A 57,671-nucleotide genomic window follows, 5' to 3' on the forward strand; every position below is an offset into this window, starting at 1 on the left:
CCATCACAACGACACCTCTAGGCTCAGTTACTTCCCATTTCCACACAACCATCAGCTCCTTGCTACCACATAAGTCCTCGTTGATTTTTACCTTCGTATCGAATTAGGTTAAGATTAAGTATAGCGTTTTTTTAAAGAGACGGAAAGGATGAGCCTACATGATTTATTCATATCAGAACAAAAAACCTCGTATTTCTGAAAGTGCTTTTATAGCTGACTATGTCACCATTTCCGGTGATGTCGAGATAGGAGATGAATCGAGTGTTTGGTTTCAAACAGTCATTCGTGGTGATGTTTCACCCACACGCATTGGAAAGCGAGTGAATATCCAAGACCAATCCATGCTACACCAAAGTCCTGCTTATCCTCTGATTATTGAGGACGATGTCACAGTGGGACATCAAGCCATGCTTCATAGCTGTACGATTCGTGAAAAAGCACTAATTGGGATGGGCTCTATTATTTTGGATGGTGCGGAGATTGGAGAAGGAGCGTTTATTGGAGCTGGAAGTCTAGTTCCTCAAGGTAAACATATTCCTGCAAACACACTTGCGTATGGACGTCCTGCCAAAGTCGTTCGCGAGCTGACCGAAGAAGATCGTGCAGATATGGAGCGAATTCGCTCAGAGTACGTGGAAAAAGGCCAATATTATAAACGTCTTCAATCAGAGAATAACAAATGATTCTAGCTATGTGTATTCATAAAAAAAACAAGCCGCGTCCAATTAGATGCGGCTTGTTTTAGTCATTATCCTACTTTTACACTAGATTGTTCTTTAAGAATAGCAGCTTTGTCCGTTTCTTCCCATGGCAAGCTCACATCTGTACGACCAAAGTGACCGTATGCAGCTGTTTGCTTGTAGATTGGACGACGTAGATCGAGCATACGAATGATGCCAGCTGGACGTAGATCAAAGTTTTTGCGAACAAGAGACACAAGCTCTTCTTCGGATACTTTACCTGTTCCAAATGTATCTACAGAAATAGATACAGGCTGAGCCACACCAATTGCATACGCAAGCTGAACTTCTGACTTATCGGCAAGACCTGCTGCAACAATGTTTTTCGCTACATAACGAGCAGCATATGCACCAGAGCGGTCTACTTTTGTTGCATCTTTACCAGAGAATGCGCCTCCACCATGACGTGCATAGCCGCCATACGTATCAACGATAATCTTACGTCCTGTTAAACCAGCGTCCCCTTGTGGTCCGCCGATAACAAAACGTCCAGTTGGGTTAATGAAGTATTTTGTCTCTTCATCAATTAATTCAGCTGGTACCACATGTTTAATTACATGTGTTTTTAAATCATGCTGGATTTGCTCAAGTGTTGCTTCCGGTGCATGCTGAGTTGAAATAACAATCGTATCAACACGAGCAGGCTTCCCTTGCTCATCATACTCAACAGTTACTTGTGTTTTAGCATCTGGGCGAAGGTAATCAAGGATTTCTTCCTTACGTACTTCTGCCACACGACGTGCAAGCTTGTGGCTTAAAGAGATCGGTAGAGGCATTAATTCTTTGGTTTCATTTGTAGCATAACCAAACATAAGTCCTTGGTCTCCTGCTCCAATCGCTTCGATTTCCGCTTCAGTCATTTGTCCTTCACGGGCCTCTAATGCTTTGTCCACACCTTGTGCGATATCAGCTGACTGCTCATCAATGGAAACAAGGACTGCACATGTTTCTGCGTCAAATCCGTATTTAGCACGTGTATAGCCGATGCCTTTAATTGTGTCACGCACTACACGTGGAATATCCACATATGTACTCGTTGTAATTTCTCCAGCAACTAAAACCATTCCTGTTGTAACAGAAGTTTCGCACGCCACACGAGCATTCGGATCTTTCTTTAAGATTTCATCTAAAATCGCATCAGAAATTTGGTCACAAATTTTATCAGGATGTCCCTCTGTTACCGATTCTGACGTGAATAATCGTCTACTTCTAAGTTCTGTCATGTTAAACATCACCCTTCCAATTAAGTCTAAGCTTCTCTTATCAGCCTAATTACAGGTTGAGATTAAATATACACAATAAAAAACCCTTCTCCTCTATATTGAGGAAAAGGGTTGAAATGTTGTCCTTTAACCTCTTATCGTTCAAGGCAATTGCCTTGCAGGTTAGCACCTTTCTACTTTTTCTAAAGTAGTGGTTGCTGGGCTTCACTGGGCCTGTCCCTCCGCCGGCTCTCCGATAAGATCCGTTCGCCATGAAGTATATATCATTCCTCCTTGAAAGTCAATGTATTCAAGGGTCTCGCGTCTTACAGTTGTGCTTTACAAAGGATAAACACAAAAAGTATAGACTATTAATTTTAATGTGTTATACTAATTAAACATTATCCCGAATATACGCTAACTAATAGAGAGGAGTATCACATAATGAACATACTGAATACAGCTACTACACTTGAGGACCTCTTATCTCAATCTACAGTAAAACATGATCTTTCTGTTTCTCGTTTAGTAAGTAAAGCACTGCAAAATAAAGAGGGTATGCTCACTGAAAACGGTGCTCTTAGCGTCAAGACTGGTACATACACTGGTCGCTCCCCTAAAGACAAATTCATCGTTAGAGAAGATTCTGTTGAAACACATATTAACTGGGGGGCTGTTAATCAACCGATCTCTCAGAAAACGTTTAACGCTCTTTATGATAAAGTTCTAACTCACTTAAGTGAAAAAGAAGAGATCTTCGCAACTCATGGATTTGCTGGAGCAGATACTACGTACCGTCTGCCTATACAAATCGTTAATGAATTTGCATGGCATCAGCTTTTTGCTAAACAATTGTTTATCAGATCGGATGAAACTCCTGATAACTCTTGGCAGGAGCCTTTTACCATTATTTCAGCTCCTACATTCAAAGCAGACCCCGACACAGATGGAACGCGCACAGAAGCGTTTGTTATCATTTCTTTTGAGAAACGAGTTGTGTTAATTGGAGGGACAGAATATGCAGGTGAGATGAAGAAATCGATCTTTTCTGTTATGAATTATTTATTACCACTTGAAGGAGTTCTCCCTATGCACTGCTCTGCTAACACAAGTACAGAGGGAGATGTCGCCCTGTTTTTTGGTTTATCTGGCACAGGTAAAACGACTCTTTCTGCAAGCCCTGATCGATTATTAATTGGCGATGATGAACACGCCTGGGGGGCAAATGGAGTGTTTAATATTGAGGGTGGCTGCTATGCTAAATGCATTAATCTTTCTCTAAAAAATGAGCCTCAGATCTGGAATGCGATCAGGTTTGGAACTGTGTGCGAAAACGTAGTTGTTGCAGAAGATGGACAGCCTGACTATGAGGATGTATCCCTAACGGAAAATACACGTGCTGCGTACCCGATTCACTACATTCCAAATGCTCTTGAACCAAGCATTGCCGGACATCCAGGTACGATTATCTTTTTAACCGCTGATGCGTTCGGAGTTCTACCTCCGATTAGTAAGCTAACAAAAGAACAAGCGATGTATCACTTCCTATCTGGTTACACAAGCAAGCTCGCAGGCACTGAGCGAGGCGTAACGGAACCCGAAGCTACCTTCTCCACATGCTTTGGCGCTCCTTTTCTGCCTTTACCACCTAAGTATTATGCATCAATGCTCGGTGAATTCATTGATACGCACAATGCCCAAGTATTTTTAGTCAATACAGGCTGGTCAGGAGGGCCTTATGGTATTGGTGAGCGAATGAGCTTATCTCATACTCGCGCAATGGTGCAAGCAGCCTTGCAAGGAGAGTTAACGCAAGTAGAGACAACACAGGATGAATACTTTGGATTATATGTCCCCACACAATGTCCCGGAGTGCCTGATAAAGTCCTCAATCCAAAGACTACATGGGAAGACCCGGAGGCCTATCACAAAAAAGCAACCGAACTTGCTAATCAGTTTAAGCGAAACATCTTACATTTTGATGATTTGTCGGAAGAGGTAATACAAGCAGGGCCTAAATAATAAAAAAGAAGAGTTCCCTCTTGGGACGCTCTTCTTTTTTTACATCATTGTCGCTTCATCCATTTTGCGGCTTCTTGTAGAATGACTTGCTGCTGTCGGACCGGAAATTGATGACTATATGTTTCATAGTACCAGCTTTCCACATGCTTATTCTCTTGCTCAAGTAGGGTCTCCAGCTGATACGCATGCTCAATCGATACATGCTCGTCTAGCTCCCCATGTATAATCAGGACAGATGCATGTATGTCTTCCACCTGGTTAAGAGGTGTGCGAAAATCATAACGCTCCGGATACTTGGTAGGGGTCCCTCCAATCACACGCTTCATCATTCGTCTAAGGTCAACTCGTTCCCGATACGTTAAAAACATATCAGTTACGCCACTCCAGCTGATGATGCTTTTCATCTCTTTTCGGTAAATGGCCGCCCAGAGCGCCATGACACCACCTCTTGAGAATCCAATCGCATGAAGGCCTTGTTTTGAGTCAAATCGTTTATTTTCTTTTAACACGTCTACTGCATATACTGCATCTAACCGGTCTTGACCTCCAAAGTCTTCATTGCCTTCGCCTCCTCTGTTTCCTCGATAAAAAGGACCAAAGACAACAAATCCTTCAGATGCCCACTGGATTAACCGTTGTATCCGGACCATCCCTACATTTTTAATCCCGCCCCGAAGATATAAAAGGCCTGGTAAAGTCTTACTCCATATAGGTTCAGCTAAGTAGCCTTTTATCTTATATCCCTCACTCCAGTAAGTCACGATATATAGATGGATGTCCGGATGCGGTGACGGTACTCTTTGTTTGTCAATCATTCTGGTCAAAGGATCACACCCACTTATGCTGACGTTCATGTATGTATTGGAGACAATGTCTTAGCACATCATCTTTCATAATAAAGCTATATTCCTCATGTTCTCCAATTTGATTCGGTAATTCGTCTACTAACACAGGACCGTTTGTTTCAAAATAGTGATCACTTTTGTTTAGTTCCTTAATCTGTGCAAGGTAAATATTTTTGCAGATACTTAAGTCCGGTACTGTATATTGAGCGAGATAATGTAGATGACAAATGACCGCTCCCGTTTCTTCTAGGACCTCTCTTTTCGCAGCATCCTCCGGTTGTTCACCGGGTTCAAGCTTTCCCCCAGGAAATTCAAGACCTCTTTTTTTGTGATTAGTTAATAGCCATGAATCCTTGAACCGACAAATGACCCACACATGCTTAGGCGATTTGGAAAAGGGGTCTTTCGAGAACGAAAGATATACAGTTCTTTGATAGACATCCAGAAAGGTATGCATATTCGTAGTTGACTCCCTCTGCTTTTTTAAGCAGTATACCTTTTCTGTCAGTATGCGTCCAACGTTAGCTCCATGTGCTTTTAACCGACTTCTCTGGCTTAAGTAAAAGGAACGTTAGAATAAGTGCAATACAGCTTAACAACGCATGTAAAGAAAAAATAAGAAAATGATTTACATTTAATAACGCAGCAAAAATCGGAGGACCCATAGCCACTCCAACAAATCTCATGCTGCTATATAATGAAGTGATGGACCCTCTTTGCTTTTGTTCAATTCCTTCCGTCACAAAAGCATCCAAACTTGGAAGCGCAGCTCCTATTCCAAGCCCAGCTAAGAACAAAGCTGTGAGTAGTACATAGATATTCTCCGAAAAAGCGATCCACAAAGTTGATCCCGTTACAATGGCCAATCCTCCAACTGTATACCATTTCATTAGCATTTTATCTTGTCCGATAAGCTTTCCGGTTACATAAGAGGCGAAGCATAAGGCAGCTAGTGGAAAGGCGAGCACAAATCCTTTCTTTAAATCATGAATTCCATAGTCTTTTTCAAGGCTAGTTGATAAATAAAACAACAATCCGAAGATTAAATACATACACAGTCCACCCACAAAAAAGACAACAAACAACCATTTTCCTTCACGCTTAAATGTTTTTTGAATTGACTTTACAAATGGTTTAAAGGCTAATGGCTTATCTTTTTGTTTTGGTACATGTACAAGGAACAACAGCATGACAATTGAAATGAAACAAAATATCGGAAATGAAAAAAATGGGAGAAACCAGACAAATGAAGCTAATAGGGCGCCAAGTATTGGACTTATAACCTTACCAAATGTATTGGATGTTTCCACCAGTCCTAATCCGGAACTAACGTCTTTTTCTGAGGTGAATAAGTCTCCAACTAGAGGAAAGGCAATCGGTGCAGCACCTGCAGCGCCAATCCCTTGTAGCAGCCTGCCGATAAGGATCCAACTATATGCAGAATCAAACTTCCAGGCAGCAAACCCAGCCAATGCACCACCAAGTCCCGCGAGGATAAGGCTCGGAATAATGACTTGTTTTCGACCAATATGGTCAGATAAATACCCTGCAAGAGGGATAAAGATAATAGCAACAATTGAATAAACCGTAATTAACAAACTTGCCTGTACTGAACTAATACCAAGTTCTTTTTCTATCGTTGGTAATACTGGAATGAGCATTGAGTTACCAAGTGTCATGACGAGAGGGATCGATGAGATTGAAATGATTCCCCATATGCTTTTTTTCTCCACAGATTCTCCTCCTTTTCTACATACTCCGACTCTTAGTATGAGGCGATCCCACATATCTATGCACACTCAAAAAAAGAAGCGGGCAGGACATAACATTAAAGTAGCGAGTCTAACACGAGTGAAGCAAATAATCCGCTACAGGAGAATCCCTCGCTTGTTCAAATAAAATCACGAAAGGCGAATGATTCTGCAATCGAATCATTCGCCTTTTCAGATTGATTTTTAGTTTTGTCCCAGCCGCTTCTATCGTGCATGTATCCTTTATAATAAAACGTAATTTCCACTTTCCTTTAAATCCTTATATACTTCGTTTAATGTTTTTTCTGAGTAGGATTCTAAGTTCTCGGTTCGTTGTTTAAAACGCTCAAGCAGACTTTCCGTTGAATGGCCATCAGTTAATAATTCCTCCAACACATCTTCCAGAACGTCATCACGCCCAAGCACAATCCTTCCTTTAAAAATAATGCTATACCCATCACTTAATTTCTTAATGGTTTCGATGCTTGTAATCATGGCCGCTGGATGGTTGTCTTTGCTAGTGATGATCACATTAAGAAACACATGGCGGTTGGCTTTTTGTTCACCCTCAAAAAAGTGCATATCCTCTTCAGACACAACAGCATCAATAAACCAAGTTCGCTCCTTATTTTCCATACTAATAATAAGGCCATCTTTTAATGGTACCGATTCTTGTCTGATCGATTCATTGTCCCCAGCCAAAAGATAAAGTGCATGAAGCTTAAATGTCTTCATAATTACTGGCACCTCCCACTAAACATTACTCTCACCTCTTATTTAACCATAGTGAACATTGTAAGTAAATCGAATCCATAGGAAAAGGCAATAAAGGAACACCGAATGTGTATCCCTTTATTGCCTTAACTCAAAACAATTTTGTCATCTCGTTTATTTATGAAGTTTTTACGTTTTTATAGAGTGCTTCAGTCTGCTGCTGTTCCATCCATTTAACAAAATTATCCTCTTCAGGAGTCAACTCGCGGCCAAGTTTCAATCTGCAGTCTTCAACCAACTCTTCATATAAATTTTTACATGTCATTGTACATGCCCCATTTCTATAGAAACGTAATCGTTTGGCATCGTAACTTTCATACGCCATCCTTTCCATCAACTTATTCATAAATGTGGACGATATGACTTAAATTTTAAAGCATTCCTTTGAAAGCTTATTTAAACTATAATTTGATTTCTCTACGTCTAAATCGTCGGAGTCGCAAAATGTGAATCTACTTTATGCTGTAAATCACGTTGTTCAAGCTCTTTTTGTAAAAGCACGATAAAATCTTCGTTCAAGCGAAGCTCCTTCGCTTTTACATACGCCTCCACTAACATATCGTTATTTAAATTTTTCATCAGCCCTCCGACACACACTCCTATTTTTAGAATTGGTCCTGCTCATACGCTTCTTTTAATTGAGTAAGCCCCTTCTGAAGCGTCGTTCTTGGACATGCCAAATTAAGCCTTTCAAAATGTTGCCCTTCTTCCCCAAACATTGGACCATGGTTTAATGCTATTTTCGCTTTCTCGACCAGCCATTTCTTGCGCTCATCTGCCTCAAGTGGCACATCCCTAAAGTCAAGCCATAGCAGATACGTTCCTTGTGGTTGAATGACTTTAATCTTCGGCATATGGGTTTCAATAAAGTCTTGTGCGAACCGGTAATTAGCTTGGACATATTGCATAAGCTCATGAAGCCACTCTTCTCCTTCATTGTAAGCTACTTCCGTTGCAATACCAGCAAACGAATTTTGACCGTTCATATAGGTAGATTCAAGATACCTTTTAAACTCAAGTCTTCTTTTCTTATGTTGGATAACAAGATAAGATGCAATGATGCCCGCTAAATTAAAGGTTTTAGTTGGAGCGAGACAAGTGAATGTTCGCTCAGCCATATCTTCATTAATGGACGCCAACGGAATATGGTTGTATCCGTCAAATAATAAGTCAGCATGAATCTCATCAGACACCACGAGTAAATCGTACTTTTTACAAAGATCTGCTAATGCCTCAAGCTCTGACCTCATCCAGACTCGACCTCCGGGATTATGAGGATGACAGAAAACCAGCATTTTTGTTTTTTCTGAGATCGACTGCTCTAATTGTTCTAAGTCCATTTCAAACTGTCCGTCCTCTCTTTGTAACAGAGGATTTTTAACAATCGTGCGATTATTACTTGTAATCACATCATAAAAAGGATAATAAACAGGTGTTTGAATAACGACCTCATCACCCGCTTCAGTAAAAACCTTTATAAGATTGCTTAAAGTCGGAACAATTCCGACCGTATGAACAATTGAATTGGAATCAATCTTCCAGTCATATCTCCGGTCTGTCCAACGAACAATCGCTTCGTCAACAGTAGAAGAAGGTGTCATGTATCCAAATATGCCTTGCTCTACTCGGTTATGTAAGGCATCCAGAACTGGCTGCGGCGCTTTAAAATCCATGTCAGCAACCCACATAGGAAGCAAATCACTTGCTCCGTAACGGCTTTGTAACCCGTCCCACTTTAGAGAATTTGTTCCTTTACGTTCAAACACTTGATCAAATTGACTCATCCTGACACTCCTTCATCTGTCTAACAAAGCGACGCATTGTTAAACAATCCGTTTGATAATTTCGATATCCTTTTTAAAATTCCTTTTAAATTTTAAAGCTTTCGTTCGACGAAATTCGGTAATTGGTTAATTATTCTTTATTCTACACACTCTATTTAAGAAAAATCAATTGTTTAAGACTTACAAAATTAAGGAATGGTAAGTTCAGATTATATAAAAAGGAGCCCGCCATGAAACGATCCTCTCTTACTAAACGACATCTACTACTCATTCTTCCCATCGCATTTTTCATTCTATATGTTAGTACGATCATTTATGGTGTTAATCGCCCACTCCCAGACAGCGACCTATCGTATCAAAGTGATTTAAAACCAGTCATTCAGCCAACATTCCTCTCTGATTTATCGTATACACAAGATGACAATCAAGTGTTTGAACAGGAAATTTTTGCTTATGTAAAAGAGATGATTCAGCAAGCAGACGAATTTATTGTATTCGATATGTTTTTATTTAACAGTATATATGGCGAGGATGAGAACTTCCCGGCACTTGCGGAAGATGTCACTCAAGCGCTCGTGCAAAAGAAACAGGAAAACCCGAGTCTTGCCATTACAGTAATCACTGATCCGATTAATACAATGTATGGAGCCAACATGCCTGACCACTTACACCAGCTAGAAGATGCTGATATTCCAGTCATTATCAGTGACCTTGATTCGTTACGGGATTCAAATCCACTATATGCCGGGTTCTACAAACTGTTTCTTCAATGGGATACAGTAGGTAGCATTGGTGGACTCCCGAACGTCCTGGGTTCGAATGGAAAGGATGCGAATCTGCACTCTTATCTTACTTCATTAAATGGAAAGGCCAATCACCGCAAAATCGTGATGACCGATCAGGAGGCTTTAATTAGTTCTGGAAATCCTCATGACGCAAGTGCATTGCATAATAATGTAGCCATAGCCTTTAAGGGTGAGCTCTTGGAAGACTTATTAAAAACAGAAGAGGCTGTTGTAAGATATTCAGCTGATTCAACGATCCAAGCTCCTTCTTTAGACACAACAGCTGATGAAACAGAAACGGATGTATATGGAGAAATTTTAACAGAGCGTCCCATTAAAGACCGAGCTCTCTCTATAATAAGTGAGGCAGAGAGCGGTGACACAATCTGGATTGGTCTCCTCTACTTATCCGAGCAGAGCATAGTTGATGCATTGATTGAAGCCGCAAACAGTCAAGTATCTGTTCATATTGTATTAGATCAAAACGTTGAATCCTTCGGTAACAAAAAAATTGGCTTACCAAATAAACCGGTTGCCGCCAAGTTAATGAAGGAAGCAGGAGACGACCTTGAGATTCGCTGGTATGAAACGAATAAGGAACAGTATCATCCTAAGATTCTCTTTTTAGATTCCTCAAACGAATCACAGCTTTTAAGTGGCTCTGCCAATTTCACGCGGAGAAACCTTGATGATTTGAACCTTGAGACGAACATTTATTTGACCGGTCCAGAGGATGCAGAGATTATGAATGACGCACGTGCTTATTTTAACCAAATTTGGACGAATGACGGTGGCATCTATACCGCTGACTACGAAACCTATGCGGATGAATCTCTATGGCTTAGAGGAATTTTCACGATCCAAAAGTGGACAAAGCTCTCTACTTTTTAACGGAACATCTTTCATCTCTTCTTCCTTCAATTGGTCCTCTGACATCTTGAACTGAGTGTGATAAACTGAAGCGTAGAGATTAGTAAAGAAGGGTGTTAAAAGATGAGCGTGTTATCGGTAAGTAAATTAAGTCACGGATTCGGAGACCGTGCCATTTTTCAAGATGTTTCATTTCGTCTCTTAAAAGGAGAGCACATCGGATTAATTGGTGCAAATGGAGAAGGAAAATCAACCTTCATGAACATCATTACAGGAAAGCTAATGCCGGATGAAGGAAAAGTGGAGTGGTCAAAAAATGTCCGCGTGGGTTACCTTGATCAACACACCACACTTCAAAAAGGGCAAACGATGCGTGATGTGTTAAAAAGCGCGTTTCAATATTTATTTAACATGGAAGCAGAAATGAACGCCCTGTACGAGAAAATGGGTGACGTGGATGCAGATGAACTAGAGAAGCTACTTGAGGATGTAGGTGTGATCCAGGATACCCTGACAACCAACGACTTTTATGTGGTTGACTCAAAAGTAGAAGAAATTGCACGTGGATTGGGTCTAGATGAGATTGGTCTTGATAAAGATGTCACTGACTTAAGTGGTGGACAACGTACAAAAGTTCTTCTAGCCAAACTTCTTCTTGAAAAGCCAGACATTCTGCTTCTGGACGAGCCTACAAACTATCTTGACGAGCAGCACATTAATTGGCTAACAAGATATTTACAAGAGTATGAGAACGCCTTTGTGCTGATTTCGCACGACATTCCATTTTTAAATCGAGTGGTTAACCTCATTTATCATATGGAAAACCAAGAATTAAACCGGTATGTTGGTGACTATGATCATTTCTTAGAAGTACATGAAATGAAGAAACAACAGTTAGAAGCGGCCTTTAAACGTCAACAACAAGAGATTTCGCAGCTGAAAGACTTTGTTGCGCGAAATAAAGCTCGTGTATCGACACGTAACATGGCGATGTCTCGTCAGAAAAAATTAGATAAGATGGATGTCATTGAGCTTGCCAAAGACAAGCCAAAGCCTGACTTCCATTTCCATACAGCCAGAACGCCTTCTAAATATGTATTCGAAGCAAAGGACTTAGTGATCGGCTATGATGAGCCTTTAACTAGACCTTTAAACCTTGAGCTTATTCGTAATTCAAAGATTGCTTTAACAGGGGCAAATGGGATTGGTAAGACCACACTTCTTAAGAGCTTACTAGGATTAATTAATCCACTCGAAGGCCAAGTCATTAAAGGTGATTACCAAGAGATTGGTTACTTTGAACAAGAAGTTAAGGATTCGAACAAAACGTGTATCGAGGAAATTTGGGACACGTTCCCATCATTTACTCAACAAGAAGTTCGCTCTGCTCTTGCAAGGTGCGGATTAACAACCAAGCACATTGAAAGTAAGATTATGGTTCTAAGTGGAGGAGAAAAAGCAAAAGTCAGACTCTGTAAGCTCATGAACAACAAAACGAATATCCTTGTTCTAGATGAGCCAACCAACCACTTAGATGTGGATGCCAAAGCTGAACTAAAGAGAGCCTTACAGGAATATAAGGGAACTGTGTTACTTATTTGTCACGAGCCTGAATTTTATGATGGACTTGTAACAGAAGTCTGGAACTGTGAAGAATGGACAACAAAAGTGATTTAAGGTCAAACTGTAGGGGATGAACATGTCAGAACACACACCGTTTATTGTGGTTGAAGGTCCAATTGGAGTGGGCAAAACCACACTCACTAAACTACTGGCAGCAGAATTTTCATATGCCAGTCTTACTGAAATCGTTGAAGAAAACCCATTCCTCGGTAAGTTCTATGAGAATATCGAGGAATGGAGCTTCCAAACCGAAATGTTTTTCCTGTGTAATCGATACAAACAACTTGAAGATACACAAGAAAAGCTCGATCTCGGCATACCTGTTGTTGCCGATTATCATGTATTTAAGAATCTAATCTTTGCTAGGCGAACGCTGCCTGCGCACCAACTGGACAAATATGTTCGCATTTATGACATTTTAACCGAGGAAGTACCAGAACCTACCGTTATCGTCTATATTCATGCCAGCCTACCTACTTTATTAAAACGTATAAATCAACGTGGTCGAAGCATCGAGCAACAAATCGACCCAGACTATTTAAGTCAGCTCATTACGGATTATGAAGAAGCCATTGCACAAATGGCAGCGATGTATCCCCATGTTCCGATTATTAAAATCGATGGCGATCAATACGACTACGTAGAAAACACAAAAGACCTTGAACACATTTTCAATCTCATTCGCGAGATTACATCTTAAGGAGATTATGAAATTGAACCTACGAGAAAAATATAATATCCCAGATCATGCGTTAATCACAGTGGCAGGAACGGTTGGCGTTGGAAAATCCACCCTAACGAAAGCCTTAGCAAATGAATTAGGCTTTCGTACATCCTATGAACAAGTAGATGATAACCCATACCTTGATAAATTTTACGCTGACTTCGAACGCTGGAGCTTCCACCTTCAAATCTACTTTTTAGCCGAACGTTTTAAAGAGCAAAAAGCGATGTTTGAAGCAGGTGGAAACTTCATTCAAGACCGTTCCATTTACGAAGACACGGGAATATTTGCCAAAATGCATGCAGACAAAGGAACGATGTCTGCCGTTGATTATTCAACATACAAAAGCTTATTTGATGCCATGGTCATGACACCATACTTCCCGCATCCAAATCTGCTCATTTACTTAGATGGAAGCTTCCAAGACATCATTGATCGCATCCAGCTACGCGGGCGTGAAATGGAAAAACAAACACCCCTCTCCTATTGGGAAGAAATGTACGACCGCTACCAAAAATGGATTGCTGAATTCGATGCATGCCCTGTCTTAAAAATTAACATTAACGAATACGATCTATTAAACGATGATCACTCTCTAGAACCAATCATTAAAAAAATTGGTGACAAAATGAGCCGTCCTGGCGCATTAATTCCAGAGTGAATAAATGAAGAAGAGCCCCCTCTGATTTGAAGGGGGCTCTTTGTTGATTCTGTTCTCTCTTTGTTGATTCCAGCTTCTCTTTGTTGATTTCGCTCTCTCTTTGTTGATTTCGCCCTCTCTTTGTTGATTTCGCTCTCTCTTTGTTGATTTCGCCTTCTCTCCGTCGATTCCGCTATCTCTCCGTCGATCCCGCTATCTCTCCGTCGATCCCGCTATCTCTTAAAGAAATATTCCCCCGCAACGATTCGGTTGCGCGAGTATTTGACCGCTTCGAGGTTACCTTGACTTGAAGGAACTTCAGGTCGAACCGGTTCTTCGACGATGCTTCTTGCCTTATCCATCTTCCCTTGCTTACATAATTTCATGATTTCCACTAACTCTTCTCTCATTAGAAAGCTGACGTTTGTAGCTCCTGCTAGGTTCCAGCATGAGTCTGTTACATCTTCTGCTGATGTAATAATAAGCGCAGCATCTGCCTGGTAAAAGGACCTGGCTGCATGAATCTCTTGCACGGAACCGAGTCCAAGTTTTGCTTGATAGCGTTTGGCCTGTACAATGACCTTTTGTTCCTGTTCATCGATGAAAACAAGGTCCGCACCATAGTCCCGACTCTTTTTAGTGATAAATGTTTCGTAGCCTATCGCTGTAAAAAGTACTTGTAAATAATCCTCAAAATCATGCCCTGACATCTGATCAATATCTTTTATTGTAATTTTAGCTACGTCATATCGCTTACGCTTTTTTAGACGCAGGATGAGCCATATCAGTCCAACTATACATAATAGTCCAATTATGAGTGCCCACGGCCGGTCAAACTCAAACATAATCCTAATTCCTTCCTATAAAAAAAGAGTGCATCACCCATAGGCTAGCACTCTTTAGTATAAAGCTTTTCCACCTTATTTCAAATCTTCAATAGAGTCGATATCCATGTACTCAGGTACAACTAGACCAGTTTTTGCACCTTCAAAGTTCACACCGAGATCTACCACTTGATCTTGATAATCTTCATAATAGTCTTGGTGAGTTAGAGGTAACCAACCAGCAACCATTGCATCTTGTTCTCCATTAGCAATACCAGCCCACATAAATGCACTTTCCATTGAATTAATTTCAACAGTGTATCCAATTGATTCTAGTACATTTTTTACAACGTTTGTAGAAGCAATTTCTGAATCCCAAGATACATATGCTAATGAGATGCTTTCTCCATCTACTTCACTTACTCCATCAGTCCACTCATTCACTTGATCTTGATGAGATTCAACCCAGTTGGCAGCAGCTTCTTCAGGATCTGTTCCTTCTTGTATATCAAGCATCACTTCACCCATATCATCCTCAGACCAATAGAAGTTATCTAATACTGTATTTGCCTCAGGTGCATCCTCCGCTAAACCATCACGTGTAAATGTATGAATGCTTTCTTCTTCTCCAAATACATTTTCTGGATCATCAAGATATTTTAAATCATACGTAGTAAACATCCAATGTGGTGTCCAACCCGTTACAACGATTGGCTCTTCATTATCAATGGCATTACCAAGTGCTTCAGTCATTGCAGCACCTGAACTTGCTTGAAGGCTAAGATCTAAGTCGTATGTGTCAATTGCGCTTTGAGCAGCAGTCATTACGCCTGCGCCGCCATCAATACCAGTGATTTCATTTAAACCTGATCCGTCATTACCTGATGCTTCATTACTTGTGTCGGCACTATCGTTGTTATCTCCACAAGCAGCAAGTGCAAGAATTGAAGTTAACCCAATAGCAAGTCCCATTTTCTTCGTATTCATTTTCATAATTGAACCTCTCCTATTATCTTTATATATTTTAACCAATCGTAAAATTGATTAATGCCCTTGTTCAATGTTCTTGTTGAACACTTGAGTCAGTCTATCTAAGATAATCGCAACAATTACGATAGCAATACCTGCTTCAAAACCTACCCCTACATTATTCTGACCAACAGCCGTATAAACGGATTGACCTAGTCCACGTGCACCAATCATTGCAGCAATAACAACCATTGATAAAGCTAACATGATACTTTGGTTCACACCGGCCATTATTGTTCCCTTAGCCATTGGTAACTCAACTTTAAAAAGTTTTTGAGAACCTGTAGATCCAAATGCATCAGCAGCTTCAACAAGCTCAGTTGAAACTTGTCGTATACCTAAGTTTGTTAAACGGACAGTTGGTGGCATAGCAAAAATAACAGAAGCAACTACACCAGGGACCATTCCAATTCCAAAGAAAGCCACTGCCGGAATTAAGTAAACAAACGCCGGCATTGTCTGCATGAAATCAAGAATAGGCTTGAAGATGCTTTCAACAATTGAACTTTTAGCCATCCATATACCAAGTGGAATTCCAATGATAATAGAAATAAGACCAGCAGTTAAAACAAGAGACAGCGTATCAATCATTTGACTCCAATATTGAAGATTATCAATAAGTAGTAGACCAATGAGAACAAATAAGGCCAGACCCCATTTTCGCTTATGAAGCAGGAAGGTACCTACAGTAATTAAAATGATCCATACCCAAGAAGGTGGCAGCGCTAAAATCCACCCAAACCCATCTACGCACCAACCAATAAATGTTCTTATTCCTGTAAAAACGACGCCTATTGCATCAGAACCCTTTATCCAATCAACAATCCACTCAATCCAATCAGATAGTGGAAGACGTGGTAGTAAATCCATCAAAATCAACCTCACTTCCAGACAGAGCACCAAGTACGGCTCCTCTTACAATAATTCCTCTTAATTTATTTTCCTCTACAACGGCGAGCGGAACTGGACTTGTTGAAACCTGTTCAAACAAATCTGCCAAAGTCGTTTCTGGTGTCACTCTAGCTAAATCATTTTTAACAATTGATTCAATCGAAGACTCCCCTGACTTGATAAGGTCTGCCACTTCCTTTGCATGAACAATTCCGACAAGCTCTTTGTTTCGTCTTGTCACAAAGATGCTTGAGATTCCTGCATCCTTCATTCGTTGTAAGGCCACACGCGGTCCATCCTTCTCAAGATTCACCGTTTCAGGTCGAATCATTACGTTTTCTGCTGTAAATACTTTTGAGCGATCTACATCTTCAACAAATTTCTCTACATACTCATTTTTCGGCTTCTGAAGAATCTCTTCAGGTGTGCCTACTTGCACAATCGCTCCATCCTTCATAATCATAATGCGATCACCAATTCGAAGAGCTTCATCAAGATCATGCGTAATAAAGATAATAGTCTTTTGCATGGTTTCTTGTAGATCTAATAACTCATCCTGCATGTCTTTTCTGATAAGTGGATCAAGCGCCGAGAATGCTTCGTCCATTAGTAAAACATCCGGATCATTCGCGAGTGCTCTTGCAAGTCCAACACGCTGCTGCATCCCACCAGAAAGCTGACTAGGATAGCTTGCTTCATATCCTTTAAGCCCTACTAAATTTAAAGACGTGGTCGCTTTCTCGCGTCTCTTTCCTTTTGGAACACCTTGAACCTCAAGTCCGTATTCAACATTTTCAAGAATTGTTCGATTTGGGAACAACCCAAATTTTTGAAAAACCATACTCATTTTTTTACGACGAACTTCACGAAGCTTCTTATCATCCATCTTCGCAAGATCATCTCCATCGATCATAATGCTTCCCGTAGTCGGCTCGATAAGTCGATTAAGTAAACGTACGATTGTCGATTTACCACTACCGGATAACCCCATAATGACAAAGATTTCTCCATCATGTACTTCAAAATTAGCTTGGTTTACCCCTACTGTCATTCCTGTTTCTTTAAGTATGTCTTCTTTACTTTTTTTCTTTGCTAGTAAGTCTAAGGCTCGTTTAGGCTTTTTTCCAAATACCTTCGTCAGGCCTTCTACCATGATTTTTGCCACAGATTGTTCACCTCTTTGTCATCGTCCTGTAATATTCAACTACTTAACTATACAGTTTTAAAAAAAATTGAGCAATTTTCATATAATGGACGAATTGATTATATTTTATGTACAGTTTAAACTGTACGCTTTTAACATTGTTATTACTAACATATCCTCCTTATTCCTCACGAATCGTCGCTCACATAACAGTTCTTCCTCCTTATTTAATTTGCTACACTTTAGTAGGAGACATAAGGAGGTCGCTTAACTTGGACAAAGAATCAGAAAATCCATCTCAACAAATTGAAAAAGCACGTGAAGATTTGATCCAGGAGCTTTCTCAAAATATGCACCTGTATGGCATCTCCGAGTCGGTTGGACGCCTGTACGGCACTGTATTATTTGCAAATGAGCCAGTGACGCTTGACGAAATGAGCCAATCACTTGGAATGAGCAAAACAAGTATGAGCACAGGAATGAGAGTACTAACAGAAGCGAATATGGTTGAGAAAGCTTGGAAAAGAGGCGTACGCAAGGACTTATATCAACCTGTGGATGATTGGTATAAATCATTTTCAACAACTTTTGTTAAAAGATGGAAGTTGTCTGTTGTAAATAATCTGCAAGCCGTTCATCAAATGAGGGATACTCTTATAGATATAGAGCAGCACAAAGAATTGACTTCAACTGAATATAAGGCTGTTAAAGCAGATTTACACACGTTAGAGCATGCAGAGAACTATTATAATTGGCTAGCAGAAGTGACGGAGCTTTTTGAAAGCGGTCAAATTTTTGAATTGATCCCCAAAAAATAACTAAGTCTTTCGTATGATTCGTATACTAAGTCTTTTGACTCCGTTACTTTACCCGGATTCCACGTATTTTAAACGGTTCATTTGCTCTATAACATAAAAAAACCCGGAAATAGATTATTTCCGGGTTTTTTGCTTCTATTAGTTACTCTAAAACTTCATCTATTTCTTGAACCATTGCTGCTGTAGACTGTAAGCCCCCACCTGATAGATACCAATAATCTGGGTTAAGCATCACAATATGATCCTCTTTCGCTGCGTCTGTGCTATTGATTAACTCATTATCTAACACTTGAGTAGCTGATGAATCCCCACCACTTACTGCTGCACCACGATCCACTACAAACAGATAATCAGGGTTTTTCTCTGCTACATATTCAAATGAGACACTTTGACCGTGAACGTTCACTTCAATGTTTTCGTCAACCGGCGTTACACCTAATACATCATGAATTAAACCAAAACGTGAGCTTGGCCCATATGCACTTAGAGATCCATCATTTACAAGCACGATCAGACCTTCTGTACCTGCTTCTTCAACATGGTCTGCTACTTTATCGATTTGTGCATGTACTTCTTCTATTTTCTGTTCAACTTCATCTTCTTTTCCAAAGATCTCACCGAGAATACGTGTGTTTTCCTCAAATGAATTCACATAATCTGCATTGTCTACTCCGACATAAACGGTTGGAGCAATCTCGGATAGTTCATCGTATGCATCACTTTGACGACCAGAGATAACGATCAATCCTGGTGCCATTTCACTAATTTTCTCAAAGTCCGGTTCCTTTAAGCTACCTACATTCTCATACTCGGAATCTTCATATTTACTTAAGTAACTTGGGATATTGGTTTGAGCCACTCCTGCTACATCCACACCCAGTTCGTCTAGTGTGTCTAACGCACCAAAGTCAAAAACAACTACATTCTCAGGGTTTACAGGTACCGTTGTTTCTCCTAGCTCATGTGTCACAACGACTTCTTCTTTTTGCTCTTCACCTTCACTTGCAGAATCATTCTGGTCTCCTCCAGCTGCGTTACTATCTGTTCCGCATGCAGCAAGCATTGCCCCTAATGCGATTGTCGCTCCCATTAATGTCCAGTTCTTTTTCATGTTCTACACTCTCCTCTTATTTTTATGAATAATACACACAAATTTTGTCGCCATTAATGTCTTTAATCTCCATATCAATCTCATAAATGTCTTCAAGCACATTGGACTGTATAATCTCTTCTGTCGGCCCTTGGTTTATCACTTCACCATCTTTGAGTGCAACGATGTAATCTGAATAGACAGAAGCAAAATTGATATCGTGAATCACAATGACAATCGTTTTATTTAATTCACTTGCTAATTTCTTTAACACCTTCATGATTTGAACAGAATGCTTCATGTCTAAGTTGTTCAGAGGCTCATCAAGTAGCACATAATCTGTGTTTTGGGCAACAACCATAGCAATAAATGCGCGCTGACGCTGTCCTCCACTTAGTTTGTCTAAAAATTGATCCTGCATCGATTCAAGTTCTAAGTACCGAATCGCTTCATCGACATAGCGCTTATCCTCTTTTGTCAGTCTTCCTTTCGAGTAAGGAAAACGACCAAATGCAACTAGGTCTCGGATAGTTAACCGGATACTGATATGATTTGTTTGCTTTAGAATGGATATCTTTTTAGCGAGCTCGCTATTGTTTTGCTCAGTCAGCTCTTCATTATCAATAATGACTGTCCCACTATCCTTTGAGATCAATCTACTCATGATGGAAAGCAGCGTACTCTTTCCCGCTCCATTCGGGCCAATAAAAGACGTAATTTTCCCCTTTTGAACAGTAAGTGATACATTCTTCACAACTTTTTTATCACCGTAGGATTTGGATACATTCTTCACTTCTACCATGCTTTACTCTCCTTTAATAATAGATAGATAAAGTAGGTACCACCTACAAAGTTAATAATGACACTTAAGGTTGTTTCAAATGTAAACACTCGTTCCACTATTAACAGTCCCCCAACCAATGCGATGACACTGATTAAGGTCGATCCCATCAATAGATAGGTGTGGCGGTATGTTTTTAAAAACTCCCGTGCCAGGTTTACAACAAGTAGTCCTAAAAACATGATCGGCCCAACTAATGCGGTTGAGATCGATACTAGTACGGCAATGAGGATCAACATTTTCTTCACGGTCTTATCGTAAGGAATACCTAAGTTTATCGCTTCATCGCGACCAAGCGACATCACGTCAAAGAACTTAGTGAAACGAATAACATACAAACCGATGAGTAAGAAGCCAATTAAAGAAAAGATAAGAATATCCTCGTTCACGTTATTAAAGCTAGCAAACATTCGGTCTTGAATGATCAAGAACTCATTAGGATCAATTAACATTTGCATAAAAGAAGATAAACTACCAAACAAGCTACCAAATACAATTCCTACTAATAAGAGTAAGAATATATTTTGATCCTCTCTTTTGAACATGAGTCGATACAATACAGAGGCAAATACAACCATCAACCCAACTGAGAGAAAGAAATTCACGTTTGTACTCATTAATCCTGAACCCGATCCTAAAAAGAAAATTAAAACAGTCTGGATTAGAAGATACAATGAATCTAGACCTAAAATGCTAGGTGTTAAGATTCGATTGTTTGTAATCGTTTGAAAGACAACCGTTGAAAAAGCAATGGCTGCACCAGTTAAAACAATAGCAAGAATCTTCTTTCCTCTTCTCGGGAGAACGTAATCCAAATTCGACGTATTCAAGTGAATCAACATAAAGATTGCAATGAGAGCTAAAGCGACCACACTAAGCAAAATGATTTTCTTTTTAAGCATAGGATGACTTCCTCCTAAGCAGCAGATAGAGGAAGATCGCACTACCAATCACGCCTACCATCACTCCAATGGAGAGCTCATACGGGTAGATGATGATTCGACCGAGTATGTCACAGAATAAGACAAACACCGCACCTAAAAAGGCTGTATGCGCCAAGCTATTCTTTAAGTTATCGCCTTTATAGAGCGACACAATGTTTGGAACAATTAAACCGAGGAACGGAATCATTCCTACTGTCAAAATAACAACGGAGGTCATCAAGGCAACAATAACTAACCCCACTTGAACAACCGATTTATACTTTAACCCTAAATTTTTTGAAAAGTCTTCGCCTAGTCCTGCAACAGTAAAACGATTAGCGTATACAATGGCTAAAAGAAGAAGTGGAATACTTATGTAAAGTAGCTCATAACGGCCTCGAAGGATTAAAGAAAAATCTCCCTGTAGCCACGATGACATGTTTTGAACTAAATCGTACTTTAATGCAAAGAAAGTCGTGATTGACCCCACTACGTTTCCAAGCATCATACCTACAAGCGGAATAAAGATGGTTCCCTTATGTTTAATTCGATCTAAGATCTTCATGAATAAAAAGGTACCAGCTAATGCAAAGGTTGAGGCTACAAGCATTTTCACAATTGGACTAGCGTTTGTGAAAAAGATGAGAGAAATTAAAATCCCCAGCCTTGCCCAGTCCATTGTTCCAGCAGTAGTAGGAGAAACAAATTTGTTACGCGTGAGCTGTTGCATAATAAGACCACATACACTCATTGCGGCACCTGCAATGATAATGCTTATGACCCTTGGTATCCTACTCTCAATCAGAACTCTTTCCTGTGCCTCTGTAAGGGAGAAAAGATCAAGTGGAGAAACATTCGTAACTCCTACAAACACAGATGTGATAGAAAGAAGGACGAACAAGATGATTAAATAATATAACTTCATGGTTGCAACCGTTGGTTAAAACAGTCCTGACCCCCTCACTATTTGGTGTTGATGTTGATATTCATTATCATTTACATCCTCTATCTTATCATCTATATCCCTCTAGTCAAGAATGATTTTCAATTAGAGACTTTTGTCACACTAAACGAGGGTGAGACATAACTTGATGTGGCTAGAAAAACACGAACATAGCACCAGATCCGCTACAGGAGAATTCCTCGCTTGTTAAAATATAAACACAAATGGCGAATGATTCTTTATTTGAATCATTCGCCATTTTCGTATTGATTTTTTAGTTATATCCCACGCTTTTTTTGTGTCTGTTTATGCGATTGAGTATGGTGATAGACAGCATAATCCAGGTTAAGCTGAATAATGTTCCTCCTAGAATATCTGTTAAGAAATGAACACCTAAATACATTCGGCTGATCCCCATCAATACAAAAAGAATAAAGGCGATGACGATTGAAAGCCTCCGCACTATTCTTCGATCTACATAATGGTAAATTAAATAAATGCACAAGCCACCAAACGATACAGCGGCCATTGTGTGTCCACTGGGAAAGCTATAGCCTGGTTGCTCGATGAGAAAATTAATTTCTGGTCTAGCTCTTCCTATCCATTCTTTCAATGTCATATTTAAAATAGCTGTTCCCCCCATGATCAACAAAGGAGGCAGAACGGCAGTCCATCTTCTTTGCCAGATGGCTAAGAATACGATAAGCAGTAAGGTCAACGCCGCAATGACTTTTGTGCCACCTAACCAGGCAAGAAAGAGCATAAAAGAGGTAATCCAATCAGCCCTTACGTTAGGAACGTGCTCTACAATAAAAACATCAAATTGTTGAAAAAAAGAGTGTTCATATGTAAAAGCCAATAAAATGAACAAACTAAGAGAGATCAAACTTAGACAAAGCAACATCTTATTATGGTTCATCAGTTTCTCCTTTTCCATCGTGAATGAACTTATTTTACAGATATCTGCTCTGCTTGACAATGAATAGCTTAAAAAGCTTGCTATATGTTTTCTTTATATAATAACTGGGTAGTTAGTAAAAGAAAGATGATCAAAACCGAAAGCGGGATTAGAATGCCTCGTCAACATATACCAACACGATTGGTCACTCTAACTCAAATACATCATATTCATACCCTCCAAGGTAACCCGCCCGGCGTTCTTATTACAGCTAACTTACTCAAACAGTTGTCGTCTCCATTATTAAAGCGACTTTTATCTTCATCTTACACAATTGTTTTACAGGTAGAAACAGAAGAAGTCTGGGACAATGTCCGACAACACCTTAAACGGAACAAAAGTAGAAACGTCATTCTGTTATCCACTCAACTACGTTTGTTAGAGAGAATGGAAAGAACGTTTCCAGCCTACAGACGAGTGTATAAGAGTACTAACTTGAATTGGAACATAAACGACCTAATCGTTCATTTAAATAAATATCGCATCCGTACGATCATGCTTCCACCAACAACTGCATCCTTTCTTTGTCACTCGTTAAGAAAACATGCACTTTCTGTCTGGAGTTTTACCCAAGATCACAGAGAACTACATGAATTGATCATTTCTGGAGTTCAGTCCGTTTCTGTGCCGTTCGACAAACAGGTCAAATCGCTTTGGAATGATTATAATCAGTTACGAATTCTTCATCGACCTGTGTATGTTGCCCATCGCGGAGCAAGTCAACTAAAGCTGGAAAATACATTACCTGCTTTTAATCTAGCAAGTCGGTTCGGTGCAGATGTTCTTGAAACGGATGTTCGCAGGACAAAGGATGGTCACCTTGTTTTATTTCATGATCGTACGTTAAAACGATTAACCGGTGATAAACGCAAGGTAGCGGATGTCACACTTGATCAGATGAAATTGCTGATTCCTGTTGTAGAGCTAGAAACCTTTTTAGCTACCTATCAACATACCTCAATAACATTGTTAATTGAATTAAAAGAAGAACAAGTCGTTCATAAAGTAGTGGATCTCATTCAGAAATTTGACCTGTGGCATCAAGTTCATATTCAAAGCTTTCTTCCACAAGCCTTAAAGGAAGTTCAAGCCATGCAACCTCGTGCGGGAATAAGTTTGTTATATTCCCATAATAAAGGTTCAAGGGTTTACCTTCCTAAAGCGACTGTACAAAAGACTTTATTAAAGACACAAGCATCTTTAAACCCGAAAATCCATAGATTAAAGCGGTTTGAAAAGCGGCGTAGCGATGGTCTGCAATCCTTTTATTGGACCATCCGCACAAAACAAGAGCTGGAGAAACAATGGTCTCTAGGAAAATTGGGCTTAATCATGAATTGCATACACCACATTCAGTGGTATCCTGTTCAATTGAAGGTTGCAACTCTGCCATCTCGAAATGGATTGGGTACACTATCGTTTCCTGCGCAGGAGCAAGCGATTTTTAGTGACGGTTCTAGAGAATGGGTACCAGTAGAATGGTATATTCAAACCGAAACGGAGTTAAGGCGGGTAACTGAAGACATAAAAGCAGATACCGCTATTTATGTATTTTGTGTATATCAATTATGTCTTGATGGAATATCTCATTCAATCTGCTCAACGTTGATTCACATTTAATAGAAGGAGGGGGAACACATGAACAAGGTACCTACAGAATCACATGAGAGAGATCATTTAATCTCACGGATCATTGAACTGGGCGTTTATAAGTTAAAGAATCGGCATTTATTTGAACTCGATATGAGTGAAATCAAGCAGCTTTATCAAACATTGACGCGAAATGAAGCACCTGAGATAGAGGCCCATTTAGATAAAAGTATATAAAAAATGGCGAATGAGTTCCTTAAACAGGAGTTCATTCGCCATTGCTATGGATAGACGTTCATTTATAGAATTGAAGAAATCTGGATCCCTTGTTCTGTTAAATGCTTTCTTAACTCTGTAACAAATAACAGAGCGTGTTCCCCGTCCCCATGAACACAAACCGTATCAGCTTCCATTGGAACCGTAGTACCATCAACCGCTGTTACTGTTGATGTCGTTACCATCTGTAATACCTGTTTAATGGCTTGTTCATGATTAGTGATTAATGCATTTTCTGATGTCCGTGGCGTTAACGTACCATCAGGTTGATACGTTCGATCAGCAAACACTTCATTTGCTACTTTTAAGCCATGGTTCACCCCAGCTTTAATTAATTCACTACCTGATAATCCAAATAGGACAAGGTCTGGATTCGTATCCTTTACCGCTCTAGCAATTGCATCTGACATTTTTGGATCAACTGCAGCCATATTAAATAATGCCCCGTGTGGCTTTACGTGCTGCATTGTTTGATTGTGTAGCCTGCAAAAGCCTTCAAGTGCGCTAATTTGATACACAACAAAATGATAGATGTCTTCTGGCGTTGTTTGAATTGGACGTCTTCCAAAGCCAAATAAATCATTAAAACCAGGATGAGCACCAATTCTTGCTCCGTGAGCGTTTGCCAGCTGTACTGTTTTTGCCATCGTGTTGTGGTCTCCTGCATGGTAACCACAGGCAACATTTATAGAAGTGACAAAGGGTATGATGGCTTCGTCTTCTCCCACCTTAAACGAACCGTAGCTTTCTCCTAAATCACAATTTAGATCAATTTGCTTCATATTTACGTCCTCCTTCAAATTCCTTTTAATCGAATGGCTACCTTAATCTCTGCTAGCTCTTTCTCTGATTGTAAATAGATTTGTTCTGCTTCTTGTAAAGAGACTTCTGTAAACTGAATCCATTCTCCCGGTCTCATCTGAGCTAACTTCGGAATATCAACAAGCATCACCTGAGCAATTCGAGGGTAGCCTCCTGTTGACTGTCGATCAGCAAGAAGGATAATTGGTTTTCCACTAGGTGGAAGTTGTACCGTTCCAAGTGCTACAGCTTCTGATAAAAGTTCAAATGAATCAGCTAATTCAATGTTCTCTTCCGTTTCAAGACGGTATCCCATCCGATCAGATTGAGTTGATAATTGAAAAGGCTTTTCAAGAAAAAGCTTTTGGCTTTCAGTCGTGAACCGGTCAAAATGACTACCCTTAATCACACGGATGACATGAGGCTGGTCTGAAGTAGAATCAATTGTTTGGGCCACTCTCCAATGAAGTGGTTTCGCATCGCCCGATAAACGCTCCATTAATTTACTCGCACGATCTGACATAGGCAATAGATTTAGAACATCTCCTTTTTCTAATGCTCTACCATCAAGTCCTCCCATTTTCGCTCGTATGTACGTACTTTTGCTTCCTAGTTGAACAGGTACATCAAACCCACCGGCTACTGAAAGATAAGCACGGCAGCCTTTACGTATCGGTTCAAAATGAAGGTATGAACCTTTAGGTACAAACAAAGGCGTATGTAACGATCGTCGCTTCCCATTTACTACAGGGATCATGCCTCCACCAGCAACAGCAATTAACAAATCCTCATCAAATGAAAGGGATGGACCCGTCAGCGTCATTTCTAGGCAGGCTTCCCCTTCTTCATTGCCTACAAGTAAGTTGGCTACACGAAGGGATTTTGAATCCATTGCCCCTGTGATCGAAACGCCTTGGTTCATATACCCATAGCGTCCCAGATCCTGAATGGTAGTCTGCATACCCGGCTTCATTACATGAATGCTCATTTAGTCACGCTCCTTTAGCTCATTGAATTCCTCCAATGATATTGGGTTAAATCGGATTAGGTGACCTGGCTTTAGCAGGCTTGGTTTGTTTCGATTAAGATCAAATAACTTGAAAGGGGTTTGTCCTATCAGCTGCCATCCACCAGGTGTTTCCATTGGATAGATACCCGTCTGTTTCCCAGCTATCCCAACCGATCCCGCAGGAATGGCCAGTCTCGGTTGCTTTTTACGTGGGGTAGCAATGGCTTCATCCATTCCTCCCAGAAAAGGAAACCCTGGAGAGAATCCAAGCATATATACTTGATAAAGCCCTTCCGAATGAATTCGAATCACTTCATCTATCGTTAGATCGTTATGCTCTGCGACATCTTGTAGGTCAGGACCTAGTGAAAGATCGTAGCAAACCGGTATTTCAATCGTTTCCTGAGAGCCTTGTGCAGAATGATCGGCACTCGCTAAGGTGTATTCTTCTAACTGCTGGCGAACCAAATCGCTAGGGCTTAGCAGCGTTGTTGGTGCATGTGCCAATACATCTGTAGGTTTATAAAAAACGGCGACACCCGTATAGCTTGGTACACATTCAATGAAACCGGGAAAAGGATTGTCGGTTAGAAGATTGATGAAGGTAAGAATTCTCAGATGAGTATCTGGATTAATTGTATCTGCAAATTGAACAACCATTGATGTTTCACTTAGTGAATAAATATGTGGATAAGATACATTTGTATCCATATAGATTCCTCCAATTCTTTATCAGTCCTTAAAAAAGGGGTGAACGACTTCTACGTTCTGCTCAATCAATATGTACGTACTTCTTGATGCTCTATACAGTTTATTTTCCCATTTATATCGTTAGTCAAAACAAGAAGATGTCTCTTAAGTATATTTATTTTTAACCTTACGAAAAAATAGAATATGTTTGATCTATTTAAGCATAGCATTATTTACCTTTTAACGTGTAGAAATAATAGAGATCCTATCGAAAAATAGCGAACCCTCATATTACTTGAGGGTTCGCTATAACTTATCATTCAACTTTGACTCTTATAGTTTCAAGTAGCCTAAAGCGACAACCACTGCTGTTAGAACGATAAAAACAATCCAAACCGATCCTGTTTGTTCAGTACGCTTTGTTTTCCCCATAATGACTTCCATGATTCCGATCAGCATAATCGCTAGTACACCTTTGATTAGGAAACTCCAGTTTGCTGAAGCAAAATCACCAAAATTGCTATAACTATTAAATCGAAGTACTAATAGCCCAATCCCTGATGCAAGCATAATGACATAGAGTAATCGAACAATCATGTAGACAATTTTAGATCCCTTTGGCTTTCCCCAGCGGAAGAGGAAGTAAGCGACTAGAAACAAAAGAATCATGATAGCCCAAGACCCAGCATGAGATTGATAGAACATACTATAAGACATCATAACAACTCCTCTTTATTTTTTTATATGTATGATGAGTCAGAGACTCTAACCCAAGAAACAAAAAAGCCTGTCCTACTTATTAGGAGCAGGCTCCTGATTCACAGTTATGATGGACGGGTGTTCCGGATTATGAAGTTGTTTTTCCACCCGGCGATACGAAAATAGCATGGCAATTCTCCACGGAAGGATCATCCCATAAGCTAAAAGAAAAAACATCCCTGATAATTCTTCAGGATTAATACTTTGGCCAAGAAACGCTCGGAATGCAATACGTATGACCAATAACCCCATTAAAATAAACATAAATGCTTTTGAACGTTGTAAATAAATATGGCCATCTCTTATCTCAAACTTAGACGTTACGATAAGAAAGATTGAAAATAACATACCCACTGCAAGCGCTTCCGCTACTTGCAAAGAATCAGGTCTAGTTGGTTCATATAAAAACATTAAGAAACCTGTAGACATAAAAATAGGTGGCAAAATTATTTTCTTTAAAGAAGCAGGCTTTTTCGCAGCTTTCATTCGCACAAGCAATGCAATTCCACCCATGGCGAATGCAAGGATAATTGGAATGAGGAGTAAGTTATCCAACTTGATGTCCCCTTTTCAGTAAGATTCATCTATATGAGGTTGATGAAACATGAAAGCCTGTCCCGCTGCTATGAGCGGAACAGGAAGAAAATCAACCATTTACATACATTAGGATAAGCGAATACCCAATGATTAATGCAAACAGTATTGTAATATGATTAAGAGAATAAATAAACATCGCAGTTGCCCACTTATAGTCACTCATCTTTTTGTATCCAGCAATTCCAAGAATCATCCAACCAAGTGTTAAAACAAAGGCTGTAATGGCAATTGTTTTACTAAATGGGAAGAAGAGTGCAGATGAAGCAAGTAACACAATTAAGTAGACAAGCGTTTGAATCTTAGTACGCTTGATCCCTTTAACAACAGGTAGCATTGGCACATCAGCCGCTCGGTAATCTTCAAGCTTACGGATCGCAATCGCATAAAAATGCGGCATTTGCCAGATTAGCATTAAAATGAATAATCCAATCGCTGCCGGGTGATAAATATCAGAGGATACCGCAGCCCATCCAATTAATGGTGGAACAGCTCCAGATAAACTTCCTACCTCTGTATTATAAATCGTGCTTCGTTTTGTCCAGATCGTATAAGGTACAGTATAAAGGAATAATCCTAAAAACCCAAGTAGTGCTGCAAGCGGACTAGCAAGTGCTAGTAAAGCCGTCCCTACTACGGCAAAAGAAGAACCTAAAATGAGTCCAGCTTTCGTTGAGATAGCACCTGTAACAGTTGGACGTTTTTTGGTTCTCTCCATCTTTGCATCAATATCGCGGTCATACAGATTGTTAAAAGTACCGGCCGCACCGATAACCAGTGAGCTACCTACTAATGCAAGAATAATAGATCCCATGTGGGTAAGAAGCGTTTCTCCATGTATAAATAAAGCAAAACAAAGTCCCGCAACCATAGCGAGTACATTTGACTTTATAATTCCAGTTTTGATGGTTTCAAAGAGAATATCCGCATAATAGGATACATTTGAAACTGAAGTTGGTTGTTCAACTGTCTTTTCTAACTTCACACTTTTCATTTGGGACTCCTCTCTCAGTATAAAAGATCTGCATGTTAGCCAGATCAAGCCACTGATTTTTTCAAAAAAGAGTCTTACAGTTTACCTTAATGACACTTTTTTTAATCGCCTGGCTCATTTATTAAGTCTAACATAAACCCTTGCAAATAACAGATTCCAATTTTACAATCCAAAAACCTGTCATACCTTTGTGACTACTTTTTGACAAGATTCTGCCTGTGGTTGTGAAAGTATTCACTTGCCAAATGTATTATACTCTCATTTGTAATGAATGCAAGAGTTTATGCCTCACTTCTTCGGTGATGTTAAGACCTTGCCTCTGGATTAATTGGTGTCAGTGGATCCTTGCCAGTTAGCGCCGCTACTAGGTTATCGGCAGCTAGCTTTGCCATTTTATCTCGTGTTTCTGTTGTAGCTGAACCAATATGAGGTAGTGAAACCACATTTTTCAGCTTAAGAAGAGGATGATCAGCAGGGACTGGCTCTTCTCTAAAAACATCTAGACCCGCTGCATAAATCTCTCCATTCTCTAATGCATGAAGCAGAGCTTCTTCGTCAACCGTTTGACCTCTTGACCCATTCACAAAAACGGCATCTTTCTTCATTAAAGAAAATTGTTCTTCTCCCATGAGGTCTCGCGTTTCCTTTGTTAGGGGTGTGAGCAGACAAACGATGTCTGATTCTTTCAGTAGGTCTTCAAGTGTACAGTACGTTGCGTTGTATGTATCTTCAGCCCATTGGTTTCTCGAACGATTGTGGTAGAGAATGTCCATATCAAAGCCTGCAGCTGCTCGTTTGGCTAAGGTTTGTCCTACTCTTCCCATCCCAATAATCCCAAGCTTTTTATGATGAACATCTAATCCAAAAAGTTCTGGCGTAACCGATGCCTTCCACTCTCCATTTTTTACTAAGTGATCAAGTTCAACAATCCTTCTTCTTGTAGCAAGAATTAGAGACATCATCGTATCGGCTACTGTATCGTCAAGCACTTCTGGTGTATTAGTAGCGAGTACACCAAATTCATTCAAATCATTTAAGACGAGGTTGTCGTACCCTACCGTTGTATTACAAACAACAGATAGTTTAGGAGCTTTTTCAAGTAATTCACGATCCACTTTTAATCCAGAACCAAGCACTCCCTCTGCCTCTGTAAGCTCTTTCATAAAATCCGAGTAATTCTCGTCCGTTAATTTTTCATAATAGGTTACCTCACATGTCTCTTTAAGACAGGCAAGTACGTCTTCGGGAACACGACTGTATACAATAACTTTTGGCATGATTTCAATTCCTCCCATTATTCTTTGCTTTTAGTATAACAGAGCTTACGATTACACATGAGAGATTTAGACATTTTTTTTGGAGGAAGATTTGTATTCCTCATCCACCTTCCTCCACAGCTTTAGCTCAGCGCTTTGTTTAAATCCTCAATTAAGTCAGTGGAATCTTCAAGACCAATCGATAATCGGACAAGCCCATCGGTAATGCCTAATTGATTTCTGCGTTCGGCTGGAATTGAAGCATGCGTCATTCGTGCAGGAATCGAAACAAGACTTTCGATCGCTCCTAAACTTTCTGCTAACGTAAAATACGTTAATGAGGCTGCTACATTTGCGGCTTTTTCTGCATTTCCGCTTTCAAATGTAATGATTCCACTGTAGCCTTTCGCTTGAGAAGTATGAATGTCGTGACCCGGATGTGTTGGCAGTCCCGGATAATACACTTGTTGTACAGATGAATGTTGCTCTAAAAATTCGGCAACCTGTAGTGAAGTCTTTTCAATTTCCTCCATGCGTATACCAAGTGTCCTCATACCTCGGATAAGGAGCCAGCTATCTTGCGCTCCCAACACAGCCCCAATTGAATTCTGTAAAAAAGCTATTTGTTCACTCATTTCATGTGATGAGGTCACTGCTAAACCCGCTAACACATCGCTATGTCCACCCAGATACTTCGTTGCACTATGAATAACGACATCCGCACCAAGTGTTAATGGGTTTTGCCAATAAGGGGTGGAGAATGTATTATCTACAATTGTGTATAACGAATAGGCCTTTGATAACTGGCTAATTGCCCTGATATCCGTAATGGAAAGAAGAGGGTTGGTGGGTGTTTCTAGAAATATGGCTTTCGTTTCTGGCTTAATGGCTTTCTCAACTTCTGCTATCTTTGTGGTATCAACAAAGTCAGCTTGAATTCCTTCTTTTTGTAACACTCGAACAAAAAGCCGATAGGTTCCACCATACACATCATTTGAAACAAGTAAGTGATCTCCTGGAGAGAAAAGCTTTAATATTGTTGTAATAGCCGCCATACCTGATGAAAAGGCAAAGCCTGCTACTCCGTCTTCCAGCTCTGCAATAAACGTTTCCAATGCTTGCCTTGTAGGGTTTGCTGTTCGTGCATATTCATATTCAAATTGTCCTACACTTTGTTGTTTAAATGTACTGGAGAGATGAATCGGAAAATTGACTCCACCAGTCTGTTTATCTTGCGGTGTACCCCCATGAATGAGTTTTGTTTTCTTCTTCATCATTTTTCCTCCTCATAAATTTCTGTGCTTAAGTACCGCTCACTTCCGTCTGGAAATATCGTTACAATTGTTTCTCCCTTCTTTGCTTTTTGGGCCTCTCTTAGGGCGGCACAAAAGGCTGCTCCAGATGAACTGCCAACGAGTAAGCCAACATTTCTTGCTAATTGTCGGGTCATATGAAAGGCTTCACAATCTGTAATTGTATGAATGCCGTCAAAGAAGTGTGGATCTATAATAGTAGATAACTGATTCATCCCAATTCCTTCTGTTCGATGCGGACCAGGTGTTCCCCCATTTAGTATCGATCCCTCGGGTTCAACCACCACCGTTCGTATAGCAGCGTTCTTCTCCTTTAAGTACCTTGCTGTTCCAGTAAACGTTCCCCCTGTTCCAGCACCGGCGACAAACACATCGATGTTTCCTCCAAGCTGTGACCAGAGTTCCGGAGCCAGCGTTTCATAATAAGTTAATGGGTTTTGTTCATTATTAAACTGACACGGAGAATAACTATCAGGCATGTGGTCTGTCAGTTCCTTTGCATAAGCGATTGCCCCTTCAATCCCTTTTTCGTTTGGTGTGATGTGTACTGTTGCTCCAAGCGCCTGCATTAATTGCTGTTTCTCTCTACTAAACCCTTTAGGGATTACACAGTGCACCTTCACATTCGTTCCGATCGCGGCCAGCGCAAGCGCAATCCCCGTATTCCCCGCAGTTGGTTCAATAATTGTTCCGTTGTGAGTAATGTATTTGTGCTCGATCGCATGCTTTAATAAGGACAGCCCCAGTCGATCCTTAATGCTACCTCCCGGGTTCATGTATTCAAGCTTGGCAATTACGCGAACGTCTGTAGGAATCCATTTGTGAGTTAGTTCAAAAAGTGGCGTTTCACCAATAAGGGTATGAACACTTTTGTGCATGAGCCTTGTCGCCTCCTCACTCATTTATATACAAATCCGATTGCTTTAGTTACCTTTTTCTAATGAATAACATATGGTACTAAAAACATGTGAGAGGATGCATATGCGTTGGAGAACGATTTTACGGAGTTATTTGATCAGTGGGCTCATACGTATGATGATACGGTTGGTGGAAGGGATGTTGAATATCGAGACATTTTTCATTTGTACGAAGAGATATTAGCTGAAGTTGTTACTCACTCTAAGGGGACAGTCCTTGAGTTTGGTGTTGGTACAGGGAATTTAAGCAACAGATTGCTTAAAAACGGATTCTCGGTAGTTGGAATAGAGCCCTCAAAAAAAATGAGAGAACAAGCACGGCGTAAGAATCCAGACTTACTTCTTTACGAGGGTGACTTTCTCCAATTCCCCTCTCTTACACAGCAAGTGGATACCATTGCTAGCACTTATGCTTTTCATCATCTTACAGATGAAGAGAAACAAAAAGCATTCGATCTTTACCATAAGACATTATCAAATGAAGGGCAGGTTGTGTTTGCTGACACCATGTTTGAAACAGAAGAAAGCAAACAGCAAATGATTCATAAGGCAAAAGCGATGGGGTTTCATCGTTTAGCTTTCGACCTGCAAAGCGAATTTTATACGACGCTGCCAGCACTCTCGCAAATGGCTCAATCCGCCGGTTTTACTGCCAGATTTAAGCCATTAAATTCATATGTCTGGTTAATGATCGCAAAAAAGAACGACTCCCCCAAATAAATTGGTTTAGAGTCGTTCTTTTCCTTATTCTTCAAATCCGATATATTCGGTGACGATAGCCAAAAACATTTTGCCGATCATATGTAATGATTCTTCGTCAAAGTCAAAGCGCGGATGATGATGTGGAAATTGAGTAGACACATCTTCCGTCCTTCCTCCAACATGGAAGAACACACCTGGTTTTTGCTGTAGATAGTAGGCAAAGTCCTCCCCACCTAATGAAGGAGCAACAACAATCGGTACATCTTCGCCTAAATGTGTACTTGCGATCGAACGAACCATCGCTGTTTCCTCAGCGTGGTTTACCACAGCAGGGTAGCCCTTTTGATAATCAATCGTATAATCTGCGTGAGACGCTTGGCATACGCCGCTTATGATGTGGTTCATCTCTTCTTCAATAAATGTTCTGGTGTCTGGGTTATAGGTTCTCACTGTTCCTTTAATTTCAGCTGAATCCGCAATGACATTAAAGGCTGTACCTGCTTGAAATACACCTACCGTCACAACAGCTGGGTCAATTGGATTAACGCGTCTACTTACGATCTGTTGAAGATGCGTAACTAACTGACTTCCAACAGCCACCGAGTCAACCGTTGTATGTGGCTTAGCACCGTGACCTCCTTTTCCTTGAATACGAATGGTAAACGAGTCTGCAGCAGCCATAATTGCTCCTTCTCGAATAGCCACCTTTCCTAAAGGAATGTCAGATGAGACGTGTGCCCCAAATACTTTATCAACCCCATCGAGTGCCCCTGCCTTGATCATAGACTGTGCTCCGCCCGGCAATAATTCTTCCGCATGCTGGAATAGGAGTACCACAGTCCCCTTTAGTTGATCCTGAACCGTTGATAGTACTTTAGCGACACCTAATAGTGCGGCTGTATGACCATCGTGACCGCATGCGTGCATAACATTTTCTACCGTTGATTTATAAGGAACATCATTTAATTCGTTAATTGGCAGGGCATCAAAGTCTGCTCTAAGCGCAATCGTCGGGCCCTCTTTATCGCCTCGAACATATGCTAATAAACCATTTCCTCCAACATTGGTTTTCACTTCGAGTCCAAATCCTTTTAGTGTTTCGGCAATATAAGCTGATGTTTTAGACTCTTGAAAGGATAACTCTGGATATTGATGCAAATACCTTCTCCAATCAATCACCTGTTGTTTTTCTGCTTGTAGCTTTTCAATCAAACCTTGGCTCATATGCTATCTCTCTCCTTCTCTCTCTAACTCCTCCACGTATTCTTAACAGATTACAGAATACACAGAAAAATGTCCACCCTTTTAATCCTTACTTGAATGATAGGAATAGATTGTTTATAGTGAACATATTATAATGAACCAGGATAAATGTAAATAAAAGGAGGCGCATAAATGGGTAGATTGGAAGACGCTGTTGATACTCGTAAACAACAATTAATTAGCAAACTTCTTAAGCATCACATTTATAAAAAAGATGGCCAACAGCTTTATGAGCTTACACTGACAGAGGTAGAGCAGGTATACGCCACGTTAAATAAGAGGTTTTCTTAGAGGTCGAATATAATCAGCATGAACTTTGCTGAATAATGTGGATAGCAAAACACGAACACAGCAATAAATCCGCTACAGGAGAATCCCTCGCTTTCCACGGGAACGGCCTCAGCCCCCTCCGCGGGAAAAGCGCCGCTACAGTGTCTTCACCGCGTTCTGTTCCGTAGGAGTCTCGGGTTCTCCTTCCGCTCGTCTTACTAAAATACGAAAAACACGAATGGCGAATGATTCGATCGTAGAATCATTCGCCATTTTCTAGTTGTTTATAGTTTTGTCTCAGCCCTCTTTATTCATTTAAGCTTTTATTGCTTTTAATACGAATGTTTTTGGAATACCTTTGTCAAAAACATCACTTGAAAGGTTAGGTTCTTCTATTAATTCGCTTATCATAAACCCAGACTGGGCAGCGGCGGTGACAATTTCTCCGAGTGTCCATTTTCTGAGTAATACCGTAGATGTTGTTTCTGTATCAAACTTTGAGAACGATACATTCTGCTCATAAAGAGTTTCATCAAAATAATCGCCTGTTACCTTATGCTTACGGATCTTGGCCGTTGTTCCCTTTGACGTAATAAGCTTTGTCGACACAGGGTGAAAGTCTCGAATTACACATTGCCCGCTCTCATCAAGTAACGAATGAATCATATTGAAAAAAGGCTTTAAATCCTTAAAATAGTGAAGGATACCCATCTCTGCAAATACAAGCTCATATGGGTGTTGATCCTCTAATTGTAAGTCAAGCACATCACCTAATACATAGGATATGGTAACACCAGATGCTTCCGCCAGCTCCGTGGCATAACGCTTATTACCTGGAGAAAAGTCAGCAACTGTTACATCTGCCCCAAGCAGTGCTAACGGTACAGCCTTTGTGCCATTGGACCCCATTAAATTCATGATTCGTTTGCCAGCTATCTCGCCAAAATGAGGCAATAGTGTTAGTAAAAGCTTTTCTGGATTCGCTTTTATTTTCTGCGCAGCTTCAGTTGGAACGCCAAACCGCTTGACCCATGCTTGATAGGACTCATCGTTCCATGCCTGCTTATTTTGATTATTTGTTGTCATACTACTTCTTCAGACCACACTTTCCATCTAGATCAACGTGTTCATTAGCCAACTAGATGTTTTACCATATGATAATATGGGTGACCATATAAATCAAACTGTTCTAGCTCGGTGAATTCAAAGCGTTCATACAACCGTTTCGCTCGGTTATTCGAGTGTTCTACGTTCAATGAAAGCTTTTGATATCCCTTGTTATAGGCTTCTTCTTCAACAGCCTCTAAAAGCATCGTTCCAATCTTCTGGTTGCGAAAGTCTTCCGCTACAGCAATGGAATCAAGATAATACTCATCCGGCTTAGCCTCTAGCTGGATTGCGGGTGCCTGAATCTTAAAAAATGCAGCAATTTCACTGCTTAACTGATGATCATAGTACACTGCATCTTCATAATGATACACAATGGCGATGGCAGCAATTCTACCTTCTAATTCACTTAATAAAAAATTGTGGTAGCTAAATCGATTTCCCTCTTTTTCAAACAACGTTGCAAGAAATGTTAGAAACGTTTCTTTAGGTGTTTGTTGAATAAACTCAAGGTCCATCGCTTCTAGAATTGAGTACGTTAACTCGTTAATTTGTCGTATATCTTCTTCATTCTCATTCTCGGTTGCAAACCGTATCATGATAAGCCTCCATGAAATTGTATGATTATTTTTCCCTCTCTAAGTAGAGGTATTCTTATTATTATATGAAAAATTGCAGGGGTTGACCACTATTTGCCCTCATTAGTATACCTCTATTCGATAAAAATAAGACCAAGCCATATAAAATAGCTTGGTCAATTAATTAATCAGTTGAGTTAATCATTTCAGATGGTTCAGACTCCTGTCCATAGAGATCAACAGTAGTCAGGTAATATGAGTGATTTTGTTTATCTTGAGGAATGGTAAAGCTTTTCCTTTCATGTGCAGATACACTTTCCACATGTTCATACTCATCAGGACTTACTTCTTGATAGATACGATAACCAGCTACGTTCTCATCCCTAACAGCATGCCAAGTTAGAAAAGCGCCTTGAATCTTAAGGTTCTCAGGTGCTTTTGGTGCATCAACATCGATGATCGGATCACTCTCCACCAATTCCGTGTAAACGACTAACCTCTCATCATGCGTACCTGCTTCTCTATTAAAGAGACCAGAACATGTGATTAAATTAAGGCTTCTGGAATTGGTCTCTCCAAATATTTCTTGAATGGGAGCTTCTTTTCGATCATAGCTTTCTTTATCTTTCACCATGAAAGTAAGCTCTTCTCCCGTATCACTTACAATAATGACCTCATCACCTGGGACAAGATTTTCCAAGTCAAAGAATATAGCTGGTCCCACCCTGCTATCAACATGACCGGCCATGACTGAGTTTCCAACCGCACCTGGATTTGTTCCGGGTTCAAACCAACCGACTCCATCTACATCTTCCGGAACGCCCATTTGACCATTTTCAAGAATACCAACATCCTCAATTTCTGCCTCTACATCGAGCGTTGGAATTCTTATCTCTACTGGTGTGACTCCTTTATCTTTTGCAAGCTGAGTCTCTTTTATCTGAGATTGAATGGCTTCTACTTCTTCTAACATGTCGGAGTCTACATACGTAAATTCTGAATGACTTCCTGGAATCGCTAGTACCTGCTCTTCATTAGGCTTTTCCTGCATGTCTTCTCTTACTTCATCAGAGTCTGTAGATGCAACGTGATGTTGATCCATTGGAGAAGCAGAAGCCGTATGAAAAGCTACAACTGCGGAAAGTAGACAACTCATTGTTAAAAACGTAGAAAGCCATTTCATCTCCATTCACTCCATTTATCCAAATGTTTTTTTACTTTACGCGTTATGATTTGCTTTACGACGGAACATGTATAATCCTCCAAGTGCTAAAGCAACGATCCCGCTTAACCAGATCATCATAGAGGATTGATCACTTGCACCACCAAATCCTGTTTGAGGCATTTCTTCAGGCATCACTTCACTACCAAATTGGTCTGGCATTTGCGCTTTAATCGCCCCACCTAACGTTTCACCAATTCCAAACATAAATGCATATCCTTCACGATACGTTTTGACACTCGCTTCATAGTCTTCTTCTACAAAATGATCAAATGTCTTAACAACCTGTTCTTCGTGAGTCCATACTGCATCTTGTGCTGCTTCTTCAGGGAGATTTCCTTCCGTTGCAGTGGCTAAGAATGAGCCAAAGTCTTGAGAGAACGTCTTAAGATGTTCAATTGCTTTGTCTCTTGCTTCTTGATCTCCTTCAAGTGTAGCGATAGCTAGGTCACTTTGTGCATTAATATGATCTTGTTGCCAAACGGTCTCAAATTGTTCCGCGCCTTCAGCACCGTAAATTCCTTCAATGGCTGCTTTGAAGTCAGCTGTATGTTCATCTTCAGCCCATGTAACAAAATCAAAGTCTTCTGCTTGTGTATAACCTTTTTCAAGTTCTAGAGAAGCTAATGCAAAGTGTTCACCAGCTAGTTGATTTAATGTTGAACGTAATTCGGCGTCAGCTGACTCCACTGAACCATCAAACATATCTGGGAACTGTGCTGTAATGGCTCCAGATAAAACCTTACTAATATCAAACATCCGGTCATACCCCTCGCGGTAGCTCGTGTATGACTCCATGTAATCTCCTGCTACGTAATGATCAAACGTAGCTTGTACATCATCTTCATGTGCGATGAGTGCTTCTTCTGCTGCTTCCTTAGGAAGATTCCCTTCTGTGGCTTCATCTAAGAAACTTGAAAATTCATCAGCAAAACCTGCAATATTCTGCTCTGCTTCTTCTTTAGCGGAGTCGTCTCCATCTTTCACTGCTTTTACATAATCATCCGTATACCCATTATGTGATTCAAAGATTCGAACAAATTCTGCCGCTCCTTCTTCTCCGTATAAGGGTTCTAGGGCAGTACCCATGTCTTTCACGTTTTCATCTAAAGCCCATTCAACCTGTTCCCAATCTGATGATTCATCATAGGTCTTCTGCATAGATGATGCTGCTAGAATAAAATGCTCAGAAAGTAAATGATCTAAGTCTGCTCTGAGATCTGAAGCCCCACTAAATTGATTCTCTCCTCCATCAGCGGCCTGTGCCATCGTTGGAACCATTAGTGCTGCAGTTAACGCAACAGCTGTAACCTTTTTATACATGTGTGTTCTCCCCTTTCAATTTTGTGAATCTACTAGGGTAACGAGAACCATGTCATTTTGGATCACAATTTAATGAAAAAAGTTTTAAAATTATATGCAAACGTTCTAATTAGCGCTTAACAATCAGCTCTAACTATCAAAAATAAGAGGCGAAAACCCTTAATAGCAGGGTTATTCGCCTCTTCATATCGTTACTCATTCACTCTAGCCTAATAGCACGAACTTAAAATAACATACACTACGCTTTATTTACTTCTTCATTTGCAAGACTAAGAACTCGGTCAATGCGTTCTGTAATTTCAGTAGAGATGATGAACTGGTTTTCTTCTGCTCGCTCAATGTGCGAATCTAAGACATACGCGCCGCTTAAGATGTTTGTTGCGCCAAGGGATGACAAAACTGGCTTAAGAGCGTAATCTATCGCTAGCAAATGTCCAAATGAACCGCCTAGCACAAGTGGTAAAAGAGTTTTACCTTCAAGGCCTTTTTGAGGTAGTAAATCAAGAAATGTTTTTAGAATACCTGAATACGCAGCTTTATAAACTGGTGTAATCACAACAACTAAAGATGCTTCTTCTACCTTTTGATTCGCTTCTTTAATCGCAACACTTGCGAAGTTTGCAGTAATCAAATCCTCCGCCGGCAACTCATGCACATAAATGGAGCTTGTTTCATGTCCTTGCTCATTAAAATATGCTTCTGACTTCTCTTGAAGTGCTTTTAGTCTAGATTGGCGACTATTTCCACCATAAATAATGGCTACTTTACCCACTTTAATCAATTCCTCTCTATCCATACTTATCTAAGTAATGATCTCACCTTAAGCATAACGCTCCATTTCTCTCACTTCAATCATTTCATCTTAGATGATTGGTTCTTTTTCCTTACCTTGATCAACTAATGCAACATTATTTGCTGCAATGTGACTCCAATCATTCTGTAAATCATAATAGTAACAACGTACAACCGAATCGCCATTTCGGAATTCGTTTGTTGCGTCACGTTCAAAGCCCAACCATTCATATAATGCCCAAGCTTTCTCCATTATTTCACCAGTATGCAGGTATAGGCGGCTTGCCCCTTTAGCAGCTGCTCTTTCTAAGCTTTCTCTAAGCAATACTTGAGCCACTCCTAACCCTCTGGCTTCTGGATGAACGGCCAGTAAGCGAATAACGGGATGATCAATGCTTAGTTCATCTCGATTGTAGGCCTTGTCACCGGATTCAAATATCTGGATGCTCCCAACAATCGTTGAACCGTGTTTTGCAACCAGAACCTGTTCCACATTTGGATTATCTAACGATGTTTTTATTTGATTTATATAATTTTCCCAAGCCTCAGGACTTCTGAAAACTTCTTCGTATTGACTATAGCTATCAACTAAAAGCTGGTTCACTGTCTCTTTTTCGTGAACGAGCAGAGTACTCACTTTAACGGGTTGTTCCATACGATAAACCTCCTTCTTTTCAGCCTTTACAGTATAATCGATAACTGAGACTCTCGCTAGGTTAACAGCTTCATTTTGATTCGAAATACACATAAAAAAACGAGAGCGGGACATAACTTTAAATTGACGATTAAAACACGAATATAGCGACACATCCGCTACAGGAGAATCCCTCGCACCCACAAGAACGGCTTCAGCCCCTTTAGCGTGAAAAACGCCGCTACAGTGTTTTCACCGCGTTCTGTTCCGTAGAAGTCTCGGGTTCTCCCTCCGCTCGTTCAGATAAAACCACGAAAGGCGAATGATTCTGCAATCGAATCATTCGCCTTTTTTGTATCGATTTTTAGTTATGTCCCAAGCTCTTTTATTTTACAAATCAGGTACCCAATGCAATGTTTCATGATAATAGCGCAAGAGAGTCCAGCGATCACGAAGATGATAGGCTTTCAGTAAGCTTAGCTGAATTAACTCTTCATCGATCGGGGCCTGTTCTGGGTGCCATCCTGCTACTTTCAGGAGTTTACTCATTTCCGCTGGCTCCGGCAACTGATTAATCAGTTCAACAAGCTCATTCTTCTCTTGTGTGGGCTCTTCAAGCAAGCTTATTCTAACAATTTCTTTATAAAACTGCGTAATAATGAGCGAAGCACGCGCCACCTTTGCTCCATGAAGCAACTGTTTTTTGTTTTCTTCTAAGTAGGTCATCTCCCAATAATGTGACAGATGATGTTCGGCCCCGGACGCAGGATGGGAAGCCCCGAAGATCGACATGGCTGTACCAGAGACAAGCAATGCATTCATTAATGCTTCGATGCCTTCAAATTCTCGATTACCAATCGCTTCAGCATGCTTTACACATGCATCGAGTGCAACCTTTGTAAGCTGGTAGACTTCCTGATTAAACGGTTCATCAGCAATCATTCTTCCTGCCTGCCAATCAGTTAGTGAGGTATACTTACCAATCATGTCTCCAAAACCCGCAGCAATTAATTCAATTGGAGCCTGCGCCAGGATGGAAAGATCCGCGAATAAAGCAACTGGTGCTGTCGTCTGATACGTAGTTTTTACACCTTTTACAATGATTGGTGCCCCTTTTGAGTTAAACCCATCTACTGAAGGTGCCGTAGGGCAAGAAATGAATGGTTTTTCAATCTTCGCACTCACAAATCGCACCACATCATGAATCGTACCGGATCCAACCGCAACTAAGCAATCAACATGAGGGGTTACTTGAATGAGTACATCAACAATCGTTTGTTCATCCGCAATCACATCGCCATGAGCGTTAGGAAGGAGACAATGAACAAGTGGCTTTAGACCTTTGTCCCTTAGCTTCTGCTCCAGTTCTTTGCCAGCAGCTGTAAATGTTTGCTCATCAACTACTAACAGGATCGTCATAATTGGTTGATCTTCCACATAGTCAACAAGAGTGTTCAGTGCACCATTCGCAACAATAACGGGATTTGTTTCCTGCTCATACTCTTGTTCCTTCATGATCTCCTCTACTCGTTCTAATAGTTTCATAGCTCTCTCCTTAGTTCAGCTAGACTTTGAAACGTGTAATGTGGCTTTGATCGCTTTGAAGCCCGCTCAAGCATGGCATCTGTTGTATTGCCCGTCATGACAAGGACCGTTCTCATTCCTTGCATATTCCCCATGGCAATATCCGTATTCAAACTATCACCAATGACCATGCACTGTTCCGCAGTAAGTTCAATTTGTTCTAGAGCCGCTTCTACCATAAAGCAAGACGGCTTACCAATAACGAGCTCCGTTTTCTGACCTGTCGCCGATTCAATCGCTCCAATAAACCCGGCTACGTCAATAGCTGGACCATTTTCATCAGGATAGGTCTTGTCACTGTTCGTGGCAATAATTCTTGCACCCGCAGATGTTGCACGAAATGCATCATTTAGTTCTTCGTACGTTATTTCATCATGCAATGTGATGACAACAAAGTCTGCTTCCTCTGGTTGACTAGCTACGATGACATCATGCTCTTTCATTTCGTCCTTTAACCCCTGGTTTCCAAGCGTCCACACACTAGCGAGAGGGTAGTGCTTTTTGATAAAACGAGCCGTTACTGTGGAGGAAAAGACAATGTCATTTTTCTCTACTTTAATCCCATGCTCTCTCAGCTTCATCAGACCCGTATCTCTTGAATGGTTTCCACGATTACTTAGGTATACGACTTTTCTTCCGCTATCTTGTATCGCGGAAATAGCCTCAGTACAGCCTTGAATCAGTTCTTTGCCTTGGAATACAGTTCCATCTAAATCAATTAATACACCTTTTATGTCATCAAATAGCGACACGATACCTCCTCCTTATGATGTGGAAGCTGGACGGTCTTTTGCTTTATCTGCTTCTTTCGCATTCTTCCTTGCTTCATCTGCATTTTGTTTCATTTCTTCGAGTGACTTTACATGTAAACGAGCAGCTCCGTTACTCGTTTTTGTAGCAAGACGGGGCTCCACTTCTCTTCTTCGTGTCGCTTCTTCTACACTCGTCGCATATTGAGGTAACCATCTCTCTTGTGCAATCAACATATCGTCGACCATCTGCCATATTTCTGGAGGTGTACAGACTGCACCGATTAAGGGATCCATCATAAAAGCTTGACGAAGTAACTGATCGTCTCCACTAATCGCAGCTTGAACGGCTAACCGTTGAACAGAAATGCTTACCTGACACACTGCTGCACAGCCTAGTGGAAGCTCTCCAACCTGTGTCATATTTATTCCATTTCGGTCAACATAACCGGGGGCTTCAATCACAGCATCAGCTGGGAGATTCTCAATCGTCCCATGATTGATCGTGTTAAAGTGACCGCGGTAGAGTCTTCCCGTTTCAAGTGCTTCAAGTATATAAGATCCATGCTCTTCTCCACGTTCTTCTTCAGTAAACGAGAGAGCTGGTTCTTGCAACCAGTTAGGAAAATCCTCCATGAACCAGTTTCTTCCCTCTGTACATACTCGTAGATATCCACCCGTCTCGCCATTAATCCAGCTTCCTAGGTCAATCCAGTCTTTAATCTGATCTTCACGTTTACGATACCAGGGAACATATTCACTGAGATGGCCGTTTGATTCTGTGCTATAGTAACCAAATCGTTTCAGCATATCAATTCTAACTTTCTCTGTTTGACTGAAATCCTCGTGAGATTCAAAGGCTTCCAGTAGCTTTCCGGTTAGATCTTCTCCTTTATGCTTAATTTGAATGTACCATGTTTGATGATTAATTCCAGCACAAACGATGTCTACTTCCTGTTTTTCTAAACCAAACACATCTGCAATTTGTTTGTGGCCCCCTTGCACCCCATGACATAAACCAATCGTCTTGACACCGCCTACTTCGTTACACACCCAAGTTAGCATGGCCATAGGATTCGCATAGTTTAAAAGGAGACAGTCACCATGTGCCACTTCCTTGATATCCTCACAAATTGAGAGCATAACAGGAATACCTCTCTGTCCGTACATAATGCCGCCCGCACATAGCGTATCACCGACACATTGATCCACGCCATACTGCAATGGAATTGATATGTCAGTTTCGAAGGCTTCTAAGCCACCAACTCGAATCACATTAAATACATACTTTGCACCCTTTAGCGCTTCTCTACGATTTGTTGTTGATTCAATCGTGATTTTTAACTTATTTTCCGCAATATCACGTTGGCAGAGCTCTGTTACCATATCAAGATTTTGTTGATTGATGTCTGTAAAAGCGAGTTCAATTTCGTTAAATTCGGGAACAGAAAGTAGATCTCGCACAAGCGCTCTTGTAAAACCAATACTCCCTGCACCAATAAACGTTACCTTAAACATTGTAAGCACCTCACCTTTTTACTTACATTGTCTCAACAGTATTCAGATAACGCTTTCATTTTTCTGACCTTTATTTTGCTTGTTGTTTGAAATGCTCACTTCTTACCGCTCTGGAGTCTGTATATCTCGATTCTCTTCGATACTGTTTTGGTGTAGAGCCTGTCTGTTGTCTAAAAATCGTACTAAAGTATTGTTGGGAGTTCATACCAATGTAATGTGGAATTTCTGTAATCGTAATGTTTGTACGTTTCAATAATTCTTTTGCTTTTGTGATACGGTGATTAATTAAGTAACCGTTTACAGATGTTCCCATTGCTTTTTTGAAGATTCGATGTAAATAACCTGGGTGAAGATGAACAGCATCTGCAACGTCCTTCACTCTAATATCACGGTCGTAGTTCTGGTGCATGTATTCAATCGACTTTTGGATATAGACATGTTGTTCGGATGTATCATTTTGTTGTTTGGCGGCTAGTTCAGCCATACGTATAAAAAGTTGCCCGAGTAAGAGTTGCTCCGTGAAGACAGAATCATTTTCTTTACGGTCAAGCTCTAAGATAAGAGCGTTGAGGCACTGGAACACATCCGAAGAATCGTGAAAGAGTAAATACGACTTCGGTGTATCTGTTAACACTCGTAATGCATCGTGTTCAGAAACCAGCTGTCTAAATGATGGAAATACGGTTTGCAATTCCTCAAAATGAAACTCTATATTACTCATTCTACAGCTCTTTCCAGGTTCTACATAAAGTCTATGAGGTACGTCTCCATCGATAAAAATAAACTGACCTTTCTTCAATTTATGCGTGGTTCCGTCTACTTCAATCAAACATGAGCCTGATAAACAGTACATAATCTCAATGGCTTCATGCGAATGATTAGGCATATTAAAACCTTCCCACTCCTTGTAGTAATAAAAACGAACAACAGGATAATAATCCTGTTCAAGTAACCGGTTATGATAAAAGCTCATGAATAACACCCCTCCTTTTTCTACTCGCGATAATAAAGCCTGAAATCGATATCCTGGTTGTAGTTACCAAAAGAAGAACCAAACAGCGTCACACCGCCAACACAAGTTGTACAATCTTGATTACCTATACGAAACAGCCAAAATGGTCGGTGGATGTCCACATCTGATATGGTTACATCTGATATCTTTCGTCCATCAATATATGTTCCATTTTGTTTGATCCGTATCACTTTTAACAACCCATACTGGTTTACCGTTCTTGGCCACCACTCAGGTGTAAATTTTCCAATACGCTCTCCAAAATCTCCCGGACTCCTCCATGTACCAATTTCCAGCCCATTTAAAGAGAAGGTAATGTCCGATGGCCAATTTTCATTTGTTGAAGGTGCTTCTGATGAAAGTTCAAGCGAAATCTCAAGTTCTTCCACTTTTTTGGATTGATCAAGAAAGTTAGCCAGCTTGTATTCAACAAACCCCCGATAAAACCAAAGGATTTTGGCATTCACTCTTTCGGTATCCATAAAGAAACGCGGGTCATCAAATTCTCCGATAATCGCTTGCTCCGTAGCAAGTCCGCATGTAGGCTCTACATGAAAGTCTGAATAATGGCCAACTGAAACGGTACTTTCAACATAGGGACGTTGTTTATTAAGCATATTCGGAAAAATAATTTCCAGTTTCTCTACCTTCAAGCGGCACATCTTTTGTTTGCCAGCCTTCCCAGATATCATATCCGTCTGCAAAAGATGTGCTGCCTCTAGCTTCTTCACATGCTTTGTCATGATTGCACTGCTGACTTGATGAGCATCGGCTAACTCTTTAATATTCATCGGTTTTTCTCCTACATGTTGCAGAATGCTTAACCGAATTTCACTTGCCAACGCTTCATAAACAGGTAATGACTCTTTTGACCAGCTAAGTGCTTTCATACTGCTTCACCTGCATTCTTGTCTCTTACACTTTGTTTTCGTTTTCATACAGTATAGCGGGAACAATTCCAAGACGCAATGGAAAAGAGACAGGTTTGCACCTATCTCAACTTCTCTTAGCACCTAATCGAATCACGTGCCAGGATGCCTTTGGCAACTGTGCCTGAATGATTCCCTCGTCTAAAGACGCGCCTCCATTTGAATGAGGTCTAACGGCTTCATGTTGGACGGTATTAACTGCTTTTAAATCATTGTTTTCAAGAACAATGTGTTCATGTATTTGATAGGATGAAAAGCTTCTAACGTCAATCGATACATCTAATGGTTCATTCAAATGTCGATTTAACAAAAAGACGGTTAATTCTTCATGTTCTTCATTCCAAACCACTGCCGAATCTAAGTACGGGATATCCGTAAAGTCTTTTGAATCATACTTCGGCGTGGAAACAACAGGCTGCAGGGAGGTTCCACGACCAAATACGGAAACATGCATATACGGATAGAAGATGGTTTGTTTCCAAGCACGTCCACCTGTTTCTGTCATGATGGGAGCGATCACATTAACAAGCTGAGCCATACAAGCCATTTTCACACGATCTGCATGACGAACAAGTGTCATTAAGATCGATCCTACAAGTAAGGCATCTTCAAATGTGTATACATCCTCTAGCTGCGGAGGTGCAATGCCCCATGGTTCAATCTCCTGATCTGCTTGATTTGAGTGGAACCACACATTCCATTCATCAAAGCTTAAGTACATCGTCTTTTTACTACGTTTCTTAGCTTTAATATAATCACACGTTGAAATCACTGTTTTGATAAACTGATCCATTTCTAACGTCTTGGCCAAATAGTTAGCTGAATCTCCAGAACGATTGCCGTAGTACTGATGAAGAGACAAATAATCGACTTCTTCATATGTATGATCGAGTGTCGTTGCCTCCCACTCTGGGAATGTTGGCATATTTGCGTTTGAGCTTCCGCAAGCAACAAGTTCAATCGTTGGGTCTACTAGCTTCATTGCCTTCGCTGTCTCAAGAGCCAGACGGCCATATTCATCAGCTGTTTTATGGCCTACTTGCCAAGGACCATCCATCTCGTTACCCAAGCACCACGTTTTAAACGCATGTGGATTCTTATAACCGTGACTAATTCGAAGATCACTCCAGTAACTACCCCCTGGGTGATTACAGTATTCTAGTAGATTTCTAGCCGCATCAATTCCTCTTGTTCCTAAATTGACAGCCATCATCACCTCTGTATTCGCAAGCTTCGCCCAGTCCGCGAATTCATTTGTTCCCACATAGTTTGGTTCAATTACTCGCCATGCAAGCTCAAGCTTTTTGGGACGCTCTGAAACTGGACCTACTCCGTCTTCCCAGTTATAAGCTGACACCATGTTTCCGCCAGGGTATCTGACAATCGGAACCTGTAGCTCACGAACAAGATCGAGTACATCTTTTCTAAATCCTTGCTCTGTAGACGTTGGATGATTTAACTCATAGATTCCTCCATATACCGCTCTCCCTAAATGCTCAATAAATGATCCATAAAGACGATTATCAATTTCCCCAATTTTAAATTCACGATCGATGGTCACCTTTGCTCGGTTTTGATCTGCCATATAAAACCCCTCCAGCTTCAATTTAGTTAGCGCTTTCATAAAGTTATATAGTTAACTTGAAAGTTAATCATTAACCATTATGTTTCTTTAAATTGAATTATAGACAGTGACCATTTATCCGTCAACGTTTATTTACTTACATCTTTTACTCGAATACACAAAGTCGAGCGCTCTACTAGAACGCTCGACATATGAACATGTTAATTCACTTCCACTGATCCTTTAACGAGCTTTAATGTACGTACATCATATGAAGAAAGTGTTAACTCATTTGAAACGGTTCCATTACCTTCGATTTCAAGTAACTCAAACGATTCTGGAATTGTCACGATTTGAGTTTCCTCGGTAAAATTCATGATAAACAAGTAGGAGGTTTCGCCGTCTGTCCGTGATTGCAAGCTCACCCCTTCAGGTAACTCGACACCAATTGGATTTGCAAGCTGATGGTCCTTTGCTAGCTTCTCATAAAATGCATCTAGAAACCCGGTTTCTGTTCTTGCTGATATGTGGTATGCCTGACCTTTTTTATAGGTGTTCACCGTTAAGGCGGGTGTTCCACTATAAAAATCCTGCTCGTACTCAGCTAGAACCGTAGCCGACGTTGGCTCAACAATTTCACAGAAATCACTTACTTGATAAGACTGACCGTCCCAGGTAACGGATTGTTGATCTGCCTTGTACAAGCTATCAATCTCGTTCACCCTTAGACCGAGCACTGAAAACAATGGATTCGGATCACTCTCGATGTAGCATAAATCGTTGGCATCCACGATCCCCGACATATACGTACTTACATACGTACCTCCCGACTCAACAAAGGAATCAATCGCTTGAGCCGTTTCTCTTTTTAACATATAAAGCATTGGAGCCACGACAATGTCATAAGAGCTTAAATCGTAATGTGCTGGAATCACATCAACCGGAATTCCTTTTTTCCAAAAAGCTTGATAATGCTCTTCGCATGTTTTTACGTAATCAAGATGCTTTTTTGCAAACCCTTGAGCTTCATACAATGCCCAGCGGTTCTCCCAATCATAAATAATGGCTACCTTTGCATCAACTGAGGCTCCAGCCACTTCTTTAAGAGAAGTCAATCTGCTACCGAGCTCGGCCGCTTCCTTAAACACTCTTGTATTCTCATTCCCATAGTGATCAACAACTGCACCATGCAGCTTCTCCGAGGAGCCTCGTGATTTTCTCCATTGGAAATACATGACCGAGTCTGAGCCATGAGCGACCGCTTGTAAGGAAGAAAGAAGATTCATACCAGGACGCTTTAATTTATTTGTAATCTGCCAGTTAACAAGGCTTGGTGTACTTTCTAATAATAGAAACGGCTTTCCGCCTTTTAATGAACGATACAGATCATGGACAAAGGCTGTATTTGCTGCAAGCTGCCACGTCTTTTCCCACTCGTTATGCCAAGCTGGATAAGCGTCCCACGTAATTACATCTACGTAATCAGCAAAGCGACTATAATCAAGTCCTTCAAACGGTCCCATATGAGGATTCTCACCCATAAAGTTTGTTGAAACCGCAATCGTTGGTGTGATTTCTTTTAGAGGCTTAATTTCGTTTCGGTAAAAATCAACCGTTTGATGCGTGACAAATCGCTTCCAATCAAGGGTAAGCCCGTGTATCTGATTTTCACCGATTGAAGATGGAGATTCAATTTGATCCCAATCTGTAAAGGTATGACTCCAAAACGTTGCCCACCATGCATGATTTAAGTTCTCTAGCTGATGATCATATTTGTTTTTAAGCCAATCTCTGAATGCCTCTTGGCACAAATCACAATGGCATTCTCCGCTGTATTCATTTGATACATGCCACATGATTAAGGCTGGATGGTCCTTATACCGTTCAGCAAGCTTCTCATTTATCGCGGCTGTTTTTTCTCGATAAATGGGTGATGTAAAGCAATGGTTATGCCTTTGCCCATGGAGCTGCTTCTGTCTTTTTTCATTGACTCTTAATACTTCTGGATACTTCTTAGAGAGCCAGGCAGGTCGTGCACCACTCGGCGTAGATAACAGAACATGCCCTCCAATAGAAGCCATATTATCCATCACATCATCTAACCAACCAAACGTGTATGATCCTTCTTCTGCTTCTAGCGCTGCCCAGCCAAAAATATTTACAGAAACTGCATTGACATTAGCTAGTTTCATTAATTCAACATCTTTTTGAAGAACCTCCGGATATGCCTGCCACTGATCGGGATTATAATCCCCCCCATACAGTAATCCATTAACACTAGGGTGAATCGTTGAAAAACGTTTCAAAAAAACCCACTCCTTCTTTTGTAGTTGGTTAATAAAGTCTTACTGACAAACCACCATCAATTTGAATGCATTCACCTGTAATTTGTCGTGATTCTTCTTTTGCAAGAAATAATGCTAGCTCTGCAATGTCCTTAGGTTCTGCCACTTGGTTAGTCGCATGAAGTGCTCGCACAGTTGAATCTGTCAACGGATTCTGACTTTCTGTTAGCCATCTTTGATAATGTGGTGTATCTGTAAAACCAGGACAAATCGCATTTACCCTAATCCCTTTTTCACCTAAGCTTAACGCCATACTCCTGGTCATCGCATTTACTCCGCCTTTAGCTGCTGCATATAATTCTGCGTCAGGCAAAGTCTGCATGGCATGGTTGGACGATATATTGATAATGCTAGCACTTGTTCGATTACGCATAAGAGGCACAGCATATTTTGAGCAAAGATAGGTTCCACGTAGATCAATATTGAGCACGGAGTTCCAGTCTTCAATCGTTGCTCTATCGATCGGCTTAAACAATGTAATCCCAGCATTGTTAACTAAAACGTCTACAAACCCAAACGATCGTTTCACCCATTGAAATAACTCAATGATGCTTTGTTCCTGCTCAACATCTGTCTGATAAAAATAGGCTTCATGTCCTGCTTCTCTAAGTTTTTTTTCTGCATCGGTCCCTTCTTGTTTATCTTTTGTAGCAAGTATGACAATGGCTCCAGCTTCAGCAAATAATTGAGCAATTGCTTGACCAATCCCTTTGCCGGCTCCTGTAACAACAGCTAGCTTGGTATGTAGCTCCACTCAGCAACATCTCCTATTGATAACGCTTTCATATTTTCATACTATAGGAGCGCCCGAATGTAAGTCAAGTATTTATTTAAGTTAGTTTAATAAATCGTCTTTTTATTTATACTTACCCTTCTTCTTTAAGAAAAAACTTGATCTTTCACTCATCTCCATGTAGAATAGTTTTTGACCGATACATACTATTTTATAATGGGGTCATAGCTCAGCTGGGAGAGCGCCACGCTGGCAGCGTGGAGGTCAGGGGTTCGAGCCCCCTTGGCTCCATCTACTAAAAACCTTGAGAAATCAAGGTTTTTTTGTTTTGAACATGTTTAATTTAATACTCTCTTTACGTTTCAACCCTTGTTCCACTTCCTATATCATAGTAACATTGAACTAGATTTAACTATTTGGAGGAATTTGATGAAATACACATGGATAGGTTTTGGAATCATTGGTTGCTTATTATTAGCTGCCTGTAATGGAACATCTGGAGCGCCAGATCAGGTAGGTGCTGACGCAAGTGAAGTAGAAGAAACACAGGTAGTTGAGACAGTAACAGAGGAAAAGCAGACAGAGGATTCAACGGACATTGAGGATGTAGCGTCAGTGGAAACCGAAGAAGACAAGAGTGAAGAGAATGAAGTCACCTTTTCGGTTAATGAACTTGAGGCTGTCTTTTACATAGGAATGAATTATACAACGTATCTTGATGAAGTGACGGGTGTGTTTGAGATCGAACAAACATACACGGACGAAGACTCAACTGATATGCTCGATGTGTTTAAAGCCTATGATGGATACCTAGGCATTCTTTATTCACCTGAGGAAGGAATTAAACAATTTCTTCATTTTGATGATACAAATGAAGCGAACTCTTATTTCAATTAATAGTGAAAGGCCGACACCTAAATCCATACAGGGTGCCGGTCTTATTTTTATCCATTAGAACGCTTTAATTCAAAGTCTCCCACTGTCTCATTTTCCTTTTTAAGCTGGCCTGCGTTTACCATTTCGTCAATGATTTCGTACACTTCAAATGATTCTATTCGTCTAGATTCAATGATTCTCTCCGCTACACCGACTTTTGTTGTGACCCCTTCTTCAATTAGTGATTGGATATCTTCTTCAATCTTTACTTTGTCAGCCATCACACATTCCCTCCCGTTTTTTTACTTTATCATTACCCGTTTAAACGCATAAAAAACGCAAATAGTATGCAGTCTTATGTTTTGTCTTCAAGTAGTAGGGTATAGACCACTAAACATAACTACATAGGAGGCACACCTTGACCATAACAAGTAATCGACTATTAGATGGGTTTATCGCCGGGTTGTTTGTTGCATTTGCATTGACGATAAAAGACCTCATCCTTTATCAAACGGTTAATGGATTACTGACCCTTTATGTGTCCGCTTCCATTTCTCTAATCGTCATGATTGTCCTTCCGTTTATACGAACAAGACCGCCAAGATACCGTCGTAGCTTACGAAATGAATGGCAAAACGAAACAAATACCTGAGCCCCATTTTCTGTGGACTCAGGTATTTGTCTTTTAAAAGAATAGATCTAAGAGATACCAGAAAACGGCACCAGTCAGTCCAGCTATGACCGATGTGATGACTGTGGCCGCATTTATCGTTCGGTATTTCACTACGTCTAAAATGATCCAGCCTAAAAAGATGGCTACCCCAAAGATGATTGCTGTATTCATTGCGTTCCCCATTCTGCTTTTTCGTCAGTTTACCAGTTAGGGACACACAAAACAATTGTTAAGGGAGTAGAAGAGACTCTACTTCTTTTAACAGATTCTGTGCAGTGGGTATATATTTCTCGTCGACTTCTCCGTCCTTGTTTGTTGGTTCAGAGAATTGGTTCACTACGCCACTCACCTGTAGCGGCACTGACCCACTTGTTGCATAATCGTCAAGATCCTCTTGATATTCGTGAGCGAGAATAAATGGGGTGTCTAACGTAACAGTGGTCCCTCGTTCTCCTACCTCTCCATACCTTGTATGAAATGGTATTCGCAACACTGTGTACCCGCTATTCTGGTCAATCGTATAATCAAAATATCCATGGTCATAATCCCAGTTACTTCCGATCGTATACCCTTTTGGCTTGAGTTGTTCTTCAAGAAAACCTAATTTATACGTCTCTCCTATAATGGCAGATTGCAATGGAATCAAAATAGTCCGCTCCTTTTTTTACGTTTGGCTATAGTATCTCTAAAAAGGAGTCATTTATGTGATGAGGAATTGAAAGAAGAGAATGATTAATAAGAATGCTATGTAGAAGAGAGTAGCTTTACTCTCTATAAGCTAAGTTCAGTCATTATTTTACGAGTAATTGGTCTCGCGAGCATATACCTTCTAAAAAACGAATATCTTCTCGGATACACGCTTTTAGTACAACACAGCTTGTATGATGGTATTCTGATCTTAGCTTTTTTAACTCACTAGTGAACATAGTAAGATCATGTTGTTTAATCATTATGTCCCACTCCCACTTTTAGTTACCGTTGATATCACTATTCCCCGATTTCATTTTCTTACACATGTTTTTTACGTAATCCACACAAATTAGATTGTGCGATTTAATTGGTGTACACTAGTCTTAATCAATACTTTATGAAGAAGGGGTTACACCAAGATGTTTAAGAATGCTGAAGGACTCGGAATCGTTGTAGGACTAGTCGTGGGGATGCTCATAGGTATTTTCACAGATAATATTGCACTTGGAATTGGCATAGGTATTGCCATTGGAGTAGTCGGAACCGTATTATTTTCAAGAAATAAGGACAAGGATTAATAGAACAATTAAATAAAAACGACAAGCTACGTAAACCGCAGCTTGTCGTTTTTTAGATTAGTCTTAAAGACGTTTTTCTAGTTCTTCTTTTTCTTTCTCATATCCTTTTTTACCAAGGAGTGCAAACATGTTGCGTTTGTAATCTTCAACTCCTGGCTGGTTAAATGGATTTACTCCTAATAGATAGCCGCTAATTCCACACGCTTTCTCGAAGAAATAAACAAGGTATCCAAAATGATATTCATTTAACTCAGGGATATTCACTACAAGGTTAGGCACGCCACCATCTGTGTGAGCAAGCATCGTTCCTTGGAATGCTTTTTTATTAACAAAGTCCATCGTTTGACCTGAGATATAATTTAGGCCATCAAGATCTGTTTCGGCTTTCTCGATAACGATTTCCTCGCGTACTGATTGTACATTTAGAATTGTTTCAAAAATGTTGCGACGACCATCTTGAACGTATTGACCCATGGAATGTAGATCTGTTGAGAAGTCAACAGATGCCGGGAACAATCCTTTTTGGTCTTTTCCTTCACTTTCACCAAATAGCTGCTTCCACCATTCAGATACAAAGTGTAGAGCCGGCTCGTAGTTTACAAAAAGCTCTGTTGTTTTTCCTTTGTTATAAAGAAGGTTACGAATGGCTGCGTATTGATACGCCTCGTTCTCTTCTAGGTTCGGGTTGCTATAAGCTGTTCTTGCTGCAGCAGCACCCTCCATCATGGACTGAATGTTTAATCCGCTTACGGCAATTGGTAAGAGTCCAACAGCTGTTAAAACAGAGAAACGTCCACCGACATCATCTGGGATTACGAATGACTCGTAGCCTTCTTCAGTCGCTAATGTTTTAAGTGCACCTCGTTTGCTATCTGTTGTTGCATAGATGCGTTTGCGTGCTTCTGTTTTTCCGTATTTTTGTTCAAGGAACTCACGGAAAATACGGAAGGCGATAGCCGGCTCTGTTGTTGTTCCAGATTTTGAAATAACGTTAACAGAAACATCTTTGTCACCAAGGACATCAAACAAGTCTTTTACATAAGTAGAGCTAATGTTTTGACCAACAAAAAAGATTTGTGGAGTTTTACGATCTTCTGAAGAGAGCGTATTGTAGAAGCTATGCGTCAGTGCCTCAATCGCTGCGCGTGCTCCTAAGTAAGAACCACCAATTCCAACTACAAGTAGAACGTCAGAGTCTTGACGAATTTTCTCAGCTGCTTTTTCAATTCGAGCAAACTCTTCTTTGTCGTAGTTAACAGGTAGATCAATCCACCCTAAATAATCGTTTCCTACACCTGTTCCATTATGTAAGGAATGATGTGCTGCCTCAACGGCTGGGGCTAAATTCTTAACTTCTTGTTCATCAAAGAAAGATAATGCTTGTGAATACTGAAATGATACGTTCTCCATTTTTGAAGAACCTCCCTTACAAACTAATATGTACCTATCATTACTTTACCGAACACCAGTATAAAAGACAAGAACAACAATTGGTAGAAACGGCGGGAATAGGTTCCCGCCATCGTTTCTACAATGCGTCTGTTAAGATTTTAGCTGTTTTTTCTTTGTCGAGTACTCTGTAACGACCAAATTCACCATTTGCTGCTGCAATACCCGCCATACGATCAACCTGAGATTCATCAATGTCGTAGTCAGCCAAACGGTTAGGAGCGCCTAAGCTTGTCCAGAATTCACTAAGCTTTTGAATTCCTTCTTCGGCAACTTCCTGATCGGTTTTCCCTTCAGGATCTACACCAAATACTCGTGTTGCAAGCTGAACGTGAGGTTTTGGATTATCATCAATGCTGTTACGTAACCAATGAGGGAAGATAATAGCCAATCCACCTGCATGAGGAATATCAGATACAGCAGAAACGGCATGCTCAATATTATGAGAACCCCAGTCTCCTCTTGCTCCCATTTGAGTCACTCCATTAAGAGCCATTGTTCCACAATAAAGAATCGTTCCACGGTGCTCTAAATTGTCTAAGTCATCTAGAAGTTTTGGAGCTGTTTCGATGACTGTTGTTAAAATAGATTCACAAATGCGATCTTGAAGCGGCGTATTATCCACACGGTTAAAATAAGCTTCAAGTACATGGCTCATCATATCAACCATACCGTACACCGTTTGGTCTCTCGGAACAGACACTGTGTTTTTAGGATCTAGGATCGAGAATGTTGGGAACGAGTAAGGACTACCCCACCCAATTTTCTCATTTGTATCCCAGTTTGTAATAACAGATCCTGCGTTCATCTCAGAGCCTGTTGCAGCTAGTGTTAAAATACTTCCAAAAGGAAGGGCACCTGTAGCTGTCTCTTTCTTAGTGATAATATCCCAGATATCTCCATCGAACTTCGCGCCAACTGCGATTGCTTTTGTTGCGTCAATAACACTACCACCGCCTACAGCAAGAATGAAGTCAATATCATTCTCTAGGCAAAGCTCGATGCCACGACGTACTGTCTTTAAGCGAGGATTGGGTTCAATTCCTGCAAGCTCTGTTACCGTTGCTCCTGCTTTTTCAAGCTGGGCAATGGTTTTATCATATAAACCATTCTTCTTCACGCTCCCGCCACCATACACAAGCAGAATCTTTGCGTCCTTTGGTAGGTGAGAAGCAAGCTCGTCTGTTTGGTCAATGCCATAAATTAATTTTGTTGGATTATAAAACGTAAATGTTTCCATGAATGATTGCCTCCTTCTTTCTACAGATAATCCTAATCAGTTCTTTTACGTATGTAAAGAAACTTGCTCCAAGCATAGTGTGACCCACCATTTTGAGAAGTACTCATGCGGATGCATAATTTTATCCTTACTATCTCAACCTAACACAGAAGCACACCCTCACATCGACGGTTGTGCAAATCCTACAACAACGGAGGTGATTGATGTGAGTGGCATTCAACGTACTGCTCTTGTACTAGCTATTATTGGAGCAATCAACTGGGGACTTATTGGTTTTTTCCGATTTGACTTAGTCGCTGCCCTATTTGGCGGTCAAGCAGCTGGCTTTTCAAGAGTGATCTATGCACTTGTTGGCTTAGCCGGGCTATATTGTATTTCTATTTTATTTAAGCCCGACGCAGAAATTGAACGAATTCCTGA

62 protein-coding genes, 1 tRNA gene and 1 riboswitch (2 of these 64 only partly in view) are annotated in these 57,671 nt (G+C 40.5%); of the genes, 16 read left to right on the forward strand and 47 right to left on the reverse strand.

What is annotated here, in order from left to right; translation table 11 throughout:
• On the reverse strand, positions 1-4 hold the beginning of the coding sequence (locus NSQ54_14915) for an alpha/beta hydrolase (protein ID WYP28570.1). It extends 737 nt beyond the left edge of the window; 4 of the gene's 741 nt are visible here — the first part of the coding sequence; its start codon is at positions 2-4; its stop codon lies off the left edge, out of view.
• A 154-nt stretch (positions 5-158) separates the two neighbouring features.
• Here NSQ54_14915 and NSQ54_14920 point away from each other — a divergent pair, with 154 nt between their 5' ends.
• On the forward strand, positions 159-683 hold the full coding sequence (locus NSQ54_14920) for a gamma carbonic anhydrase family protein (protein WYP25602.1): 525 nt from the start codon (positions 159-161) through the stop codon (positions 681-683).
• A 65-nt stretch (positions 684-748) separates the two neighbouring features.
• On the opposite strand, the gene metK is transcribed toward NSQ54_14920, so the two are convergent.
• A complete protein-coding gene (metK, locus tag NSQ54_14925; protein WYP25603.1) occupies positions 749-1,963 on the reverse strand; it encodes a methionine adenosyltransferase in 1,215 nt (404 codons plus the stop codon).
• Positions 1,964-2,094: 131 nt separating this feature from the next.
• A riboswitch (SAM riboswitch) is annotated at positions 2,095-2,205 on the reverse strand.
• A gap of 181 nt (positions 2,206-2,386) precedes the next feature.
• Here metK and pckA point away from each other — a divergent pair.
• Positions 2,387-3,964 (forward strand): phosphoenolpyruvate carboxykinase (ATP), encoded by a 1,578-nt coding sequence (gene pckA, locus NSQ54_14930; protein WYP25604.1) that lies wholly within the window; start codon positions 2,387-2,389, stop codon positions 3,962-3,964.
• A gap of 44 nt (positions 3,965-4,008) precedes the next feature.
• On the opposite strand, the gene NSQ54_14935 is transcribed toward pckA, so the two are convergent.
• The 6 genes from NSQ54_14935 to NSQ54_14960 all read right to left on the reverse strand — a co-directional run bounded on the left by NSQ54_14935 (position 4,009) and on the right by NSQ54_14960 (position 9,118).
• Positions 4,009-4,779, reverse strand: a complete 771-nt coding sequence (locus tag NSQ54_14935) for a prolyl oligopeptidase family serine peptidase (protein WYP28571.1) — start codon at positions 4,777-4,779, stop codon at positions 4,009-4,011.
• A gap of 13 nt (positions 4,780-4,792) precedes the next feature.
• Positions 4,793-5,266, reverse strand: coding sequence for an RNA deprotection pyrophosphohydrolase (gene ytkD, locus NSQ54_14940; GenBank protein WYP25605.1), 474 nt, complete (start codon positions 5,264-5,266; stop codon positions 4,793-4,795).
• Positions 5,267-5,330: 64 nt separating this feature from the next.
• Positions 5,331-6,542 (reverse strand): MFS transporter, encoded by a 1,212-nt coding sequence (locus NSQ54_14945; protein WYP25606.1) that lies wholly within the window; start codon positions 6,540-6,542, stop codon positions 5,331-5,333.
• A gap of 261 nt (positions 6,543-6,803) precedes the next feature.
• Complete coding sequence (locus NSQ54_14950; GenBank protein ID WYP25607.1) at positions 6,804-7,295, reverse strand: YwpF family protein; 492 nt, start codon at positions 7,293-7,295, stop codon at positions 6,804-6,806.
• A 462-nt stretch (positions 7,296-7,757) separates the two neighbouring features.
• Positions 7,758-7,913, reverse strand: coding sequence for a sporulation histidine kinase inhibitor Sda (locus NSQ54_14955; protein WYP25608.1), 156 nt, complete (start codon positions 7,911-7,913; stop codon positions 7,758-7,760).
• A 26-nt stretch (positions 7,914-7,939) separates the two neighbouring features.
• Entirely contained in the window at positions 7,940-9,118 is a 1,179-nt protein-coding gene (locus NSQ54_14960) for a MalY/PatB family protein (protein WYP25609.1), read from the reverse strand.
• A 230-nt stretch (positions 9,119-9,348) separates the two neighbouring features.
• On the opposite strand from NSQ54_14960, the gene NSQ54_14965 reads away from it, so the two are divergent.
• From NSQ54_14965 to NSQ54_14980, 4 genes are all read left to right on the forward strand, one after another.
• A complete protein-coding gene (locus NSQ54_14965) occupies positions 9,349-10,794 on the forward strand; it encodes a phospholipase D-like domain-containing protein (GenBank protein WYP25610.1) in 1,446 nt (481 codons plus the stop codon).
• Between the two features lie 102 nt (positions 10,795-10,896).
• Positions 10,897-12,450, forward strand: coding sequence for an ABC-F family ATP-binding cassette domain-containing protein (locus NSQ54_14970; protein WYP25611.1), 1,554 nt, complete (start codon positions 10,897-10,899; stop codon positions 12,448-12,450).
• Between the two features lie 22 nt (positions 12,451-12,472).
• Complete coding sequence (locus NSQ54_14975; GenBank protein ID WYP25612.1) at positions 12,473-13,096, forward strand: deoxynucleoside kinase; 624 nt, start codon at positions 12,473-12,475, stop codon at positions 13,094-13,096.
• A gap of 13 nt (positions 13,097-13,109) precedes the next feature.
• Entirely contained in the window at positions 13,110-13,781 is a 672-nt protein-coding gene (locus NSQ54_14980; GenBank protein WYP25613.1) for a deoxynucleoside kinase, read from the forward strand.
• A 212-nt stretch (positions 13,782-13,993) separates the two neighbouring features.
• Here NSQ54_14980 and NSQ54_14985 read toward each other — a convergent pair whose 3' ends face one another.
• From NSQ54_14985 to NSQ54_15000, 4 genes are all read right to left on the reverse strand, one after another.
• Entirely contained in the window at positions 13,994-14,605 is a 612-nt protein-coding gene (locus NSQ54_14985; GenBank protein ID WYP25614.1) for a restriction endonuclease, read from the reverse strand.
• A gap of 75 nt (positions 14,606-14,680) precedes the next feature.
• Entirely contained in the window at positions 14,681-15,577 is an 897-nt protein-coding gene (locus NSQ54_14990) for a glycine betaine ABC transporter substrate-binding protein (protein ID WYP25615.1), read from the reverse strand.
• A 51-nt stretch (positions 15,578-15,628) separates the two neighbouring features.
• Entirely contained in the window at positions 15,629-16,483 is an 855-nt protein-coding gene (locus NSQ54_14995) for a proline/glycine betaine ABC transporter permease (protein ID WYP25616.1), read from the reverse strand.
• Positions 16,452-17,669, reverse strand: a complete 1,218-nt coding sequence (locus NSQ54_15000; GenBank protein ID WYP25617.1) for a glycine betaine/L-proline ABC transporter ATP-binding protein — start codon at positions 17,667-17,669, stop codon at positions 16,452-16,454. Before NSQ54_15000 ends, NSQ54_14995 begins: the two co-directional genes overlap by 32 nt.
• A gap of 251 nt (positions 17,670-17,920) precedes the next feature.
• Here NSQ54_15000 and NSQ54_15005 point away from each other — a divergent pair, with 251 nt between their 5' ends.
• Complete coding sequence (locus NSQ54_15005) at positions 17,921-18,466, forward strand: GbsR/MarR family transcriptional regulator (GenBank protein ID WYP25618.1); 546 nt, start codon at positions 17,921-17,923, stop codon at positions 18,464-18,466.
• Between the two features lie 142 nt (positions 18,467-18,608).
• Here the strand turns inward: NSQ54_15005 and NSQ54_15010 are convergent, their stop codons facing one another.
• The 5 genes from NSQ54_15010 to NSQ54_15030 all read right to left on the reverse strand — a co-directional run bounded on the left by NSQ54_15010 (position 18,609) and on the right by NSQ54_15030 (position 23,182).
• The gene (locus tag NSQ54_15010) at positions 18,609-19,577 is read right to left on the reverse strand and encodes a siderophore ABC transporter substrate-binding protein (protein ID WYP25619.1); all 969 of its coding nucleotides are present in this window, start codon (positions 19,575-19,577) and stop codon (positions 18,609-18,611) included.
• 22 nt (positions 19,578-19,599) lie between these two features.
• A complete protein-coding gene (locus NSQ54_15015; GenBank protein WYP25620.1) occupies positions 19,600-20,358 on the reverse strand; it encodes an ABC transporter ATP-binding protein in 759 nt (252 codons plus the stop codon).
• The gene (locus tag NSQ54_15020; protein WYP25621.1) at positions 20,352-21,299 is read right to left on the reverse strand and encodes an iron chelate uptake ABC transporter family permease subunit; all 948 of its coding nucleotides are present in this window, start codon (positions 21,297-21,299) and stop codon (positions 20,352-20,354) included. The genes NSQ54_15015 and NSQ54_15020 overlap by 7 nt, the downstream gene beginning before the upstream one ends.
• Positions 21,292-22,245 carry an ABC transporter permease gene (locus NSQ54_15025; GenBank protein WYP25622.1) on the reverse strand — a complete coding sequence of 318 codons (954 nt, stop codon included), beginning with the start codon at positions 22,243-22,245 and terminating at the stop codon, positions 21,292-21,294. The genes NSQ54_15020 and NSQ54_15025 overlap by 8 nt, the downstream gene beginning before the upstream one ends.
• Positions 22,246-22,537: 292 nt before the next feature.
• Positions 22,538-23,182 (reverse strand): phosphatase PAP2 family protein, encoded by a 645-nt coding sequence (locus tag NSQ54_15030; protein ID WYP25623.1) that lies wholly within the window; start codon positions 23,180-23,182, stop codon positions 22,538-22,540.
• A gap of 153 nt (positions 23,183-23,335) precedes the next feature.
• Here NSQ54_15030 and NSQ54_15035 point away from each other — a divergent pair, with 153 nt between their 5' ends.
• Together NSQ54_15035 and NSQ54_15040 are read left to right on the forward strand one after the other, a co-directional pair.
• Positions 23,336-24,841, forward strand: coding sequence for a glycerophosphodiester phosphodiesterase family protein (locus NSQ54_15035; GenBank protein WYP25624.1), 1,506 nt, complete (start codon positions 23,336-23,338; stop codon positions 24,839-24,841).
• Between the two features lie 18 nt (positions 24,842-24,859).
• Positions 24,860-25,048, forward strand: coding sequence for a Fur-regulated basic protein FbpA (locus NSQ54_15040; protein WYP25625.1), 189 nt, complete (start codon positions 24,860-24,862; stop codon positions 25,046-25,048).
• 62 nt (positions 25,049-25,110) lie between these two features.
• Here NSQ54_15040 and NSQ54_15045 read toward each other — a convergent pair whose 3' ends face one another.
• The 9 genes from NSQ54_15045 to NSQ54_15085 form a co-directional block, all read right to left on the reverse strand.
• Positions 25,111-25,869, reverse strand: coding sequence for a 5-oxoprolinase subunit PxpA (locus tag NSQ54_15045; protein ID WYP25626.1), 759 nt, complete (start codon positions 25,867-25,869; stop codon positions 25,111-25,113).
• Between the two features lie 14 nt (positions 25,870-25,883).
• Positions 25,884-26,876, reverse strand: coding sequence for a biotin-dependent carboxyltransferase family protein (locus tag NSQ54_15050; GenBank protein WYP25627.1), 993 nt, complete (start codon positions 26,874-26,876; stop codon positions 25,884-25,886).
• A complete protein-coding gene (pxpB, locus tag NSQ54_15055; protein WYP25628.1) occupies positions 26,877-27,608 on the reverse strand; it encodes a 5-oxoprolinase subunit PxpB in 732 nt (243 codons plus the stop codon).
• Between the two features lie 312 nt (positions 27,609-27,920).
• Entirely contained in the window at positions 27,921-28,304 is a 384-nt protein-coding gene (locus NSQ54_15060; protein ID WYP25629.1) for a DUF1516 family protein, read from the reverse strand.
• 75 nt (positions 28,305-28,379) lie between these two features.
• A complete protein-coding gene (locus NSQ54_15065) occupies positions 28,380-28,859 on the reverse strand; it encodes a cytochrome c biogenesis protein CcdC (GenBank protein ID WYP28572.1) in 480 nt (159 codons plus the stop codon).
• Between the two features lie 133 nt (positions 28,860-28,992).
• On the reverse strand, positions 28,993-29,934 hold the full coding sequence (gene cyoE, locus NSQ54_15070) for a heme o synthase (protein WYP25630.1): 942 nt from the start codon (positions 29,932-29,934) through the stop codon (positions 28,993-28,995).
• 305 nt (positions 29,935-30,239) lie between these two features.
• Positions 30,240-31,211 (reverse strand): D-glycerate dehydrogenase, encoded by a 972-nt coding sequence (locus tag NSQ54_15075; protein ID WYP25631.1) that lies wholly within the window; start codon positions 31,209-31,211, stop codon positions 30,240-30,242.
• A 122-nt stretch (positions 31,212-31,333) separates the two neighbouring features.
• Entirely contained in the window at positions 31,334-32,464 is a 1,131-nt protein-coding gene (locus NSQ54_15080; protein WYP25632.1) for a bifunctional cystathionine gamma-lyase/homocysteine desulfhydrase, read from the reverse strand.
• On the reverse strand, positions 32,464-33,381 hold the full coding sequence (locus NSQ54_15085) for a cysteine synthase family protein (GenBank protein WYP25633.1): 918 nt from the start codon (positions 33,379-33,381) through the stop codon (positions 32,464-32,466). Before NSQ54_15085 ends, NSQ54_15080 begins: the two co-directional genes overlap by 1 nt.
• Positions 33,382-33,489: 108 nt before the next feature.
• On the opposite strand from NSQ54_15085, the gene NSQ54_15090 reads away from it, so the two are divergent.
• Positions 33,490-34,140 carry a class I SAM-dependent methyltransferase gene (locus NSQ54_15090; GenBank protein ID WYP25634.1) on the forward strand — a complete coding sequence of 217 codons (651 nt, stop codon included), beginning with the start codon at positions 33,490-33,492 and terminating at the stop codon, positions 34,138-34,140.
• A gap of 24 nt (positions 34,141-34,164) precedes the next feature.
• On the opposite strand, the gene NSQ54_15095 is transcribed toward NSQ54_15090, so the two are convergent.
• The gene (locus NSQ54_15095; GenBank protein ID WYP25635.1) at positions 34,165-35,346 is read right to left on the reverse strand and encodes a M20 family metallopeptidase; all 1,182 of its coding nucleotides are present in this window, start codon (positions 35,344-35,346) and stop codon (positions 34,165-34,167) included.
• A gap of 171 nt (positions 35,347-35,517) precedes the next feature.
• On the opposite strand from NSQ54_15095, the gene NSQ54_15100 reads away from it, so the two are divergent.
• Positions 35,518-35,676, forward strand: a complete 159-nt coding sequence (locus tag NSQ54_15100) for a Fur-regulated basic protein FbpA (protein WYP25636.1) — start codon at positions 35,518-35,520, stop codon at positions 35,674-35,676.
• Between the two features lie 294 nt (positions 35,677-35,970).
• On the opposite strand, the gene NSQ54_15105 is transcribed toward NSQ54_15100, so the two are convergent.
• The 14 genes from NSQ54_15105 to NSQ54_15170 form a co-directional block, all read right to left on the reverse strand.
• Positions 35,971-36,741 carry a class I SAM-dependent methyltransferase gene (locus NSQ54_15105; protein WYP25637.1) on the reverse strand — a complete coding sequence of 257 codons (771 nt, stop codon included), beginning with the start codon at positions 36,739-36,741 and terminating at the stop codon, positions 35,971-35,973.
• Between the two features lie 44 nt (positions 36,742-36,785).
• Complete coding sequence (locus NSQ54_15110; GenBank protein WYP25638.1) at positions 36,786-37,361, reverse strand: GNAT family N-acetyltransferase; 576 nt, start codon at positions 37,359-37,361, stop codon at positions 36,786-36,788.
• Positions 37,362-37,524: 163 nt separating this feature from the next.
• Complete coding sequence (locus NSQ54_15115; protein WYP25639.1) at positions 37,525-38,523, reverse strand: class F sortase; 999 nt, start codon at positions 38,521-38,523, stop codon at positions 37,525-37,527.
• A 36-nt stretch (positions 38,524-38,559) separates the two neighbouring features.
• Positions 38,560-39,885, reverse strand: a complete 1,326-nt coding sequence (locus tag NSQ54_15120) for a copper amine oxidase (GenBank protein ID WYP25640.1) — start codon at positions 39,883-39,885, stop codon at positions 38,560-38,562.
• Between the two features lie 238 nt (positions 39,886-40,123).
• Positions 40,124-40,657 (reverse strand): NADPH-dependent FMN reductase, encoded by a 534-nt coding sequence (gene ssuE, locus NSQ54_15125; protein ID WYP28573.1) that lies wholly within the window; start codon positions 40,655-40,657, stop codon positions 40,124-40,126.
• A gap of 90 nt (positions 40,658-40,747) precedes the next feature.
• Positions 40,748-41,332, reverse strand: coding sequence for a GNAT family N-acetyltransferase (locus NSQ54_15130; GenBank protein ID WYP25641.1), 585 nt, complete (start codon positions 41,330-41,332; stop codon positions 40,748-40,750).
• A gap of 369 nt (positions 41,333-41,701) precedes the next feature.
• A complete protein-coding gene (locus NSQ54_15135) occupies positions 41,702-42,856 on the reverse strand; it encodes a sn-glycerol-1-phosphate dehydrogenase (GenBank protein WYP25642.1) in 1,155 nt (384 codons plus the stop codon).
• Positions 42,853-43,647 (reverse strand): HAD-IIA family hydrolase, encoded by a 795-nt coding sequence (locus tag NSQ54_15140; protein WYP25643.1) that lies wholly within the window; start codon positions 43,645-43,647, stop codon positions 42,853-42,855. The genes NSQ54_15135 and NSQ54_15140 overlap by 4 nt, the downstream gene beginning before the upstream one ends.
• A gap of 12 nt (positions 43,648-43,659) precedes the next feature.
• Positions 43,660-45,162 carry an alpha-glucosidase/alpha-galactosidase gene (locus tag NSQ54_15145; protein WYP25644.1) on the reverse strand — a complete coding sequence of 501 codons (1,503 nt, stop codon included), beginning with the start codon at positions 45,160-45,162 and terminating at the stop codon, positions 43,660-43,662.
• A 70-nt stretch (positions 45,163-45,232) separates the two neighbouring features.
• Complete coding sequence (locus NSQ54_15150; GenBank protein WYP25645.1) at positions 45,233-46,135, reverse strand: AraC family transcriptional regulator; 903 nt, start codon at positions 46,133-46,135, stop codon at positions 45,233-45,235.
• Between the two features lie 20 nt (positions 46,136-46,155).
• Positions 46,156-47,064 carry a helix-turn-helix domain-containing protein gene (locus NSQ54_15155; GenBank protein ID WYP25646.1) on the reverse strand — a complete coding sequence of 303 codons (909 nt, stop codon included), beginning with the start codon at positions 47,062-47,064 and terminating at the stop codon, positions 46,156-46,158.
• A 106-nt stretch (positions 47,065-47,170) separates the two neighbouring features.
• Positions 47,171-48,688: an alpha-N-arabinofuranosidase gene (locus NSQ54_15160; GenBank protein ID WYP25647.1), complete on the reverse strand. Its 1,518-nt coding sequence runs from the start codon at positions 48,686-48,688 to the stop codon at positions 47,171-47,173.
• Between the two features lie 200 nt (positions 48,689-48,888).
• Positions 48,889-50,973 (reverse strand): beta-galactosidase, encoded by a 2,085-nt coding sequence (locus tag NSQ54_15165; GenBank protein ID WYP25648.1) that lies wholly within the window; start codon positions 50,971-50,973, stop codon positions 48,889-48,891.
• Positions 50,974-51,001: 28 nt separating this feature from the next.
• Positions 51,002-51,766 carry an SDR family oxidoreductase gene (locus NSQ54_15170; GenBank protein ID WYP25649.1) on the reverse strand — a complete coding sequence of 255 codons (765 nt, stop codon included), beginning with the start codon at positions 51,764-51,766 and terminating at the stop codon, positions 51,002-51,004.
• A gap of 197 nt (positions 51,767-51,963) precedes the next feature.
• Here NSQ54_15170 and NSQ54_15175 point away from each other — a divergent pair.
• Both NSQ54_15175 and NSQ54_15180 read left to right on the forward strand, forming a co-directional pair.
• Positions 51,964-52,036, forward strand: a tRNA-Ala gene (locus NSQ54_15175).
• 138 nt (positions 52,037-52,174) lie between these two features.
• Positions 52,175-52,642: a hypothetical protein gene (locus NSQ54_15180; GenBank protein WYP25650.1), complete on the forward strand. Its 468-nt coding sequence runs from the start codon at positions 52,175-52,177 to the stop codon at positions 52,640-52,642.
• A gap of 47 nt (positions 52,643-52,689) precedes the next feature.
• On the opposite strand, the gene NSQ54_15185 is transcribed toward NSQ54_15180, so the two are convergent.
• Complete coding sequence (locus NSQ54_15185; GenBank protein ID WYP25651.1) at positions 52,690-52,902, reverse strand: hypothetical protein; 213 nt, start codon at positions 52,900-52,902, stop codon at positions 52,690-52,692.
• A 137-nt stretch (positions 52,903-53,039) separates the two neighbouring features.
• On the opposite strand from NSQ54_15185, the gene NSQ54_15190 reads away from it, so the two are divergent.
• Positions 53,040-53,273: a hypothetical protein gene (locus tag NSQ54_15190; GenBank protein ID WYP25652.1), complete on the forward strand. Its 234-nt coding sequence runs from the start codon at positions 53,040-53,042 to the stop codon at positions 53,271-53,273.
• Positions 53,274-53,306: 33 nt separating this feature from the next.
• On the opposite strand, the gene NSQ54_15195 is transcribed toward NSQ54_15190, so the two are convergent.
• The 3 genes from NSQ54_15195 to NSQ54_15205 form a co-directional block, all read right to left on the reverse strand.
• Positions 53,307-53,465, reverse strand: coding sequence for a hypothetical protein (locus NSQ54_15195; protein ID WYP25653.1), 159 nt, complete (start codon positions 53,463-53,465; stop codon positions 53,307-53,309).
• Positions 53,466-53,523: 58 nt separating this feature from the next.
• Positions 53,524-53,940, reverse strand: a complete 417-nt coding sequence (locus tag NSQ54_15200; GenBank protein WYP25654.1) for a YugN-like family protein — start codon at positions 53,938-53,940, stop codon at positions 53,524-53,526.
• A gap of 145 nt (positions 53,941-54,085) precedes the next feature.
• Positions 54,086-54,244 (reverse strand): hypothetical protein, encoded by a 159-nt coding sequence (locus NSQ54_15205; GenBank protein WYP25655.1) that lies wholly within the window; start codon positions 54,242-54,244, stop codon positions 54,086-54,088.
• A 159-nt stretch (positions 54,245-54,403) separates the two neighbouring features.
• Between NSQ54_15205 and NSQ54_15210 the strand changes: the two genes are divergently transcribed.
• Positions 54,404-54,562, forward strand: a complete 159-nt coding sequence (locus tag NSQ54_15210; protein ID WYP25656.1) for a septum formation initiator — start codon at positions 54,404-54,406, stop codon at positions 54,560-54,562.
• A gap of 63 nt (positions 54,563-54,625) precedes the next feature.
• Here NSQ54_15210 and NSQ54_15215 read toward each other — a convergent pair whose 3' ends face one another.
• Both NSQ54_15215 and NSQ54_15220 read right to left on the reverse strand, forming a co-directional pair.
• Positions 54,626-55,972, reverse strand: a complete 1,347-nt coding sequence (locus tag NSQ54_15215) for a glucose-6-phosphate isomerase (protein WYP25657.1) — start codon at positions 55,970-55,972, stop codon at positions 54,626-54,628.
• Between the two features lie 118 nt (positions 55,973-56,090).
• Positions 56,091-57,251, reverse strand: coding sequence for an iron-containing alcohol dehydrogenase (locus NSQ54_15220; protein ID WYP25658.1), 1,161 nt, complete (start codon positions 57,249-57,251; stop codon positions 56,091-56,093).
• A 205-nt stretch (positions 57,252-57,456) separates the two neighbouring features.
• Here NSQ54_15220 and NSQ54_15225 point away from each other — a divergent pair, with 205 nt between their 5' ends.
• A protein-coding gene (locus tag NSQ54_15225) for a DUF378 domain-containing protein (GenBank protein ID WYP25659.1) crosses the window boundary here: on the forward strand, positions 57,457-57,671 show its 5' portion. 13 nt of this gene lie beyond the right edge of the window; the window shows 215 of its 228 coding nt (coding positions 1-215); it begins with the start codon at positions 57,457-57,459; its stop codon lies beyond the right edge, outside the window.

Origin of the sequence: Alkalihalobacillus sp. FSL W8-0930 (assembly GCA_037965595.1) — a bacterium.
Lineage (GTDB): Bacteria > Bacillota > Bacilli > Bacillales > Bacillaceae_D > Alkalicoccobacillus.

Bases quoted from the DNA above. Each gene is read 5' to 3' on its own strand.
- NSQ54_14920 (WYP25602.1), top strand. From the start codon at position 159: ATGATTTATTCATATCAGAACAAAAAACCTCGTATTTCTGAAAGTGCT.
- metK (WYP25603.1), bottom strand. From the start codon at position 1,963: ATGACAGAACTTAGAAGTAGACGATTATTCACGTCAGAATCGGTAACA.
- pckA (WYP25604.1), top strand. From the start codon at position 2,387: ATGAACATACTGAATACAGCTACTACACTTGAGGACCTCTTATCTCAA.
- NSQ54_14935 (WYP28571.1), bottom strand. From the start codon at position 4,779: ATGATTGACAAACAAAGAGTACCGTCACCGCATCCGGACATCCATCTA.
- ytkD (WYP25605.1), bottom strand. From the start codon at position 5,266: ATGCATACCTTTCTGGATGTCTATCAAAGAACTGTATATCTTTCGTTC.
- NSQ54_14950 (WYP25607.1), bottom strand. From the start codon at position 7,295: ATGAAGACATTTAAGCTTCATGCACTTTATCTTTTGGCTGGGGACAAT.
- NSQ54_14955 (WYP25608.1), bottom strand. From the start codon at position 7,913: ATGAAAAATTTAAATAACGATATGTTAGTGGAGGCGTATGTAAAAGCG.
- NSQ54_14960 (WYP25609.1), bottom strand. From the start codon at position 9,118: ATGAGTCAATTTGATCAAGTGTTTGAACGTAAAGGAACAAATTCTCTA.
- NSQ54_14965 (WYP25610.1), top strand. From the start codon at position 9,349: ATGAAACGATCCTCTCTTACTAAACGACATCTACTACTCATTCTTCCC.
- NSQ54_14970 (WYP25611.1), top strand. From the start codon at position 10,897: ATGAGCGTGTTATCGGTAAGTAAATTAAGTCACGGATTCGGAGACCGT.
- NSQ54_14975 (WYP25612.1), top strand. From the start codon at position 12,473: ATGTCAGAACACACACCGTTTATTGTGGTTGAAGGTCCAATTGGAGTG.
- NSQ54_14985 (WYP25614.1), bottom strand. From the start codon at position 14,605: ATGTTTGAGTTTGACCGGCCGTGGGCACTCATAATTGGACTATTATGT.
- NSQ54_14990 (WYP25615.1), bottom strand. From the start codon at position 15,577: ATGAAAATGAATACGAAGAAAATGGGACTTGCTATTGGGTTAACTTCA.
- NSQ54_14995 (WYP25616.1), bottom strand. From the start codon at position 16,483: ATGGATTTACTACCACGTCTTCCACTATCTGATTGGATTGAGTGGATT.
- NSQ54_15010 (WYP25619.1), bottom strand. From the start codon at position 19,577: ATGAAAAAGAACTGGACATTAATGGGAGCGACAATCGCATTAGGGGCA.
- NSQ54_15015 (WYP25620.1), bottom strand. From the start codon at position 20,358: ATGGTAGAAGTGAAGAATGTATCCAAATCCTACGGTGATAAAAAAGTT.
- NSQ54_15020 (WYP25621.1), bottom strand. From the start codon at position 21,299: ATGCTTAAAAAGAAAATCATTTTGCTTAGTGTGGTCGCTTTAGCTCTC.
- NSQ54_15025 (WYP25622.1), bottom strand. From the start codon at position 22,245: ATGAAGTTATATTATTTAATCATCTTGTTCGTCCTTCTTTCTATCACA.
- NSQ54_15030 (WYP25623.1), bottom strand. From the start codon at position 23,182: ATGAACCATAATAAGATGTTGCTTTGTCTAAGTTTGATCTCTCTTAGT.
- NSQ54_15035 (WYP25624.1), top strand. From the start codon at position 23,336: ATGCCTCGTCAACATATACCAACACGATTGGTCACTCTAACTCAAATA.
- NSQ54_15040 (WYP25625.1), top strand. From the start codon at position 24,860: ATGAACAAGGTACCTACAGAATCACATGAGAGAGATCATTTAATCTCA.
- NSQ54_15045 (WYP25626.1), bottom strand. From the start codon at position 25,869: ATGAAGCAAATTGATCTAAATTGTGATTTAGGAGAAAGCTACGGTTCG.
- NSQ54_15050 (WYP25627.1), bottom strand. From the start codon at position 26,876: ATGAGCATTCATGTAATGAAGCCGGGTATGCAGACTACCATTCAGGAT.
- pxpB (WYP25628.1), bottom strand. From the start codon at position 27,608: ATGGATACAAATGTATCTTATCCACATATTTATTCACTAAGTGAAACA.
- NSQ54_15060 (WYP25629.1), bottom strand. From the start codon at position 28,304: ATGTCTTATAGTATGTTCTATCAATCTCATGCTGGGTCTTGGGCTATC.
- NSQ54_15065 (WYP28572.1), bottom strand. From the start codon at position 28,859: ATGGGTGGAATTGCATTGCTTGTGCGAATGAAAGCTGCGAAAAAGCCT.
- cyoE (WYP25630.1), bottom strand. From the start codon at position 29,934: ATGAAAAGTGTGAAGTTAGAAAAGACAGTTGAACAACCAACTTCAGTT.
- NSQ54_15075 (WYP25631.1), bottom strand. From the start codon at position 31,211: ATGCCAAAAGTTATTGTATACAGTCGTGTTCCCGAAGACGTACTTGCC.
- NSQ54_15080 (WYP25632.1), bottom strand. From the start codon at position 32,464: ATGAAGAAGAAAACAAAACTCATTCATGGGGGTACACCGCAAGATAAA.
- NSQ54_15085 (WYP25633.1), bottom strand. From the start codon at position 33,381: ATGCACAAAAGTGTTCATACCCTTATTGGTGAAACGCCACTTTTTGAA.
- NSQ54_15095 (WYP25635.1), bottom strand. From the start codon at position 35,346: ATGAGCCAAGGTTTGATTGAAAAGCTACAAGCAGAAAAACAACAGGTG.
- NSQ54_15100 (WYP25636.1), top strand. From the start codon at position 35,518: ATGGGTAGATTGGAAGACGCTGTTGATACTCGTAAACAACAATTAATT.
- NSQ54_15105 (WYP25637.1), bottom strand. From the start codon at position 36,741: ATGACAACAAATAATCAAAATAAGCAGGCATGGAACGATGAGTCCTAT.
- NSQ54_15110 (WYP25638.1), bottom strand. From the start codon at position 37,361: ATGATACGGTTTGCAACCGAGAATGAGAATGAAGAAGATATACGACAA.
- NSQ54_15115 (WYP25639.1), bottom strand. From the start codon at position 38,523: ATGAAATGGCTTTCTACGTTTTTAACAATGAGTTGTCTACTTTCCGCA.
- NSQ54_15120 (WYP25640.1), bottom strand. From the start codon at position 39,885: ATGTATAAAAAGGTTACAGCTGTTGCGTTAACTGCAGCACTAATGGTT.
- NSQ54_15130 (WYP25641.1), bottom strand. From the start codon at position 41,332: ATGGAACAACCCGTTAAAGTGAGTACTCTGCTCGTTCACGAAAAAGAG.
- NSQ54_15135 (WYP25642.1), bottom strand. From the start codon at position 42,856: ATGAAACTATTAGAACGAGTAGAGGAGATCATGAAGGAACAAGAGTAT.
- NSQ54_15145 (WYP25644.1), bottom strand. From the start codon at position 45,162: ATGTTTAAGGTAACGTTTATTGGTGCAGGGAGTATTGGTTTTACAAGA.
- NSQ54_15150 (WYP25645.1), bottom strand. From the start codon at position 46,135: ATGAGCTTTTATCATAACCGGTTACTTGAACAGGATTATTATCCTGTT.
- NSQ54_15155 (WYP25646.1), bottom strand. From the start codon at position 47,064: ATGAAAGCACTTAGCTGGTCAAAAGAGTCATTACCTGTTTATGAAGCG.
- NSQ54_15160 (WYP25647.1), bottom strand. From the start codon at position 48,688: ATGGCAGATCAAAACCGAGCAAAGGTGACCATCGATCGTGAATTTAAA.
- NSQ54_15180 (WYP25650.1), top strand. From the start codon at position 52,175: ATGAAATACACATGGATAGGTTTTGGAATCATTGGTTGCTTATTATTA.
- NSQ54_15185 (WYP25651.1), bottom strand. From the start codon at position 52,902: ATGGCTGACAAAGTAAAGATTGAAGAAGATATCCAATCACTAATTGAA.
- NSQ54_15195 (WYP25653.1), bottom strand. From the start codon at position 53,465: ATGAATACAGCAATCATCTTTGGGGTAGCCATCTTTTTAGGCTGGATC.
- NSQ54_15205 (WYP25655.1), bottom strand. From the start codon at position 54,244: ATGATTAAACAACATGATCTTACTATGTTCACTAGTGAGTTAAAAAAG.
- NSQ54_15210 (WYP25656.1), top strand. From the start codon at position 54,404: ATGTTTAAGAATGCTGAAGGACTCGGAATCGTTGTAGGACTAGTCGTG.
- NSQ54_15215 (WYP25657.1), bottom strand. From the start codon at position 55,972: ATGGAGAACGTATCATTTCAGTATTCACAAGCATTATCTTTCTTTGAT.
- NSQ54_15220 (WYP25658.1), bottom strand. From the start codon at position 57,251: ATGGAAACATTTACGTTTTATAATCCAACAAAATTAATTTATGGCATT.